This window comes from Bacillus sp. mrc49 (assembly GCF_002803435.1).
The window spans coordinates 1-57,671 of record NZ_PHNG01000689.1; the positions used below are offsets into that span (position 1 = coordinate 1).

Annotated in this window: 50 protein-coding genes and 2 riboswitches; of the genes, 6 read left to right on the forward strand and 44 right to left on the reverse strand. The window is 44.3% G+C overall.

The genetic code is table 11. From position 1 onward, the window contains the following. From CVN76_RS13020 to CVN76_RS13060, 9 genes are all read right to left on the reverse strand, one after another. Window positions 1-686 (reverse strand): GTP-binding protein (locus CVN76_RS13020; RefSeq protein WP_332850636.1); only part of this gene is annotated, 686 nt, incomplete at its 3' end. Next, entirely contained in the window at window positions 686-2,878 is a 2,193-nt protein-coding gene (gene scpA / locus CVN76_RS13025) for a methylmalonyl-CoA mutase (RefSeq protein WP_100531613.1), read from the reverse strand. The genes CVN76_RS13020 and scpA, both read right to left, overlap by 1 nt. 1 nt (window position 2,879) lies before the next feature. Beyond that, complete coding sequence (locus CVN76_RS13030; protein WP_157805658.1) at window positions 2,880-4,751, reverse strand: methylmalonyl-CoA mutase family protein; 1,872 nt, start codon at window positions 4,749-4,751, stop codon at window positions 2,880-2,882. Window positions 4,752-5,078: 327 nt separating this feature from the next. Then, on the reverse strand, window positions 5,079-6,374 hold the full coding sequence (locus CVN76_RS13035; RefSeq protein ID WP_100531615.1) for a dihydrolipoamide acetyltransferase family protein: 1,296 nt from the start codon (window positions 6,372-6,374) through the stop codon (window positions 5,079-5,081). Between the two features lie 26 nt (window positions 6,375-6,400). Then, on the reverse strand, window positions 6,401-7,384 hold the full coding sequence (locus tag CVN76_RS13040; RefSeq protein ID WP_061144390.1) for an alpha-ketoacid dehydrogenase subunit beta: 984 nt from the start codon (window positions 7,382-7,384) through the stop codon (window positions 6,401-6,403). Window positions 7,385-7,396: 12 nt separating this feature from the next. Next, window positions 7,397-8,392 carry a thiamine pyrophosphate-dependent dehydrogenase E1 component subunit alpha gene (locus CVN76_RS13045; RefSeq protein ID WP_100531616.1) on the reverse strand — a complete coding sequence of 332 codons (996 nt, stop codon included), beginning with the start codon at window positions 8,390-8,392 and terminating at the stop codon, window positions 7,397-7,399. 24 nt (window positions 8,393-8,416) lie between these two features. Continuing rightward, entirely contained in the window at window positions 8,417-9,838 is a 1,422-nt protein-coding gene (gene lpdA / locus CVN76_RS13050) for a dihydrolipoyl dehydrogenase (protein WP_100531617.1), read from the reverse strand. A gap of 129 nt (window positions 9,839-9,967) precedes the next feature. Beyond that, window positions 9,968-11,065, reverse strand: coding sequence for a branched-chain amino acid dehydrogenase (gene bcd, locus CVN76_RS13055; protein WP_061144393.1), 1,098 nt, complete (start codon window positions 11,063-11,065; stop codon window positions 9,968-9,970). A gap of 402 nt (window positions 11,066-11,467) precedes the next feature. Then, window positions 11,468-13,528, reverse strand: coding sequence for a sigma-54 interaction domain-containing protein (locus CVN76_RS13060; protein ID WP_100531618.1), 2,061 nt, complete (start codon window positions 13,526-13,528; stop codon window positions 11,468-11,470). Between the two features lie 210 nt (window positions 13,529-13,738). Here CVN76_RS13060 and CVN76_RS13065 point away from each other — a divergent pair, with 210 nt between their 5' ends. After that, window positions 13,739-13,975: a DUF2627 domain-containing protein gene (locus CVN76_RS13065; protein ID WP_061144395.1), complete on the forward strand. Its 237-nt coding sequence runs from the start codon at window positions 13,739-13,741 to the stop codon at window positions 13,973-13,975. Window positions 13,976-14,221: 246 nt separating this feature from the next. On the opposite strand, the gene CVN76_RS13070 is transcribed toward CVN76_RS13065, so the two are convergent. The 28 genes from CVN76_RS13070 to CVN76_RS13205 form a co-directional block, all read right to left on the reverse strand. After that, window positions 14,222-14,953 (reverse strand): glycerophosphodiester phosphodiesterase, encoded by a 732-nt coding sequence (locus tag CVN76_RS13070; protein WP_100531619.1) that lies wholly within the window; start codon window positions 14,951-14,953, stop codon window positions 14,222-14,224. 92 nt (window positions 14,954-15,045) lie between these two features. Then, a complete protein-coding gene (locus CVN76_RS13075) occupies window positions 15,046-16,623 on the reverse strand; it encodes a DUF342 domain-containing protein (RefSeq protein WP_100531620.1) in 1,578 nt (525 codons plus the stop codon). A gap of 341 nt (window positions 16,624-16,964) precedes the next feature. Continuing rightward, entirely contained in the window at window positions 16,965-17,756 is a 792-nt protein-coding gene (gene spo0A / locus CVN76_RS13080) for a sporulation transcription factor Spo0A (protein ID WP_061144398.1), read from the reverse strand. A 339-nt stretch (window positions 17,757-18,095) separates the two neighbouring features. After that, window positions 18,096-19,388 (reverse strand): SpoIVB peptidase, encoded by a 1,293-nt coding sequence (gene spoIVB, locus CVN76_RS13085; RefSeq protein ID WP_100531621.1) that lies wholly within the window; start codon window positions 19,386-19,388, stop codon window positions 18,096-18,098. Between the two features lie 170 nt (window positions 19,389-19,558). Continuing rightward, a complete protein-coding gene (recN, locus tag CVN76_RS13090; protein WP_100531622.1) occupies window positions 19,559-21,274 on the reverse strand; it encodes a DNA repair protein RecN in 1,716 nt (571 codons plus the stop codon). A gap of 21 nt (window positions 21,275-21,295) precedes the next feature. Continuing rightward, a complete protein-coding gene (ahrC, locus tag CVN76_RS13095; protein ID WP_061144401.1) occupies window positions 21,296-21,745 on the reverse strand; it encodes a transcriptional regulator AhrC/ArgR in 450 nt (149 codons plus the stop codon). A gap of 301 nt (window positions 21,746-22,046) precedes the next feature. Beyond that, on the reverse strand, window positions 22,047-22,874 hold the full coding sequence (locus CVN76_RS13100) for a TlyA family RNA methyltransferase (RefSeq protein ID WP_061144402.1): 828 nt from the start codon (window positions 22,872-22,874) through the stop codon (window positions 22,047-22,049). Window positions 22,875-22,878: 4 nt separating this feature from the next. Beyond that, a complete protein-coding gene (gene dxs / locus CVN76_RS13105; RefSeq protein ID WP_100531659.1) occupies window positions 22,879-24,771 on the reverse strand; it encodes a 1-deoxy-D-xylulose-5-phosphate synthase in 1,893 nt (630 codons plus the stop codon). A 247-nt stretch (window positions 24,772-25,018) separates the two neighbouring features. Continuing rightward, window positions 25,019-25,912 (reverse strand): polyprenyl synthetase family protein, encoded by an 894-nt coding sequence (locus CVN76_RS13110; protein WP_100531623.1) that lies wholly within the window; start codon window positions 25,910-25,912, stop codon window positions 25,019-25,021. Window position 25,913: 1 nt separating this feature from the next. Further along, window positions 25,914-26,147 (reverse strand): exodeoxyribonuclease VII small subunit, encoded by a 234-nt coding sequence (locus CVN76_RS13115; RefSeq protein WP_061144404.1) that lies wholly within the window; start codon window positions 26,145-26,147, stop codon window positions 25,914-25,916. Next, entirely contained in the window at window positions 26,144-27,496 is a 1,353-nt protein-coding gene (xseA, locus tag CVN76_RS13120; RefSeq protein ID WP_100531624.1) for an exodeoxyribonuclease VII large subunit, read from the reverse strand. Before xseA ends, CVN76_RS13115 begins: the two co-directional genes overlap by 4 nt. Window positions 27,497-27,646: 150 nt before the next feature. Further along, window positions 27,647-28,522: a bifunctional methylenetetrahydrofolate dehydrogenase/methenyltetrahydrofolate cyclohydrolase FolD gene (gene folD / locus CVN76_RS13125; RefSeq protein ID WP_100531625.1), complete on the reverse strand. Its 876-nt coding sequence runs from the start codon at window positions 28,520-28,522 to the stop codon at window positions 27,647-27,649. A gap of 69 nt (window positions 28,523-28,591) precedes the next feature. Continuing rightward, window positions 28,592-28,984, reverse strand: a complete 393-nt coding sequence (gene nusB, locus CVN76_RS13130) for a transcription antitermination factor NusB (protein WP_061144407.1) — start codon at window positions 28,982-28,984, stop codon at window positions 28,592-28,594. 452 nt (window positions 28,985-29,436) lie between these two features. Then, on the reverse strand, window positions 29,437-29,841 hold the full coding sequence (locus CVN76_RS13135; protein WP_397252445.1) for an Asp23/Gls24 family envelope stress response protein: 405 nt from the start codon (window positions 29,839-29,841) through the stop codon (window positions 29,437-29,439). A gap of 37 nt (window positions 29,842-29,878) precedes the next feature. Next, window positions 29,879-31,231: an acetyl-CoA carboxylase biotin carboxylase subunit gene (accC, locus tag CVN76_RS13140; RefSeq protein ID WP_100531626.1), complete on the reverse strand. Its 1,353-nt coding sequence runs from the start codon at window positions 31,229-31,231 to the stop codon at window positions 29,879-29,881. A gap of 14 nt (window positions 31,232-31,245) precedes the next feature. Further along, window positions 31,246-31,737, reverse strand: a complete 492-nt coding sequence (gene accB, locus CVN76_RS13145; RefSeq protein ID WP_100531627.1) for an acetyl-CoA carboxylase biotin carboxyl carrier protein — start codon at window positions 31,735-31,737, stop codon at window positions 31,246-31,248. A 596-nt stretch (window positions 31,738-32,333) separates the two neighbouring features. Continuing rightward, window positions 32,334-32,939, reverse strand: coding sequence for a SpoIIIAH-like family protein (locus CVN76_RS13150; protein WP_100531628.1), 606 nt, complete (start codon window positions 32,937-32,939; stop codon window positions 32,334-32,336). Window positions 32,940-32,953: 14 nt separating this feature from the next. After that, window positions 32,954-33,622 carry a stage III sporulation protein AG gene (gene spoIIIAG / locus CVN76_RS13155; RefSeq protein ID WP_061144412.1) on the reverse strand — a complete coding sequence of 223 codons (669 nt, stop codon included), beginning with the start codon at window positions 33,620-33,622 and terminating at the stop codon, window positions 32,954-32,956. An 8-nt stretch (window positions 33,623-33,630) separates the two neighbouring features. Next, window positions 33,631-34,239, reverse strand: coding sequence for a stage III sporulation protein AF (spoIIIAF, locus tag CVN76_RS13160; RefSeq protein WP_061144413.1), 609 nt, complete (start codon window positions 34,237-34,239; stop codon window positions 33,631-33,633). Window positions 34,240-34,254: 15 nt separating this feature from the next. Then, window positions 34,255-35,463 (reverse strand): stage III sporulation protein AE, encoded by a 1,209-nt coding sequence (spoIIIAE, locus tag CVN76_RS13165; protein ID WP_100531629.1) that lies wholly within the window; start codon window positions 35,461-35,463, stop codon window positions 34,255-34,257. Window positions 35,464-35,496: 33 nt separating this feature from the next. After that, window positions 35,497-35,892 (reverse strand): stage III sporulation protein AD, encoded by a 396-nt coding sequence (gene spoIIIAD, locus CVN76_RS13170; protein WP_100531630.1) that lies wholly within the window; start codon window positions 35,890-35,892, stop codon window positions 35,497-35,499. Window positions 35,893-35,899: 7 nt separating this feature from the next. Next, window positions 35,900-36,103, reverse strand: coding sequence for a stage III sporulation protein AC (spoIIIAC, locus tag CVN76_RS13175; protein ID WP_034308319.1), 204 nt, complete (start codon window positions 36,101-36,103; stop codon window positions 35,900-35,902). Between the two features lie 20 nt (window positions 36,104-36,123). After that, window positions 36,124-36,639: a stage III sporulation protein SpoIIIAB gene (gene spoIIIAB / locus CVN76_RS13180; RefSeq protein ID WP_061144415.1), complete on the reverse strand. Its 516-nt coding sequence runs from the start codon at window positions 36,637-36,639 to the stop codon at window positions 36,124-36,126. After that, window positions 36,632-37,564: a stage III sporulation protein AA gene (gene spoIIIAA, locus CVN76_RS13185; RefSeq protein ID WP_100531631.1), complete on the reverse strand. Its 933-nt coding sequence runs from the start codon at window positions 37,562-37,564 to the stop codon at window positions 36,632-36,634. Before spoIIIAA ends, spoIIIAB begins: the two co-directional genes overlap by 8 nt. Before the next feature lie 798 nt (window positions 37,565-38,362). Then, window positions 38,363-38,920, reverse strand: a complete 558-nt coding sequence (gene efp, locus CVN76_RS13190) for an elongation factor P (protein WP_034308328.1) — start codon at window positions 38,918-38,920, stop codon at window positions 38,363-38,365. Between the two features lie 26 nt (window positions 38,921-38,946). Beyond that, window positions 38,947-40,008, reverse strand: a complete 1,062-nt coding sequence (locus CVN76_RS13195; protein WP_100531632.1) for a M24 family metallopeptidase — start codon at window positions 40,006-40,008, stop codon at window positions 38,947-38,949. Further along, window positions 40,009-40,455 carry a type II 3-dehydroquinate dehydratase gene (aroQ, locus tag CVN76_RS13200; protein ID WP_061142017.1) on the reverse strand — a complete coding sequence of 149 codons (447 nt, stop codon included), beginning with the start codon at window positions 40,453-40,455 and terminating at the stop codon, window positions 40,009-40,011. It abuts the gene before it with no gap. A gap of 95 nt (window positions 40,456-40,550) precedes the next feature. Next, a complete protein-coding gene (locus tag CVN76_RS13205; protein ID WP_100531633.1) occupies window positions 40,551-41,063 on the reverse strand; it encodes a YqhR family membrane protein in 513 nt (170 codons plus the stop codon). A 328-nt stretch (window positions 41,064-41,391) separates the two neighbouring features. Between CVN76_RS13205 and CVN76_RS13210 the strand changes: the two genes are divergently transcribed. Together CVN76_RS13210 and CVN76_RS13215 are read left to right on the forward strand one after the other, a co-directional pair. Beyond that, a complete protein-coding gene (locus CVN76_RS13210; protein WP_100531634.1) occupies window positions 41,392-42,345 on the forward strand; it encodes a DUF1385 domain-containing protein in 954 nt (317 codons plus the stop codon). A 136-nt stretch (window positions 42,346-42,481) separates the two neighbouring features. Beyond that, entirely contained in the window at window positions 42,482-42,856 is a 375-nt protein-coding gene (locus CVN76_RS13215) for an SA1362 family protein (protein ID WP_100531635.1), read from the forward strand. Between the two features lie 333 nt (window positions 42,857-43,189). On the opposite strand, the gene CVN76_RS13225 is transcribed toward CVN76_RS13215, so the two are convergent. The 4 genes from CVN76_RS13225 to CVN76_RS13240 form a co-directional block, all read right to left on the reverse strand. Next, a complete protein-coding gene (locus tag CVN76_RS13225) occupies window positions 43,190-44,071 on the reverse strand; it encodes a patatin-like phospholipase family protein (RefSeq protein ID WP_100531637.1) in 882 nt (293 codons plus the stop codon). An 83-nt stretch (window positions 44,072-44,154) separates the two neighbouring features. After that, entirely contained in the window at window positions 44,155-45,180 is a 1,026-nt protein-coding gene (splB, locus tag CVN76_RS13230) for a spore photoproduct lyase (RefSeq protein WP_061142012.1), read from the reverse strand. A 325-nt stretch (window positions 45,181-45,505) separates the two neighbouring features. Further along, window positions 45,506-48,076 carry a vitamin B12-dependent ribonucleotide reductase gene (locus CVN76_RS13235; protein ID WP_100531638.1) on the reverse strand — a complete coding sequence of 857 codons (2,571 nt, stop codon included), beginning with the start codon at window positions 48,074-48,076 and terminating at the stop codon, window positions 45,506-45,508. Between the two features lie 388 nt (window positions 48,077-48,464). Beyond that, the gene (locus CVN76_RS13240; protein ID WP_100531639.1) at window positions 48,465-49,301 is read right to left on the reverse strand and encodes a lipoate--protein ligase family protein; all 837 of its coding nucleotides are present in this window, start codon (window positions 49,299-49,301) and stop codon (window positions 48,465-48,467) included. A 215-nt stretch (window positions 49,302-49,516) separates the two neighbouring features. Between CVN76_RS13240 and CVN76_RS13245 the strand changes: the two genes are divergently transcribed. Next, window positions 49,517-49,900: a rhodanese-like domain-containing protein gene (locus CVN76_RS13245; RefSeq protein ID WP_061142009.1), complete on the forward strand. Its 384-nt coding sequence runs from the start codon at window positions 49,517-49,519 to the stop codon at window positions 49,898-49,900. Between the two features lie 154 nt (window positions 49,901-50,054). Here the strand turns inward: CVN76_RS13245 and gcvPB are convergent, their stop codons facing one another. Genes gcvPB through gcvT form a run of 3 tightly spaced genes read right to left on the reverse strand, consistent with a single transcriptional unit; the run spans window position 50,055 to window position 53,975 of the window. Beyond that, a complete protein-coding gene (gene gcvPB, locus CVN76_RS13250; protein WP_100531640.1) occupies window positions 50,055-51,512 on the reverse strand; it encodes an aminomethyl-transferring glycine dehydrogenase subunit GcvPB in 1,458 nt (485 codons plus the stop codon). After that, the gene (gcvPA, locus tag CVN76_RS13255; RefSeq protein ID WP_100531641.1) at window positions 51,505-52,851 is read right to left on the reverse strand and encodes an aminomethyl-transferring glycine dehydrogenase subunit GcvPA; all 1,347 of its coding nucleotides are present in this window, start codon (window positions 52,849-52,851) and stop codon (window positions 51,505-51,507) included. Before gcvPA ends, gcvPB begins: the two co-directional genes overlap by 8 nt. Before the next feature lie 17 nt (window positions 52,852-52,868). Further along, window positions 52,869-53,975, reverse strand: coding sequence for a glycine cleavage system aminomethyltransferase GcvT (gene gcvT, locus CVN76_RS13260; protein ID WP_100531642.1), 1,107 nt, complete (start codon window positions 53,973-53,975; stop codon window positions 52,869-52,871). A 126-nt stretch (window positions 53,976-54,101) separates the two neighbouring features. Beyond that, a riboswitch (glycine riboswitch) is annotated at window positions 54,102-54,182 on the reverse strand. Between the two features lie 3 nt (window positions 54,183-54,185). Next, a riboswitch (glycine riboswitch) is annotated at window positions 54,186-54,273 on the reverse strand. Between the two features lie 332 nt (window positions 54,274-54,605). Between gcvT and CVN76_RS13265 the strand changes: the two genes are divergently transcribed. Together CVN76_RS13265 and CVN76_RS13270 are read left to right on the forward strand one after the other, a co-directional pair. Continuing rightward, window positions 54,606-56,294 (forward strand): DEAD/DEAH box helicase, encoded by a 1,689-nt coding sequence (locus CVN76_RS13265; protein WP_100531643.1) that lies wholly within the window; start codon window positions 54,606-54,608, stop codon window positions 56,292-56,294. Further along, the gene (locus CVN76_RS13270) at window positions 56,272-57,069 is read left to right on the forward strand and encodes a YqhG family protein (protein ID WP_100531644.1); all 798 of its coding nucleotides are present in this window, start codon (window positions 56,272-56,274) and stop codon (window positions 57,067-57,069) included. Before CVN76_RS13265 ends, CVN76_RS13270 begins: the two co-directional genes overlap by 23 nt. The last annotated feature ends 602 nt before the right edge of the window (window positions 57,070-57,671 follow it).

Genomic DNA, 57,671 nt, shown 5'->3' on the forward strand with positions numbered 1-57,671 from the left:
ATTCCCTGTAACTCATCGCCTGCGCCTGTCAGGACAAGGAGCATGAAGAAATCCACCATGCTTCGGACGATCGCTTCACTTTGACCGACACCGACCGTTTCAATAAGAATGACATCAAATCCTGCCGCTTCACAAAGCAGCATCGTTTCCCTTGTTTTGCGATGAACGCCGCCCAAAGTACCCTCTGAAGGCGAGGGCCTGATGAAGGCGCGGGGATTCCTTGCCAGCTCCTCCATCCTCGTCTTATCACCAAGGATACTCCCCCCGTTAATGGATGAGCTCGGATCGACCGCAAGGACCGCAACCTTATGGCCCCTGTCACATAAATAGCTTCCAAACGTTTCGATGAACGTGCTTTTCCCGGCACCTGGCACTCCTGAAATCCCGATTCTAATCGACCGGCCAGTATGGGGGAGGACGGAATGCAGCAATTCCTGTGCAAAATCAAAATGATGGGCAGCGTTGCTCTCAATCAATGTAATTCCTTTAGCTAGCCTTGCCCGGTCCCCTGATAAGATTCCCTTTTTCAGTTCTTGGACCGATACGGAGGCATCATGCTTTTTAACGAATTTGCTTGTTGATCCTTTGTTGCGGTCGGCGGCCAATTCAACACCTGGTTTTAATGATGAAGCAAAACCCTCCTGATTGTTAGGATCAAACCATTCCGGCTTCTTGTGATCACTCATTATTGGGCCACTTCTTCATATCCCAGGCGTCTGTATATTTCGAAAAGCACCTTTTTCGCTGCCTGGGGAATGACCGTTCCAGGTCCGAAAATGGCAGAAGCACCATTTTCCATTAAGTACTCATAATCCTGTGCAGGGATGACACCGCCAACGATCACGATGATGTCTTCACGTCCAAGCTTTTTCAGTTCAGCCATAAGCTGCGGCAACAGGGTCTTATGCCCGGCAGCCAGTGAGCTCATGCCTACTACGTGCACATCATTTTCAACGGCCTGCAGCGCCGTTTCTTCCGGTGTTTGGAATAATGGACCGATATCGACATCATAGCCCAAATCTGCAAACCCTGTTCCCACCACTTTTGCTCCGCGATCATGACCATCCTGGCCCATTTTCGCCATGAGCAAACGCGGTCTTCTTCCTTCATTTTCAAGGAATTCCTCCGTCATCCGGACAACTTCCTCAATCTCCGCTTCTCTGGAGTATGCAGCGCTATATACGCCGCTGATGGAACGGATCGTGGCCTTGTGGCGGCCGGCAACCTCTTCGATCGCATCCGAGATTTCACCTAACGAGGCCCTTACCCTAGCAGCCTGCACAGCCAATTCAAGCAGGTTCCCCACGCCGGTTCCGGCTGCCGCGGATAACGCCTGAAGGGCTTCATCCACCTTTGCTTGATCGCGTTTCCCCTTCAATTCACGTAAACGCTTAAGCTGGCTTTCGCGCACGGCGGTATTATCTATCTCCAGTATTTCAATGGCATCTTCTTTTTTCAAACGATATTTATTGACGCCCACGATCGTTTCATCTTGAGAATCGATTTTAGCCTGCCGTTTTGCCGCCGCCTCCTCGATTCTCATTTTTGGCAGTCCGGTTTCAATCGCCTTAGCCATTCCTCCAAGCTCTTCGATTTCTTCGATATGGGACCAGGCACGCTCGATCAGTTCTTCCGTAAGTGCTTCCACATAGTATGAACCTGCCCACGGATCGATGACCTTTGTAATTCCCGTCTCCTCCTGTAAATATAGTTGTGTGTTACGCGCAATCCGTGCCGAAAAATCGGTAGGCAGGGCAATGGCCTCATCCAAAGCATTCGTGTGCAGGGACTGTGTATGTCCAAGTGCAGCCGCATGAGCTTCGATCAACGTCCGCGCGACATTGTTAAACGGATCTTGCTCGGAGAGACTCCAGCCAGAGGTTTGGGAATGGGTTCTCAATGCCATTGCTTTTTTGTTTTTCGGTTCGAATTGTTTCATCAGTTTTGACCAGATGAAACGAGCGGCCCTCATTTTAGCCACTTCCATGAAGTAGTTCAGCCCTACAGCCCAGAAGAATGATAGCCGTGGAGCGAACTTATCGATTGCTATGCCCGCTTTCATGCCTGTACGCGCATACTCCAGGCCATCTGCCAGTGTATAGGCAAGCTCGATATCCGCCGGTGCGCCAGCCTCTTGCAGATGATAACCGGAGATGGAGATGGAATTGAATTTCGGCATATATTTGGACGTATACTCGAAAATGTCGGCGATGATTTTCATTGACATTTCGGGGGGGTAAATATACGTATTCCGAACCATATATTCCTTTAGTATGTCATTCTGGATCGTACCTGATAGTTTATCCTGTGTGACGCCTTGCTCCTCAGCTGTCACGATGTAAAAAGCCAGAATGGGTAAGACGGCACCGTTCATCGTCATTGAAACAGACATCTGATCGAGCGGAATCCCGTCGAAAAGGATTTTCATATCAAGAATGGAATCAATGGCAACACCCGCCTTCCCCACATCACCGACAACACGGGGATGATCGGAGTCATATCCACGGTGTGTGGCTAAATCAAAAGCAACGGATAGTCCCTTTTGCCCCATCGCCAAATTTCGCCTGTAAAACGCATTGGATTCCTCCGCAGTCGAAAAACCTGCATATTGGCGTACCGTCCAAGGACGGTTGACGTACATCGAAGGATAGGGTCCCCTTGTAAATGGAGCGATGCCAGGCATACTATCCATATGCTCCAAATCGTTATTATCCGCTTCTACATAAAGCGGTTTGACCTTTATTTGTTCATTCGTCTCAAACAATAGATCATCAATTTTCTCTCCAACGGCTTTTTCAGCTTCTTTTTTCCAAGTCTCAAGCGTCCCTTTTCTTTCAGTCCGGATTGGGTTTATCGTTGAAAAATTCGGTTTTTTCATTTCATTTCACCCCTAGCTCATGCAATAATTCCTCTAAAATGGTTATGGCATTCGTTTTTATATGGATAAAATCTTTGACACCAGCTTCGCTTAGTGCGTTTTCCGGTTCCTTTTGCTGCTTGCCGGCGCAATAAATCAGGATATGTGGGAATTGCTTTTTAATATCACTAATGACGGATGCCGCAAAATCGCTGCAGTCGGCATCGCTGGCACAAACACAATAGATGGCAAGATTGGTCGAAGTCACGTATTCGACTGCTTCCTCAATGGTTTGACATCCTTCACTTTCCAGCGTTTCAATGCCTCCTGCCGCAGCAAGCCCTTTTATGAAATCGGCACGCGGCTTATAGGATTTGATGTCTTTCAAGTTAATCAATCCGATTTTCGGTGAGGCACCGCCATTGGCCTTATGCCTTTCACTGCTCAGTCTGATCCGTTCGAACTGGACAGATAACCGCTCCAAGGTAATCGGCATAATATCCATCGGTTTCCCTACCTTCATATATGATTCACGGTCAGCATGTGCAGTTGCTTTAATCCTATCTGCTGGATTGGGATATACATTCGTCCCGATCATGCTTTCTTTTCTATAAGCTGCATTTTGGATTCTTTTTTGGAAGACATCCGTTAGTTCCTTCTGAAGGGTTCCTTGCTTGATTATCGCCAATATCCCGCCAGCTTCGTCGATTTCAAGAAATTTCCCCCAAGCTTTTTCAGCCAATTCATCCGTTAATTGCTCTACGTACCAAGAACCGCCTGCAGGATCGACGACGGTCGTTATATTCGTTTCTTCTTTCAAGATCAAGTGTGTGTTACGGGCGATCCTTTCCGAAAAATCATCTGTTCCGCCACTAGCATGATTGAATGGGTGGATTTGAAGATATTCAATGCCCCCAATGGCAGCCGCAAAGGCTTGGTTAGTCGTCCGAAGGATATTGACATGCTCATCATACAGCGTTTCCGTCAATTCGGACGTAACGGCATGTATCGCCATTTTAAAATGTTCCGGGGCTGTCTCGAAGGCTTCTGCAAGACAGGCCCAAAGGCGCCTCGCAGCCCTTAATTTAGCGATGGTCATGAAGTAATTGGAGTCCACCGCAAAAGAAAAGACGATTTTTTCGGCCAAGGAAGCGATAGGAAGCCCTTGCTTTTGCCCTTCCCATAAATATTGGACAGCAGCCGATAACCCGTACGCGATTTCTTGCAGGGCATTGGCTCCGCCGTTATGGTATAAGGCCGTATTGATCAGGACGGTTTTTAAATCTTGACCTATCTTTTGATACTCTTCAATCGTTTTCAGCCATTTTTCAAAGTAACCATCCGTATCTACCGGCATCTGGCCGCCTATGAGCCATTGGCCGATCGGGTCTTCAGCAAGCACGCCTGTCAATTGGGCCTTTTGGGATTCGGCCGCAGCTTTGAATTGTGGCAGGAATTCCTTTTGGCCCCCCTTTAAATCCATGAAAACCGGTATGTCCTTTAGCGGAATGTTCTTGGTCAAATTTACAAACCTTGCCCCCTCAGCAAGCATTCGAGCCGGGAATGCGACGGAATTTTGGCCGCGCTTGAATGCTGCCAGCATTTTTTCATTTGCCTCTTCCGCCGTGTTACCGCTTACAGGCTGGACGACTAGCCAAGGTTTTTCATGATAACCCATGGGTGATGTTCCGCGCGTGAAAGGAAAGAATCCCGGTAATTCCGGTTTTTTTGCTCTTGAATCCGCCGTATAGAGAGGATCAAGGGTGATGCCTTCATATGTATGCGTTTTTAATTGGTCAATCGTTTTTCCTTTTAAAGTGACTTCCACAGCTTCTTTCCATTCCGCAAAAGAAGGCTTCGGAAAGGTTATGTTTTTTACATCTTTAAGCTCCACTTGTAATCGCTTTCTTATCGTGAGTCAGCTCGAACGTCCTATCCTTTTTTTTGCGGAGAACGAACGCTCAGTCAGTTTAGATAAGAAAGCCACCCTCCCATCGATATGATCTGAATCATACTAACATTCTATCATAATTTTCTTGCAATTTAAGGTAATGGAACTTTTTTACCTACGAAAGGTGAAGTACAGTATCTAATACCTGTATTAGAACAGCTCTATAATCAAATAATAGCAAAATTAAAATTTTTGTCGATGTTTTTCTAAGGAAAACGGCGGACAAAAAAAGGAAGGACCTATTTAAACCGGCCTTCCTTTTTCTTTCTTTTAGTATATCGAAGTGTTATCTTTGGAAATATTTTCGATGATTTCTTTGACCCTGGCAAGGAACCGGCCGCATACAAGACCGTCCAACACACGGTGGTCAAGAGACAGGCAGAGATTCACCATATCCCGTACCGCAATCATGTCATTGATCACAACTGGACGTTTTACGATCGTTTCGACTTGTAGGATGGCAGCCTGTGGATAATTAATGATTCCCATGGACTGCACGGAACCGAATGACCCCGTGTTATTCACCGTGAACGTGCCGCCCTGCATATCCTCTGCTTTTAACTTTCCGGCCTTCACTTTTGAGGCAAGCTCTTGAATTTCCCTTGCAATTCCTTTAATTGATTTTTCATCTGCATTTTTGATGACAGGCACAAATAAGGCATCCTCCGTCGCAACGGCAATCGATATATTGATATCTTTCTTTTGGATGATTTTATCTCCTGCCCACATTGAATTAAGCTCAGGAAATTCCGTTAATGCTTGAGCGACCGCTTTTACGAAAAAGGCAAAGTACGTCAAATTATATCCTTCTTTTTGTTTAAAGCCGGATTTAAGATTATCACGCAGTTTTACCATATTGGTTGCGTCCACTTCCACCATCGTCCAAGCATGCGGTATTTCGTGCTTGCTTTTTAACATATTGGAGGCGATTGCTTTACGCACGCCGGTAACGGCGATTTCCTTATCGCCAGCAGCAGTCGGAACCTGTGGCACGGTACCTTCTGTTGCTGGGCGCCGAATCATTGCAGGGGCTTCTTCCACCGGAACAGAATCTGTTGATTGGGATGGTTCATCAGCGCCAGGAATGGTCCCGGACTCTACAAGCTTAAGTAAATCCTTGCGGGTGATTCGCCCTTCACTCCCCGTACCCTTCACTTTGGAAAGATCGATTCCATGCTCCTGGGAAAGCTTCAATACTGCAGGTGAATACCGAGCCTTCCTTGATTGGTCGGCTGTTTGCTGTACCTCTCCTGTAACGGGCGCTCCAGCTTTTTCTTCCGTTTGAGTAGCTGCTTGCCCTTGATTTTCGTTATCCGTGTTTGCCGATTCAACTTCAATCGAGCAAATGACTTCCCCGACGGCCAACGTTTGGTTCTCATCCGCCTTCAATTCCTTGATGATGCCGGTAAAGGAAGAAGGAACCTCAGCATTTACTTTATCCGTCATCACTTCAGCCAACGGGTCGTATTTCGTGACATGATCGCCAGGCTTAACAAGCCATTTACTGATGGTTCCTTCTGTGACGCTTTCTCCTAGTTGAGGCATCTTCATTAATTCCATAGCCATAAATCGTTCCTCCTTCTTAACAGTCATTAATACTCTGCCAATTCCCTCATCGCTTTTTCCACTTTATCGGGATTGACCATGAAATGTTTTTCCATCGTAGGGGCATAAGGCATGGCAGGTACATCAGGTCCAGCCAATCTCCTAACCGGAGCATCCAAGTCGAACAGGCAATTTTCGGCGATGATGGCTGCCACCTCACTCATGATGCTCCCTTCCTTATTATCCTCGGTAACCAGAAGCACTTTCCCCGTTTTTGAGGCTGCTTCGATGATGGCTTCCTTGTCTAAAGGATAGACCGTCCGCAGATCCAGAACGTGTGCGGAAATCCCATCTGCTGCCAATTTTTCTGCAGCTTGGAGGGCAAAATGCACGCATAGTCCATAGGAAATGACCGTAATGTCTTCTCCTTCCCTTTTCACATCCGCCTTACCGATGGGCAGTACATAATCTTCGGTTGGAACCTCTCCCTTGATTAAGCGGTAGGCGCGTTTATGTTCAAAGAATAGCACGGGATCTTCATCGCGAATGGCTGCTTTGAGAAGGCCCTTGACATCATATGGCGTGGATGGCATCACAATTTTCAATCCCGGCTGATTGGCAAAGATGGCTTCCACCGATTGGGAGTGATACAGGGCTCCATGAATTCCTCCGCCATATGGAGCACGAATTACCATGGGGCAACTCCAGTCATTATTGGAACGATATCTAATTTTCGCTGCCTCCGAAACAATTTGGTTAATAGCAGGCATGATGAAATCGGCAAATTGCATTTCCGCAATTGGCCGTAGCCCATACATGGCCGCCCCAATTCCCACCCCTGCAATGGCAGATTCGGCCAGCGGGGTATCAATGACCCTGTCTTCACCGAATTGCTCGTATAAACCATTGGTGGCTTTGAAGACGCCGCCTTTTTTACCAACATCTTCCCCTAATACGAATACACGGGAATCCCTTTCCATCTCTTCCCTCATTGCCATCGTTACGGCATCTATATAAGAAATCACTGGCATTCTATTACCCCCTTACTTTTGTGCATACACATGGTTCATCGCACTTTCAGCCTTCGGATATGGAGCATTTTCAGCATAATCAGTCGCTTCATTGACTATCTTCATGACTTCATCATTCATTTGTTTTTCAGACTCATCGTCCAAGATGCCCACTTCCTTCAAATAGGCTCCGAACGTTTTGATGGAATCCTTTGTTTTTGCTTCGGCCACTTCGTCGGCAGTCCGGTAGCTCCGGTCATCATCATCACTGGAATGTGGGGTTAGCCGATAGGAAACGGTTTCTACCAGGGTAGGTCCCTCTCCCCTTCGCGCACGGTCTGCCGCTTCTTTCACTGCCGCATATACCTCCAATGGATCATTTCCATCCACTGTTATGCCGGGCATGCCATAGCCTATTGCCCTATCGGAAACATTTTCACACGAAAGCTGTTTCGAAATAGGGACCGATATCGCATACTTATTATTTTCACACATGAAGATCACCGGTAGCTTATGTACACCTGCGAAGTTTGCACCTTCATGAAAATCACCCTGATTTGATGAGCCTTCCCCGAACGTTACGAAGGTTACCAAATCCTGCCCTTCCATCTTCCCTGCAAGGGCAATCCCGACTGCATGCGGGACCTGTGTCGTAACAGGTGATGAACCAGTGACGATCCTATTTTTCTTTTGACCAAAATGGCCAGGCATTTGACGGCCGCCGGAATTGGGATCTTCCTCTTTCGCGAAGCCTGATAGCATCAAGTCTTTTGCAGTCATACCGAAGGTCAGCACTACACCTACATCCCGATAATATGGCAATACATAATCCTTTTGCCGATCAAGCGCAAACGCTGCCCCAACCTGTGCAGCTTCTTGCCCCTGACAGGAAATCACGAAGGGGATTTTCCCGGATCGGTTCAACAGCCACATCCGCTCATCTATCCTCCGGGATAATAGCATGGTCCGGTACATATCCAGAACCGTTTCTTCATTTAAGCCTAATTGTTCATGACGTTTTTCTGACATCATAAAACCTCCTGACCTTATTCTTTATGAATGAATGGCAAGTCCATCGACAGCAAGCGCAGCCTCGCCGATTGCTTCGGAAAGACTTGGGTGCGGATGAATGGTCTTTGCTATCTCCCAAGGCGTCGCATCAAGCACACTGGCAAGACCAGCTTCGGAAATCATATCCGTGACATGCGGTCCTATCATATGAACCCCCAGGATATCATCCGTTTTCTTGTCTGCAATGATTTTGACGAAGCCATCCGCTTCCCCGAAAACAAGTGCCTTACCAACGGCCCGGAATGGGAATTTACCAATTTTAAGCTCGTACCCTTCCTTTTTCGCCTGCTCTTCTGTCAAGCCGACGCTGGCCGCTTCAGGACTTGAATATACACATTTAGAAATAAGTGAATAATCCAATCGTTCCGGTTTTTGACCAGCCATATGTTCAACGGCTGTAATCCCTTCATGTGAAGCGACGTGAGCCAATTGCAAACCGCCGATACAGTCCCCGATCGCGTAGATATGCGTTTCCTTCGTTTGGAAGAACTCATTGGTTTCAATGAAGCCCTTTTCTTTCACGATTTCAGTATTTTCAAGGCCGATTCCTTCAACATTTGCTGATCTGCCTACGGAAACGAGCATTTTTTCAGCCGTGAATTCCTGTGTCGCTCCATTTACTTCTGCAGAAATGGCTACTGAACCATCCTTTTTCAGGGTTTCCGGCAGCACCTTTGCTCCCGTGACGATTTTGACGCCTTTCTTGCTGAGGAGACGCTTCATTTCACTTGAAATATCATGATCCTCGGTCGGGATGATTCTATCCGCATATTCCAGTACCGTTACGTCCACACCAAAATCATTCAGCATCGATGCCCATTCAATTCCGATGACTCCGCCGCCTACAATTATGATCGAACCTGGCAGGCTCTCAAGCTTAAGAGCTTCATCCGAAGTAAGCACCAACTCGCCATCGATTTGCAAACCTGGAAGTGTCCTTGGACGTGAACCGGTAGCGATGATGATATTCTGGGGAATCAGCATTTCATTTTCAGTGCCATTGTTCATTTCCACGGAAATCGTTCCTGGCATCGGCGAAAAGATTGATGGGCCAAGGATACGCCCCAACCCTTCATACACCGTTATCTTCCCTTGTTTCATCAAGTGCTGTACACCCTTATAAAGTTGTTCGACGACTTTATTTTTCCTGTCCTGCACCTTTGAGAAATCCACCTGGACATCTCCGGTAACAATACCGAATTCCTCACTTTTCACGGCAGTCTGATAAACCTCCGCACTTCTTAAAAGTGCTTTTGAAGGGATACATCCATTATGTAGACACGTACCGCCGAGTTTTCCTTTCTCCACGACAGCCGTTTTCAAACCTAATTGAGCAGCCCTTATTGCAGCCACATACCCGCCAGTTCCTCCTCCGAGGATAACGAGGTCAAATTCTTCAGCCAAAATGACTCCTCCTCACTATTAAACAATGGGTCCTGATTACCTTGTCCCTATTTATTACGTTATCCATGTTAAAGATTCCTGTGTTCACTTGAAAATAATCACAGGAATCTTGATGATGTACCATTTAAATCATTTACGTCCATTCAAGATATGCTTTTCATTTTGCAGGAATTGGCTTCTTGAATTCCTCATTCGTGCAATTCGTTCCTCTGCCATCCGGTCCGCCGCTTTATAAGTTGGAATTTGATCACGTTTTGCAATCTCGATCACTCGTTCAATGGTGTCATAAACCATTTCCACCTTCTTAAGGGCTCTTTCCCGATTATACCCTAAAAGCTCATCGGCGACATTTATGACTCCGCCTGCATTAATGACATAATCAGGAGCATAGATAATGCCCTTCTCATGGATTTGGTCACCATGAACAGCTTCCTTCAATTGATTATTGGCTGCTCCTGCAATGACCTTCGCCTTGATTTGGTTGATGGTTTGATCATTGATGACGGCACCCAATGCACAAGGTGCATAGATATCGCATTCGACTCCATAAATCTCATCAGTATTCACTGCAGTTGCGCCAAACGCTTCAACCGCACGGGCCACGCTATCTTTATTGATATCCGTAACGATGAGCTTAGCTCCCTCCTCATGAAGGTGACGGCATAAGTTATAGGCTACATTCCCTACGCCTTGAACGGCAACGACCTTCCCTTCCAATGAATCCGTGCCGAAAGCTTCTTTTGCCGCGGCCTTCATTCCGCGATAAACGCCATAAGCCGTTACGGGGGAAGGGTTGCCTGAAGAACCGAACGCAGGGGAAATCCCGGTTACAAAATCCGTTTCTTCATGTATGAGATCCATATCCTCCACCGTTGTCCCTACATCTTCAGCTGTTATATAACGTCCGTTCAACCCTTGGATATACCTTCCGAAGGCACGGAACATTTCTTCATTTTTATCTTTACGCGGATCGCCGATGATGACGGTTTTCCCTCCGCCTAAATTCAACCCGGCAGCCGCGTTTTTATAAGTCATTCCTTTTGAGAGCCTCAAGGCATCTTCGATTGCATCCTCCTCGGAAGCATACGTCCACATCCTCGTACCGCCAAGCGCTGGTCCCAACGTCGTATCATGAATGGCTATGATCGCTTTCAAACCTGATTGTTTATCCTGACAGAATAGCAGTTGTTCGTAATCATACTTCTCAAGATATTTAAAAATTTCCATAAAGAAATCCTCCCTAGGTGTTTTAATGCGTGACAGTTTATGCAAGGATGAAAAGGTTCAGCCTTACCGTTTACTACGTTCATTTGAATTTAAATTTGCTGCTTACATGATATTTTCCCCACTGGAAAAAGTGCGCTCGAAACATGAAACTTAGCCACCTATCGTACGCCTTAACTCATTGCGTACGCTTCAATAAATATGCAAATAACATGCCAATAAAAGGGTGCCAAAAGCCCCGTTCAGAACAGAATGTGGATGCCTGTTGAAAAGTTTACCCATTATAGCCTATACCAAAATTAAAAAAATTTCATGCCGGAAGTGAATTCTCACCTAAATTAAAATAAATCAGAAAATTCCATGCAATATCTTGCACACCACGCAATGTTTTGCGCGCAATAATTTTCATAGTTCTAATTTTTCCATTTTATAATATAGATTTCTGACTGAAATTCCCAACGATTTTGCCGTAAGCGTTTTATTTCCATTAAAGGTATGTACCGCCTGCTCGATGATTTCGGCTTCATACTGGTCTATTATCTCCGATAGCTTTTTACCTGATACGTATGAAGGCGGCTTCGTCGTCGCTTCTTTATCATGTTTTAATGATATGGTTTCAATAAAATCGGGAATATGCTGGATATCAATGGTTGTCTCATTCAATTTCATGAAAATGATCGCCCGTCCTAAAATGTTCTCCAGTTCCCTGACATTCCCCGGCCAGTCATAATTTTGCATCTTCTCTATGGCAGCATCGGTGATTCCCTCTATGCTCCTGCCATACTCCTGATTGATTTTATGAATTAAATGTTCCGCCAGTTCCCTCAAATCTTCCTTTCGCTTTCGAAGGGGAGCGATGAAAATGGGCATGCGGTTCAGCCTGAAATATAAGTCTTCCCTGAAAGTTCCGTTTCTTATCGCTTTTTCAAGATTGATATTCGTGGCGGCTATGACCCTGACATTGATGGCAATTGGCTTTGTTCCGCCTACTCTGATGATTTCCCGCTCTTGTAAAACCCGAAGTAATTTAGCTTGAATATTGGCTGGCAATTCGCCAATTTCGTCCAAAAAGATACTCCCTTGATTGGCCTCTTCAAAAAAACCGACCTTTCCGCCCCTGATTGCCCCTGTAAAGGCTCCCTCTTCATATCCGAACAGTTCACTTTCAAGTAATGATTCAGAGATGGCTGCACAGTTGACTCGAACGAATTTATTGAATTTCCTATCGCTAGCATTATGGATGGCATGGGCAAAAAGCTCCTTGCCTGTCCCTGATTCGCCCCTCAATAAGACAGTCGCCGGTGTCCTTGCCGATAATTTCGCCTGTTCAACGGGAAGCTTCATCTCTTCGGAAGCCCCTATTATATCATCAAAGGAATATTTGGCCTGTAGCGTCCTGATGATCTGTCGTGCCCGGTTCAATTCATGCGTCAGGTTTTGAATTTCCGAAACATCATGAATGACGCCCACACTTCCTTTCAGGTGTCCATCGACAATGATCGGAGCAACATTCACAATGACTTCCTTATGCTTCGGGCCGACACGCATATTGACACCCCTTACAGGCTTTTTTGTCTGGAGCACTTTCATATGCATGCTCTCGCCCTCGTAAATGTCAATGGATGCCGGCTTCCCAATCACTTGGGTCTTTGTCAAGCCAGTGATTCGTGTATACGCAGGATTGATCAAAAGTCCCCTGCCCTTCTCATCAACGACTGAAATGGCTTCATCACTGGATTGAATGATTGCTTGCAGCATCGTCTGAATTTCTTTCAAATCCGTGATTTGCTCCGCCAATTGTACCGCTTCCGTCTTGTTCCTGAACATGGAAAACGCACCGATTACTTGCTTTTCGGCATTTACGAGAGGAATTCTTGTCGCAATGAGCTCCAATCCATCATCAAGGATGATTCGTTGATTTACTTCTTTCCGGTTCGTTTCCATGACACGCAATAACCCCGTTGAAGGGACGAGATCTTTAATGTGCCTGCCAATCACATCCTTACGCTTTGCATTCGCTGCTCGTTCGGCACTATCATTGAACATGACGACCAATCCGTCATGGTCGATCACGACCATTCCTTCACTGGTCGTATTAAGGATCAAGTCCATTTTTGCCGAAGCGTTCTCCAATTTATTGATCAACCGATTTTTTTCTTCAAATAGCTTGGACATGATGTGGGCGACGCTGCCAGGAATGAGGATCGTTTTTTCGCCCATCTCCCTTTTGATCTCTTTATAGACTGATGGATCTCCCGTGGTATCGACGATGATGTCCAGATCCTCGTTCATCCCCTCGCTCCAGCTAGTCACTGTAGGAATCCTTCGTTCTTTTGCAACCAGCATCCCTTCTGCTGATCCATTCGTATCGGCCATACAAACAATCGAGAATACTTCACTTTCCGAAAGGAGTTTCAACACGGTTGTGCCCCCGACGCCCCCTCCTACTATCATGACCTTTTGCATGAGCCATCTCCCTTCCAACTAATCCCCAATGAGAAAATATCCCTACAATCCTTTTCGTGCTCTCCCCTCATTTTACCATATTGAAATCCCTTGAAAAACAGTCATTCAACGTGCAGCTTCCAGTCCTTTTCTGCATTCCCGAAACTTGACAAATTTTTTATATCCTTTATCATTTTTTTAAGACGGAATTATCGGAAGGGATTTGACCGCATGAAACGCTTACTCGCTTTTATGATTCTTTTTATACCCGGAGCCTTTGCCGCCTATGGCATAAAAATAATGAGGGACATGGTGTTCGGTATTTTACAGCCTCCTTATCCCCTCCTTTGGATGCAATTCTTGATCGGTCTGATCATTACGATTGGCGGGATTGCCTTTATTGCAGGGTTCATCCTTCATCGGGATCGAAAACAAAACAAAGTCCAAAGCAGGTTCAATAAGTTTTGATTCTTAAAAAGAAGGTGCCACTCAAAATATGGGCACCTTCTTTTTCTTGGCCATTTTCATACTTTATTGCTATTCGCCAAGTCATGCAGTGTGGTTGGTTTCAGCATGACAGAGTGCATGCCGTGAACCTCCCCGGCTTGAACGCCCGTTTTGGCCTTCCCTGTCCCGCTGCACCTGCAGGAATCTGCTCCTATCGCCCCAAAAATAAAAAAAACAACAATCTTTAAGAAAAGAGCCTTTTCTTTACTACCTATGAAGTCCTTCCCTGACCCGAACCGCTTCTTCCGGAAAATCGGTGATGATGGCGCTGCATCCCAAGTCGAATAGTCGCCTCATTTCGGCTGCTTTATTAATAGTATAGAGCCGTATAGGCATACCCATGCTCAAACAAGCTTGAATGATGACATCGGGGGCAGCACGAATATTCGGGTGGATGGCGCTTCCGCCAATTGCCTTTGCATAAACCCACGGCATGTATAGACCATCCCGATAAAGCGGTGCGGTTTCCAGTTCAGGCGCCAATTGGTGACAAGTCACCAAACTATAATGATTGAAGGAAGAAAGAATGATCCTATCCTCCATATTGTAGGCACGGACGAGTTGTATGACCTTGGCTTCCAAGCCTGGATACAGAAAAAGCGTGTTTTTCAATTCAATATTGCACAACAACTGATTATGGCTTAGCCAGATCAATAATTCCTCGAGCGTCGGTATTTTTTCTCTTCCCCATTTCCCCTTTGAACCGAAGGATGCATTGAGTGTTTTCAACTCCCGCAGTGTCCGATCCTTCACATATCCCGATGCATTTGTCGTTCGGTCGAGCTTCTCATCATGGATGATGATCACTTCCCCATCTTTCGAGAGCTGGACATCCGTTTCGATTCCATCCGCTCCGACGCGTGCCGCTTCATTGAACGCGGACATCGTATTTTCCGGATGTGTGCCTGCCGAGCCTCGATGAGCAAAGATTAAGGTCATGTTAACGTCCCCACCTCTCATAAACCGTCATATCCCACTTTATGAAAAGCAAAGCAAAAATATTTACATCAATATCAAGCCTTCAGCGGAATTCACTCAAGATGAAGGTGATTATTTTCGGCATAAAATGTTCCTTTCGTCATAACATTCAATTTCCTTTCCAGACTTTTGATTTGCAACCGTGTATCGGGAAACGCCATTTGTCCAATCATGATTTCCCCTTCCCCTTTAGATTCAAGCATATCCATGATCGATTTCCGTTTCCCATCAATTTGAAAAATTTGGGCGATCATACTTTCCAACCGCTTTCTGGTTTGTTCATATTGGAAATGCTGCACTTCAGTCCATTCACCAAGAAACATCTCATACACTTCAAGCTTTTCCTTGATCAATTCCAATTGTTCAATCTTTGATTTATATAAAAGCAAGGTCTGGTTCAATTCATCCTTGATAAGATTACGGTTAAACCCCTTAACATTAATGACCGTTTTCCGTTGCATACGGTTACCGATGATTGCCGCCCTCACCTTTGCTTGAGCTTCGATAACGCCGCCAATCAATTTCCCCTTTTTTTCATCAGTGAAAATATTCTTTGCTTTAAGGAAGCTGCCTAGTGAATATGATCCGATATGTATATTTTCCCCTGCTGTCAGGTGGCATTCATTGGCATGCTTCACAAAAATGTTCCTTTCTGCAGAAACCTTTGATAGGCCTTTACCGAATATGCCGCCTTTAATGAAAACGTCTCCCTCTTTTGATTTGATTTCTTTCACATTGCTTATACCGAGCTCACTTAGTATGGAAATATCCTTTGTAGCCGTCACGGAAAAATGGTCCACGACCGTCCCTTTAACCGTAACGCTTCCATCAAATTCGATATTCCCGGTTTCAATCCCTACATCTCCATCAATCGATAAGTGGGCGCCTACCGTGATCTTCCCATCCCTGAACTCCACTACCCCGTCAATCAACGCCCTGAGTACGATCTTACCGTCTTCCTCATATGGCGAAATCGTTTTTTTGTCATAAAGAAGATGTTTGTCTTTTCCTTTTCTAGGCAACGCAAGCCCTCCTGTAATCAACTGCCCCATTTCTCCTGAGGAAGGCGGTATCCTTTCACCGAGCCAATCGCCCTTCTTCACCTCATCAAGAAAACTCATATCATAATAATCAGCTTTACCATCTTCCCTGACCGCCGGTTTTCGCTCCGATCGTTTAAAATAGGTAATGATGGCATCCTTGCCATGGACTGGTTCTTTTCCAATCGCAATGACCTTACGATCGTTGATGGTCAGTTCGTTTTGCAAAACATTCATCAATATACCGTCTGTAATATGTTCCTTTTGAAGGCTCTCGAGAATATTTCCCACGATGGCTGAATGACTTTCTTTAAGGTGAGTTTCTGAACAATTGAGTTTTACACGTGCAGACATTTTATCCTCAGCCATGTCCAACTCGATCATGGGTTTCAGCCGTCCCACCGGAATTCTTTCCCCGGTAGCCTCCGTCAGGGCTTGTTTTAAGTCTTTTACATGCTCCAGCATGATTTGTGGGAACTTGAGCAAGACTGGGTTAAAATCCAGAATTGAAAAGCCGTTCAGAAAAACGGTTATATATACCAATCCAGACGCCGCTTCTAATACAAAATGCTCATTTTCTTCAAAGATCATGTATATGCCCCCTCATCGTACGATTATATATACCTATGATTATAATCTAAATATTAAGATAAAAGCCACAAAGGGTATCCCTTCACAAAAAGACTGAATATTACGATAATTAAACGAACAAAAACGCCTTTTATTTATTGGATTCTTCCTGCAAAATCCAATAAATAAAAGGCGTTTAATTTTTAGCCGGCATGTAAAAAGTTGAAGTTGCAAAACCACAAGCATCTTCTTCCTGTCTAGTGCCACCAGCAAGGGGATTCTTATTTATCTTTAGCGGCTCTAGCCTTTATCTGAACAATGGATTGATTACGGATCTTATCAACAGGTTCCCCGTATCCCTGTCAAGAAGCTTTATGTTCAAGACGGAGCTTGTCGGCGACCATCGCTATGAATTCGGAATTCGTAGGCTTTGCCTTAGTCATGCTGACGGTATAACCGAATAGGGATGAAATGGATTCGATGTTGCCGCGGCTCCAGGCCACTTCAATCGCATGGCGGATGGCACGCTCAACACGGCTGGCGGTTGTATTGTATTTTTTGGCAATATCCGGATACAACACTTTGGTGATCGACCCCAACAGCTCAATATCGTTGTACACCATGGATATGGCTTCCCTTAAATACAAATAACCCTTAATATGTGCAGGCACACCAATCTCATGGATAATGCTTGTAATGCTGGCATCCAGGTTCTTGGGCTTGGATTCATTTTGGGGGCGATAACTGAATTGGCTATGATTTTTCAAAACCGCCTGCCCTTTATTGCTCACCTGACGAATATGATTGGCCAAATTCTCCATATCAAAAGGCTTCAGGATGAAGTAGGACGCGCCCAAATCAACTGCTTTTTTCGTGACATCTTCTTGACCAAAGGCAGTAAGCATAATTACGTTAGGCATGGCACCCCGTTTTACTTCACGAAGCTTCTCCAATACACCTAACCCATCTAAATGAGGCATGATGATATCGAGGATCAATATATCGGGATCAACGTTTTCCAGCATCCCCAGGCAATCTTGACCGTTATGGGCTACCCCGATTACCTCCATATCTTCCTGTGCAGAAATGTATTCTTCCAGAAGGCCAACAAGTTCTCTATTATCATCTACAACGCACACCTTAATTTTTTTCACGCTTGATTTCCTCCTCAACTACAATTGGTCTTTTTTTCTATATGACTAAATTCTATTGTAATTGAACTTTTCGACAATGGAAACTAAATTCCTTTTATTTTTGAAAAAATATAAGGAATTCAATATTATTCTCCGGATATCTCTTGTTTTCGACTTCGTTTGCTATTCGAATAAATCGATTGTCGAAAAATCTTCACATCGTTATCATTTTATCACATCGTTTCAAAAAAACCTCCTACTTTTTAAATAAAACAGCTGTAAATCCTTCGCTTCTCCCCATTTGCCGATATTCTCTCCTTGGCTCAATCAAAAAAGGGCATCCTAAAGGATACCCGGTCTTCAACTTGCCTTTTCATAATTATCTTTGTCGTATATATTGATACCGGCTTCGTTTAACATCCATTCAATATGGACTCCATACCCACTTGTAGGATCATTGACAAATACATGGGTGACTGCACCGATTAATTTCCCATTTTGTATGATAGGACTGCCGCTCATACCTTGAACGATCCCGCCCGTTTTTTGAAGCAATTCTTTATCCGTCACTTTCAAGACCATTCCTTTGATGGCAGGAAATTTTTGAGGGATGGAACTGACGATTTCCACATCGAATTCTTCTACTTTGGAGCCATCCACCACAGTCAGGATTTTTGCTGGTCCTTCCTTTACCTCATGGGAAAGGGTGATGGGAAGTGCTTTGTCACTGATCCCATTTTCGAAATCCTGGTTTAATTTTCCAAAGATTCCAAAGGGACTATTTCGATTGATATTGCCTATTTTTTCTTTATTGGATGAAAAGCGTGCCAATTTTTCTCCCGGATCACCATTACTTCCCTTTTCAATGGAAGTGACCGTCGATTGAACAATTTGTCCATCCTTTACAACAATTGGTTTTTTCGTGTCCATATCAGAAATAACATGCCCCAATGCCCCATATTTTTTCGAATCCGGGTGATAAAAGGTCATCGTTCCTATGCCAGCTGCTGAATCACGGATATATAAACCCAATTTGTATGTTCCTTCATTCTTATCTTTCAAAGGTAAAAGGGTACTATGAAGCACTTCGTTATCACGATTGATGACAAGTTTCAACGCTTCCCCCTTCTCACCTGCCTGCTGAACAAAAGGGGTTACATCCCCCATCTTCTTTATCGTCTGACCATTGATTTCTGTAATAATATCGCCGATTTCAATCTTCGCTTTTTCTCCTGGTGATTTTTTCCCCTGCGCAGTATCAATGAGATGATGACCTACAACGAGCACCCCAAGAGTATTAAGTTTCACCCCGATGGATTGGCCCCCGGGCATGACTTTAAAGTCCTTCAACACCCGAATGTCGACCTTTTTGGCAGGCAATCCCGCCACATCAAGTAACACTTCATTCGTTCCTGGTTTCTCGGCACCAAGTGTAATTGAAGCTTGCTCATCATGAAGCGAAATCCCGTCACTGGATCCCGAAACTTTTGCAGAAACAGGCAATGATTTGGAAATACTATATTGACTTCCTTCAAATAGTACAAGATGATTTGGAATTAAAAAATATTCACGAGATGGCTGGTATAACCCTAATGTTAATAGCGAAACAAGGAGAATTCCACCGATGATCCTGTTTATCCATATAAATTTCAATCCATTCACTCTCCTCGCTCTCTGAAACTTTATGGCTACACCTTTAATTTAGCCCTCATGACAATCATTTATAACAGGAGCAAAAAATAAAAGCTATCCGTTTTTGGATAGCTTTACAATGAATGCTTATAAGGAAGTTAAAAAATGTTCATAATCTTCTTACGCGCCAATCAAGAAGTGATCTTCAGCCTTTTCGCCAGCTGTATTAACTCATTGGCATGCTGCTTCGTCAAGTCGGTAATCTCGACCCCTGAAATCATCCTGCCGATTTCTTTTATTTTTTCCGTTTCAATCAAAGGCTTCACGGAGGTATTCGTCCGTCCTGCCCTGACATTTTTCGCAATGAATAAATGGGTATCCGCCATGGCTGCGACCTGTGGCAAATGAGATATGCACAAGACCTGAGACCCCGTTGCCACTTTATAAATCTTCTCGGCAATGGATTGTGCAACCCGCCCGCTGACACCGGTGTCCACTTCATCGAATATAATCGAGGTAATGCCTTGATGCTTGGAAAAAATGCTTTTCAGCGCGAGCATGATACGCGACAGCTCTCCCCCCGAGGCAATTTTGGAAAGTGGTTTTAATGGTTCGCCGGGATTCGTGGAAATATAAAATTCCATGGAGTCCAGCCCGGACTGATTGATCCCCTTATCTGACAACTCATCGAACGTATAAGCCGTTTGATGGAAATGAGGTTCGAAAATTGTTTTTTCCATGTATAAATCTTTTAATTCCTGATGGATCTTTTTTGTAAGCTGTTGAGCGAACCCCTGGCGTAATTCAGACAGGTTCTTTGCTTCAACAATTAAATCGGCCTTAATCGATTTCATTTCCTTTTCAAGCTTAGCTATATGCGTTTCCCTATTAAGCAGCTTTTCGACTTCCTCTTCAATGCCTGCGCCATATTCGAGGATTTCTTCGATCGACCGTCCGTACTTCCTTTTCAATTGATTTATTTCATTTAGGCGTCCCTCAATGAATTCAACACGTTCCGTATCATAATCCAAAGAATCCAATTGATCTCGGATGTTCGATACGGCTTCCTCAAGCAGGAAGTAACTATTGGAGACGATCTCTGAGCTGGCTTTTAGCCCCTCATCCAGCCCTGCCGCCTCTTCCATGTTATTCATGGCTACCGACAGCCAATCAATTGCATGCTGCTCACCGTTTAATGCATTATAGCTCGTTTGCAGCGCTTCATGGATTTTCTCGAAATTATTAATTTTTTTCCGCTCTTCCATCAATTCTTCATCTTCCTGAAGTTTCAAGTCGGCTTTTTGGATTTCATCGAATTGAAATTGGATCAAGTCAAGACGGTGAACCATTTGCTGCTCATTTTGACTTAAATCATTCAATTGCTTCGAAGCGGATTCATATTGTTTATATAGCTTTTGGTATTCTGTAAGTGCAGACGAGATTTTTTCACCGCCAAATTGATCCAGCAACGGCAGATGGAGTCGTTCATCCATTAATTCCTGATGTTCATGCTGGCCATGGATATCAATCAGTGTCCGCCCTATCTCACGTAAAATGGCAATCGTCACCAGTTTTCCATTTACCCGGCATACGCTTTTTCCACTAAGCGAGATGTCTCTTCGAAGAATGGCCATCCCATCATTCATGTCCAAGCCGAATTCTTCCGCCTTGGCAAAGACCGGATGTTTTTCATCCTCTATTTGAAACAGCCCTTCTATTTCTGCTTTTGACTCTCCATGACGAATAAACTCGGAGGAACCACGCCCCCCAACCAAAAGATGGACGGCATCTATAATAATTGATTTACCTGCCCCTGTTTCACCGGTCAAGACAGTCAAGCCTTTCTCGAACGAAACGGACAGGCTGTCTATGATCGCAAAATTCCTAATCGATAGTTCTGTTAACAAACGGGTCACCTCACAAAATTATTAGAGCATGTCCAAGAATTTGCCGGAAATGATCTTTGCATCTTCCTCAGAGCGGCAAATGATCAAGCACGTATCATCGCCGCCAATCGTTCCGAGTATTTCTTGCCAATTCAAATTATCAATCAATGCACAGATTGCCTGGGCATTACCCGGAAGCATTTTCATGACGAGTAAATTGTTCGCTGCATCGATGCGTACGAAAGCATCTACGAGGATTCTCTTTAATTTTTGAAGCGGGTTGAAGCGTTGATCGGCAGGCAGGCTGTATTTATACCTTCCATCCGTTAACGGGACCTTTACAAGGTGGAGCTCTTTGATATCCCGCGATACCGTGGCCTGAGTCACGTTGTATCCAGCCAATTTCAGTTCTTCAACCAACTCATCTTGCGTCTCGATATCGTTATTGGTGATAATGTCCCTAATTTTTATATGTCGTTGTCCTTTATTCATAAGCAGAAGCACCTCTTCTCAACTGTTGTTCATGTATTGGTTATGCGCATCACTTTCATAGATAAAGCTGCCGGTTTAGTAAGGCTTCGCAATCTTCACTGCGTGCAAATAGCCGCCCCTACGGTGGTTAATATTAATGGTAGCGGATTTTTATGCAATTGTACAATTTTTTCTCTAAATGGCATGCGTTGCGCTTTCATTATTTGTTTCTATACTGCCAAGGCTCCTTCCAATGATTCCCTAGAAGGTAAAAAGCTCCTTTTAGCCAACCATTCAGCCAAAGGAGCCCTTAAAGTTCAAGCTATTCTTTTTTAAACTGGGCATGTGCTTCCGAAACGATCTCATCAACCGTTTTGGATAGCTTGAATTCTCCATCTTCTTTGGATCCTTGCCAATGTAAATGAAGCAGGAATTCAATATTTCCATCGCCCCCTGTAATCGGCGAGAAGGAGGCATCCAAAATATCGTAGCCTTCTTTTTTTGCAAAAGAAATGATTTTATCCAGCACCAGCTTGTGAATTTTAGGATCACGAACGATTCCCTTTTTTCCCACTTGATCCTTTCCAGCTTCGAATTGCGGTTTCACTAAGGCAACGACGTCACTGTTAGGAACCAGCAGGGTCTTTAACACAGGTAAAATTAAGGTGAGCGAGATGAAAGAAACATCGATGCTTGCAAAGTTCGGCATCTCCCCATCCAGATCTGCCGGTGTAACATAGCGGAAGTTGGTCCGTTCCATCACTTTTACCCGTTCATCCTGCCTAAGCTTCCAAGCAAGTTGATTATAGCCGACATCCAGTGCATAAGACATCGTCGCACCGTTTTGCAAAGCGCAATCGGTGAACCCGCCAGTTGATGATCCGATATCCAGGAGGATTTTCCCGTCCATTTGCAAGTCGAATTCATTTAAGGCTTTCTCCAGTTTCAGACCGCCTCTTGACACATAAGGCATGACTTTACCTTTGATCGTAAATTCGAGATCGACTGGCACCTTTTCCCCCGGCTTTTCGTACCTCTCTTCATTTGCGTAGACAAGACCGGCCATAACCATCCGCTTAGCTTTTTCACGTGTATCGGCCAAGCCCTGTTCTACAAGCAATACATCTACTCTTTCTTTCATTACTTTCATATTGTCAGGCCCTTTTTTCTTTTTTGGGTGTTATCATTTTTATCTTTTTAATGGCAGTTTCGGTCGTTAAGCCAATTTCTTCAAGCAATTCATCGACACTTCCATGTTCAATGAAATAATCCGGAATGCCCATTCGATCGATGATGGCTCCATAAAAGCCCTGATCATGTGCATATTCCAGTACAGAACTTCCAAAACCGCCCTGCAGCACAGCTTCTTCTATCGTCAGGATCGGCATTTTTTCACCGAGGAGACTGCTTAGCATCTTCTCATCCAAAGGCTTAATGAACCTGGCATTGATCACCTTAACGGAATAATCCTCTTTCTCCAGCCGTTCTGCAGCCTCAAGGGCCATCGGAATCGTTGTGCCGAACGTTAAGATGGCAGCATCCGTTCCTTCTTTCAGAACTTCCCATGATCCGATTGGTATCTGCTTTAATTCGGTATCCATCGCAACGCCCCAGCCATTTCCGCGCGGGAAACGCATAGCGATCGGGCCATCATTATAGCTTATGGCCGTATTGACCATATGCTGACCTTCGTTTTCGTCCTTAGGCATCATCAATACCATATTCGGAACATGCCGTAAGAAAGCAATATCGAAAACGCCTTGGTGCGTTTCCCCATCGGAGCCAACCAACCCGGCACGATCAATGCCAATGAATACGTTCAAATTCTGGCGGCAGATATCATGGACCACTTGGTCATAGGCCCTTTGGAGAAAGGTCGAATAAATGGCCAGGAATGGTTTCATTTTTTGCGTAGCCAAACCAGCTGCAAAAGTGGCAGCATGCTGCTCGGCAATCCCTACATCATAGAAACGCTCAGGGAATTCTTGAGCAAACCCCACCAATTTCGAACCGACCGGCATTGCAGGTGTTATGGCGACTATCCGTTCGTCTTCACGGGCAAGCCTGCTGACGGTATCGCTCACAAGCGCACTCCAAGCAGGCCCTTTAGTAGGGGATTTGACGAAATCGCCTGTTTCGATCTTGTATGGGCCTGTCCCATGCCAATTTCCTGTAGTGTCCAACTCGGCTGGGGAATAGCCCTTGCCTTTTTTCGTGATGACATGCAGCAGGACCGGTCCCTTCGTTTTCTTGGCATATCTTAAATTCTCCAGCAGTTCTTCATAATTATGGCCATCGACAGGGCCAAGGTATGTGAAACCGAGTTCTTCGAAGAAAATTCCTGAAACCAATAAATACTTCATGCTATCTTTCAAGCGTTCGGCGGTAGCTGCAAGCTTTCCTCCGACGGCAGGAATTTTTTTCAATAGCAGCTCCAATTCATCTTTTGCCCAGTTATATTTACCTGCCGTACGCAATCTTCCCAATATGGTGTGCAATGCTCCAACGTTAGGGGCAATCGACATTTCATTATCATTAAGAATGACGATCATGTCCTTTTTTTCGTCCCCGATATGATTCAAAGCTTCAAGTGCCATGCCGCCTGTAAGGGCTCCATCACCGATTACAGGTAAAATGATACTTTTTTCACCTTTGATATCACGGGCAGCAGCCATTCCCATGGCAGCCGAAAGGGAGGTTGAACTGTGGCCGGTTTCCCATACATCATGGGGGCTTTCAATCATTTTCGGAAAGCCGCACAGCCCTTTGTATTTCTTTAAGGAATCGAACTCCCCAGCCCTGCCTGTCAGGATTTTGTGGACATATGATTGATGTCCGACATCCCAAAGGATTTTATCATTGGGACTGTCAAACTCTTTATGCAACGCAATGGTCAATTCCACGACTCCTAAATTGGGGCCGATGTGCCCGCCGGTGACCGATAGTTTTTCTACAAGGAATTTACGAATATCCACACTTAACTCGACTAGTTCTTCATTATTCATCTTCTTCAAAAAAGAAGGGTCTTTTATAGATAGAAGATCCAAATAGGACCACTCACTTTCTGTCATTTTCGGTTGGAAGTAAAACAAATCCTCATCAAGAGGGATATATTGAAGACTTGACCGAAAAATTGGTTTTAAGTTAAAAATAGCCGCCAACACCCAGGTGATTTCGGCGGCTTCATTACCTATTTAATCACGTAACTCCATTAAAAAAGCGATCTTGTTTTTCACATATTTTTGCACAATGAGTATACCATAAAACCTTAATTGATAACAAATTTAGCCACAATCAATGATTTCGGGTGGCTATTAAATCCGTCAGCTCATTCAGCAAATCTGTTTCCAGGGCCGTTTTTGCTAAAGAGGCATGGGCAAGGCCAATATGCTGTTCAAGCTTCTCCTTCGCCCCTTGGAGCGAAAGCAGTGAAGGATATGTGCTTTTATGGTTTCCTTCATCACTGCCAACCGGCTTGCCAATCAACTCAACAGATCCTTCAATATCCAGAATATCATCCCGTATCTGAAAAGCAAGCCCTAGGTGGTAGCCAAAGTCCCGCAAATGCTGAAGCTGCTCTTCATTCGCTCCTGATAATATGGCTCCGGAGAGAACACTTGCCGTCAGCAGCTTGCCCGTTTTATGTTCATGGATATACTCCAATTCCCTGAGGGTCAACTGCTTATCTTCACCTTCCATATCGGCGACTTGACCGCCAACCATCCCCTCTGCTCCGGCAGACTTGGCAATTTCGCTTACAAGGTCCAGTTTCATTTGGGCCGTCACCTCGGGATCGTTCATACCCGAGATCAATTGGAAGCTATATGTAAGTAAGGCATCACCGGCAAGAACGGCTACGGCCTCACCGAATACCTTATGGTTCGTCGGTTTTCCGCGGCGGAGATCATCATCATCCATCGCGGGAAGGTCATCATGAATCAAAGAATAGGTATGGATCATTTCAATCGCTGCCGCTGCCGGAATTCCCATTCTCAAGTTTTTCCCGAATGCCTCCAACACCGCAAAAACCAATAAAGGGCGTATTCTTTTTCCGCCGGCTTCGAGTGAATAGGTCATCGCCTCTTTCACCACAGCCGGAGCGTCAAGCTTCTTGATGTATTCAATGATTTCCGTTTCGATTATTGCTTTGTATTCTTTAGAAAAAAGATCGAAGGATGTTGGACTCATGTTATTCTTCCTCCTGGACAACGAAGTTTTCAAGTTCGCCGTCTTCCCGTAAAATTTGGGTCAGCTGATCTTCAACCGCCTTAAGCTTCGTATGACAAAGCCTGGATAAGTCCATACCTTGTTTATATATGGAAATGGCTTCTTCAAGGGGCACATCGCCCTCTTCAAGCTGTTCCACAATTTTCTCGAGATTCTCCATCGCTTCTTCGAATGTAGCTTCCTGTTTTTTTGTCATGGTTCAATTCGCTCCTTAATATCTTTAATTTCACACTCAAGAGTGCCATCCTTTATGGAAACGGCTATCTTTTCCCCAATGGATACCTGCTGCGTGCTTTTCACGAGCGTCTCATCTCCAGTAAAAACCAACCCATAGCCCCGTTCCATGATTTTCAACGGGCTGAGGGCAGATAATGTGGCCGTCATATGGACGAACTGCTGCGATTTATGCCGATAGATTGCTTCCATCGCCCGCCGCAATTTTTTTTCATGCTGCTGCAATTCTTCCTGAGCATTTTTGACCGCTTGTTCAGGATGCTGCTTCTTAAGAATATCGTTCAATTGGTTTAGCCCATCCTTCTTTTTCAAGAAGTACCGGGTACTTGTCTTCAAAAGCCTGTCCTTCGTCCTGTCAAGCTGTTCAAGCTTTTGTTCATACATTTTATGAGGATAACGGAAAGCATAGGATCTCTCCATCCTCGTCAATTTGGTGCGTTCAAAATTCACCGCCTCACGAATCGAACGGGTCAAGCGATTCTTTCGGTTCATCAGGCGTTCCAGTATTTCATTCAGATGCGGGACCGCTAGCTCTGCTGCCCCTGTCGGTGTCGGCGCACGCATATCAGCGACAAAGTCTGCAATCGTAAAATCAGTTTCGTGTCCGACAGCAGAAATGATCGGAATATCGGAATCATAGATCGATTCAGCCACGATTTCTTCATTGAAAGCCCATAGCTCCTCGATCGACCCGCCGCCCCTTCCAACTATGAGCACATCGCTCTCCGCCCTTGCATTAGCCATCGTGATCGCTTTTGCAATCGATTTAGCGGCATTATTCCCTTGGACAAGCGCAGGGTATACGATGACCTTCGCAATAGGGTACCTCCGCTTGATGGTAGTCAGGATATCCCGCAATGCAGCACCGGTCGGAGAGGTAATGACCCCTACCGATTTTGGGTACTGCGGAATCGTTTTCTTATGTTCGGCCAAAAACAACCCTGCCGCTTCCAGCTTTTTCTTCAGCTGCTCATAAGCCAGATACAAATCGCCCACTCCGTCCGGGGCCATGCTTTTCACATAAAGCTGATACTGTCCGCTCGCTTCATATAATGAAATATCACCCTTTACAAGTACCTTCATTCCATTTTCGGGCAGAAATTTCATCCCCTTGGAATTAGCGGCAAACATAACGGAGAGGAGGCGGGCCTTTTCATCCTTGAGCGTAAAATACATATGACCGCTCGTATGTTGTTTAAAATTCGAAATTTCACCTTTTATGTACACATTTTGTAAATGGGGGTCGGCGTCAAACTTCCTTTTAATGTACTTCGTTAATGCCGACACGCTCAAATATTGCTGGTTACTCATATCATGTCTCCTTCCGACGGGAATCGGATATAAAGAAAGCTCACCTATAGGTTACACGTAATACGTCATTAAAATTTATGAATGGAAAAAAGCGGTCTCCCGTTATTATAAAACAAGAGGTCCGCTTCTTTAAATGTTTTAACGCTTTTTTCAGCTTTTTAATGCTGATTTTCTCTGTTCAAATGTTTTTTGAGCAGATTTGACCGTATTCTTCATAAGCATGGTAATCGTCATGGGACCGACGCCTTTAGGAACAGGGGTAATGTATGAAGCCTTGTTTTTCACTTCTTCAAACGCCACATCACCGCAAAGCTTTCCTTCATCATTCCTGTTCATCCCGACATCAATGACGACCGCACCTTCCTTAATATGATCACTTGTGATCGTATCCCTCTTACCGACGGCTGCCACGACCACATCAGCTTGCTTGGTGAAATACGCAAGATCCTTTGTCTTTGAATGACAGTATGTAACGGTTGCGTTCGCATTTAAAAACAATTGTCCGGCTGGTTTCCCGACGATATTGCTTCTTCCGACAATGACCACATGCTTTCCTTCAAGCTCATAGCCAATATGCTCAAGCATCACCATAATCCCGTATGGCGTACAAGGTAAGAAAGCATCCTGACCGGTCATCATCCGCCCAATGTTAATCGGATGGAACCCATCCACATCCTTTTCCGGGGAAATCGCTTCAATGATCGCCTTTTCAGAAATATGCCCTGGCAATGGCAGCTGCACCAATATGCCATGAATGCTTTCATCCTGGTTCAGTTCATCGATGCTCTGCATTAATTCATCCTGAGATAGATTTGCAGGCTTTTTGATCAAAACGGAATGCATCCCCACGTCTTCACAGGCTTTTTGCTTATTGCGTACATAAGTCTGTGAGGCTTGGTTATCACCGACGAGGATGACAGCCAAACCCGGGACCATATCTTTTTCACGTAAATGTTGAACTTCCTTGCTGATTTCCTGCCTAACTGCCTCTGCAATTTCTTTACCATTAATGATTTGAGCTGACATGTGTATATTCCTCCCAAGTTAATTTTGCTAAAGAAATTGCCGGGAGATTCATGGCTCTAGACTGCAGCCTTAGCTGTCGCTTTTCACCTTCACTTTGGATAAAACGGCATTCACAAAGCTGCTTGATTGATCATCACCGAATTTCTTAGCAATTTCAATAGCTTCATTCATTGCGACACTTACAGGAACATCTTCACTGTGAACCATTTCATAAATCGCGATTCTCAGTAAATTCCGATCAATGTTCGCTAATCTTTCCAGCGTCCAGTTCTCTAAATTGTCCCTGATCATTCCATCAAGCTGTTCTCGATTTTCCGTAATCCCCATGACTAATTTCTTGAAATATTCATCAGTAGGAGCGCCATCCAATACGCTTTCCATTGCTTCTTCGGCACCCGACTTGGCAATATCAATCTGATATAGTGCTTGAAGGGATTTTTCACGGGCTACTCTTCTTTTCATAATCTTACTCCTTTAACATCTACTATTATATATGAAAACGCCAGAACAAACGAACATTAAATAACTTTTTTTCAAAAACATTAAGATTTACAGCGTATTCTTCCGTATTTCAGCTGTTTTTCACAAAATCAAAGGAGAAAAAGGCATACTCACCTTGATCAACCTATCATCCCACGATCTTTTCCAGCAAGAAAACACGATTCAATCCCTTTGAATGTGTCAAAAAAAAGTGCTTGCCTGGCTTTCATGCTCATATTTCACCTTTTACACAATAACAGAAATCACCCTTGAATTAAAGGGAAACTTCCAGGCACCGCCTTATTATGTTCATTTACCGTAATATTATCAGTCCAGCCCGGATGAATAGCGATGCAATCATTGAGCCGGCATCCAAACAAACAAAAACCCGGCTTTTTGCCGGGTTTCTGCAGGTGTGGATCGAATGGTGCCACTTACACTTCTTGTTCGTAATCCGCTTCTTGTTTCGCGTTTTCAAATGCTATGCCAACAACATGGATGTTCACTTCACCAGCATCGATGGCCGTCATGTTCAACAAGGCTTCACGAATGTTGTCTTGCACTTCTTGGGCAACTTTCGGAATTGAAACACCAAATTTCATGACGCAATATAGTTCGACTTTGATCGATTCTCCCGTCAAGTCCACTTTAACACCCTTACCGTGGTTCTTTTTACCAAGCTTTTCAACTACACCAGTAGCGAAATTACCGCGCATATGTGCAACACCTTCAACTTCCGATGCAGCAATGCCCGCAATTACCTCTATCACCTCAGGTGCAATCTCCACTTTGCCCAGTCCACTATTAAAATCATTCATTTCGAGTAATTGGCCTTCCATTTCACTCATTCAAAAGCACCTCCTGTCTTCCTTTACATTATGAGTTCATTACATCATATATTTCAAGGAATTTGGTATTAAATTCTCCCGATACGAATTGTTCATGCTGAAGCAACTTAATATGGAACGGAATGGTTGTGCTGATTCCTTCAATGACAAACTCACCTAAAGCGCGCTTCATTTTCTCGATCGCTTCTTCTCTTGTCGGTGCATGGACAATCAATTTAGCAATCATGGAATCATAATATGGCGGTATCGAGTACCCTGGGTATGCTGCGGAGTCCACCCTTACTCCATACCCTCCTGGAGGTAAATACATGTGTATTTTTCCAGCTGAAGGCATAAAATTCTTTTCTGGGTTTTCCGCATTGATCCGGCATTCGATGGACCAGCCGTCAAACGTTACATCCTCTTGTGAAAGGGATAGTTTATCACCTGAAGCGACCTTGATCTGTTCTTTGATCAAATCCACTCCTGTCACCATTTCCGTGACTGGGTGTTCAACCTGGATACGTGTATTCATTTCCATAAAGTAGTATTTTCTATTCACATAGTCATAAATAAATTCGACGGTTCCGGCTCCTGAATAATTAACCGCAAGAGCCGCCGTAACTGCAGCCTGCCCCATTTCAGCACGTGTTTCACCATCCAGTGCCGGAGATGGAGTTTCTTCAACCAGCTTTTGCAAGCGTCGTTGAATGGAACAGTCACGCTCACCTAAATGGATGGCATTGCCATGGTTATCGGCCATGACTTGAATTTCAACATGACGGAAGTCTTCAATGTATTTCTCAATATAAACACCCGGATTGCCGAAAGCCGTCGCCGCTTCTTGTTGCGTGATGTTAATGCCCTTGATGAGATCTTCTTCGGTCCTTGCGACCCGGATCCCTTTACCGCCGCCGCCGGCAGTGGCTTTGATGATGACTGGGTAGCCCATTTCATTGGCAAGGGCCACTCCCTCGTCCGTATCTTTGATGATGCCTTTGGAACCGGGAACGATCGGAACCCCAGCTTTTCGCATCGTTTCCCTTGCCACGTCTTTTGTTCCCATTTTATTGATCGCTTCAGGGCTAGGACCGATGAATATGATATTGCATTCACGGCAAAGCTCCGCAAAATTCGCATTCTCAGCAAGGAAACCATATCCAGGGTGAATCGCATCCGATCCTGTTTTCTTGGCAGTACTGATGATGTTCGTTGTATTTAAATAACTGTCTTTGGATAGTTTGGGACCGATGCAATAGGCTTCATCGGCAATTTGGACATGTAGTGCTTCTTTGTCAGCTTCCGAATAAACCGCTACAGTCTCAATCCCCAGCTCCTTGCATGCCCGGATGATTCGGACAGCAATCTCGCCTCGATTGGCAATTAATACCTTTTTAATCATTTAGAAACAGCTCCTCATTCCGGCTTTACTAAAAATAATGGTTGACCATATTCTACAAGTTGCCCTTCTTTTACAAGGACTTCAATGATTTCACCGCTAACTTCGGCTTCGATTTCATTGAAGAGTTTCATCGCCTCGACGATGCAGACAATCGAATCCGTAGTCACTTTAGCGCCCGCTTTTACGTATGCCGGAGAATCCGGTGCAGGTGATTGGTAAAATGTCCCTACCATAGGAGATGTGATCTTATGTAAATTTTCCCGTTCAGAGACAGCAGGAGCCGGTGCTGCCGGTTCAACAGCTTTTACCGTCTCAGGAGCAGCGGCAGGCTTAACCTCGACAGCTGCATTGGCTTGAACGGCATCCAGAGAAATTGCCGGCTGGATGGCTGTAACCGTTTCAGTTTTCTTTAATTTAATTTTCGTTCCTTCATTTTCATAAACGAATTCACTTATATTGGATTGATCGACTAGCTTGATGATTTCACGAATTTCTTGCACTTTCATTTTGTGCACCCCTTGTCTAATTTAATATGAGTTTGTGAGGCAATAATATTTTATGTAACATCTTATACCCTCTTATCCTCAGCTTATCTCTATCTTGTCCAATTCTGCAAGATGAAGCCGGTCCTCCATCCGAAAGCGAATTCACTCTACCTGTTTTATAACAGGAATTTCACTTTCCCAAAATATTGTTTCCTGTAGAGAATTGAAAAATTTATGACCAGCTTCTAACATCATACAATATTAGCTTATACAAATTCAATGATAGATTAGTTGCAAGTTGATATCCATACTTCCATTCTACACCCTTATTATAATATTGTGAATTCTTAACCCTTCATTTCCTTGGCATATCCCCGGATATTTCAGCGATTATCCTTCTGGAGTAAAAGTAACACCACTTTAAATTACTATTTTAGAAAAGTATATTCTTTATACCTGGTTGATTTCCCACTATCAAATGGCAAAAAAAAGCTTTTCCTCTAAAATTTACTCCTGATACACTAACGAAAAAAAAGACAAAAAAAAATCCCTTTTTTTATAAAGGGAGACCTTCAAACTAGAGCTGTTGTGTATCAGAGTTTCCTTCTGACTTGAGATTATTTTTCAGGTTGGAAATCGACCACTACATTTTGTGCATCGCTCACTTCTTTGCGGACCAGGCGGATAATGTTGTTGGCTTCTGTTTTAGTTTGTTTATCAGCCTTGACACTCACCTTAACATCCGTACCATCGACGCGAACCAATGCAGCATTATAATCCATGGCCACAATTAAGTTTTCAATGATATTTTCTTTAACCTTCGTTTCACTCAATTGTTCGATTTTAGCATACGCTTCGTCTCTTTCTTCAGCCGAAAGGTCTGTATTGCCCATCTTTTCTGTCAATTCTTCATTCAGCTTTGCGCGTTCATCCTCAATCTGCATCCTTAATGATTCGAATTCATCACCTGATGCTATCGTTACAGATGAACCTTCTGCATTTTTGGACGATTCTTTATTTCCTTTGCTTTCACCTTTTGTCTCAGCTTTGTTGTCTGTTTTCATTTCCGTTTTGTTTTCTGCCTTATTTTCCGCCTTTTCCGCTTGCTCCGTTGCCGTCATATCGGCAGCATTTTCTTCAGGAGCGGTTAAGTAATAGACTGAAAGGACAACGACCAGACTTAGCATAGTCAATAACCAAACCGTTTGCTTTTTTAATAACATGATAATTTTCCCCCTTATTTTTTAGGCATGACAGAAACCCTATGACTCGGTACATCAAGTGATCGTGTGACAGCTTCGACGATCCACTTTTTGATTTGAATGTTTTCGGCTCCTTTAGCGACTACAAGGACTCCCCTTACAATAGGTTTCTTTGTTTCGGAAATGATCGGCCCTTCTTTTTCGCCGCTTTTGACCAAAACTAGTTGTTCATCCACCGATGTATCCTCGACCGTCCTTTTGCCGCCTTCCTGATCGGTTTCTTGCGTGACCTGCTTTTGGGTGACTTTATTTCTTTCATATACTTTTTTCTCGGATGCATCCACGTAGATCACGACTTTTACATCCTTGACTCCCGTTATTGATTCCAACGCTTCCTTCATTTCATTTTGAAGGTATATTTCATAATCCTTCGTGTTCTTGAATTCGGATTGATTTTTCTGACCGAATGTTTCGACATCATCCTTTTCTTCTTGCTTGTTATTGAATACCGTCTTCACGTCGGATGTTTGTCCCGTCTGGTTGGTGGTTAACAGATTACCTGCCATCATGATTCCCGCTCCCAAAAGGACAACGATTAAAGCATAGACATACAGGGAAGGTTTTTTTTCCTTCGGCTCTTTTTGGTCAGGATCCTTATTCAATAGTTTTTGCAGCCAGGATAATGGACCTTTGTCTTTGTTCAATACTTAAGTCACTTCCTTTCCCCGGCGATTTCAATGATCTCTTTATCGACAGACCAACTTGTTGCCAGAAAACTTTTGACCGCATCCAGATTGGCATCGTTCGAAGGTGATGGCCTCTCTGCGTTAATATCGATTTTTGCAACAGCCTCTATCGAAGTGTCTTCTTTCCCTTCTGCCTTTTCCAAAGATATGTTGATATTTTGCAAATCTTCCACGCTTGGTTTTTCCTCATTCTTGACGGCAACATCAATCGCACTGATCTTCATGTTATAATCCTTCATCAGCTCCTCTTCCACATCTGCCTTTAAGTCAACAGCCATTTGTTTTAAAATATATGCACCCTGGGTAGCTTGTATTTCTTTTTTCTTCATTTCTGTCAAATTTCCCAAATCTTTTTTTTTCTGATTTTCGAATTCGCTCGTCGCGGCAGATAATATTTCATCGAAATCCTTATTGAATAACCCCAATATAGGAGTGATGATGATCGCAATCAATAATAGTCCGATGACCATTTTGGCATATTTCTGCAATGCTGAATTGGGAAGAAGCATATCGATTACTGTGGCAAGCAGAACGAACACGATGATATTGGATACCCAGCCAGCTAAAAAACTCACCAAGCCCCCTCCTTTCTAACGAACCATCAGGGTAATGTTTCCAGAGGCGATGATTACCGTGATACTTAAAAAGAACATGAGTGATACGATCGCCAATGCAGCAAAAATATAAATCATGCTTTTACTGATGATGTCGAGGCATTTTATTACCGGGCCGCCGCCAAGCGGCTGCAAAAGACTGGCTGCCAGTTTATAGACAAATGAAATCATCAGGATCTTTATCGCTGGAAAGGTCGTAATGAGCAGCAATATGATGACGCCCGATAAGCCCACCGTATTTTTCAGAAGGACGGAGGCACTGATGACCGTATCCGTTGCATCAGTGAACATGCGCCCGATTACTGGTATGAAGTTACCTGTCACGAATTTGGCCGTTCTGATCGTAACCCCGTCCGCTACAGCGGAGGATGCCCCTTGAACGGAAATGACGCCAAGGAATATGGTCATGAACGCTCCAAGGATGCCGATGGCAAAGTTACGGAGAAGCTGGGCGAGCTGAGTTACTTTGTAATGTTCGGTCAGCGTGCTGACGATGCTCAAAATCGCTGCAAAGAATAATAAGGGGAGGACGATGAATTGCACCAGGATGCCGCTCGTGTTCATTAAAAACATTAAGACCGGATGGAAGAAGGCAGCTGACACAAGCCCGCCCGACGCAGCTATCAAAGCCAAAAGAAGCGGGATGAGCGCCATCAAAAAGGAAATCATCAAATCTATCGTGTCTTTTGTATATTCGATCGCCACATGAAAACTGTTGAGCGCCAGAATGATAAGCACCATATAAACGATTGCATAAGCGACCTTACTCACAGAACTTTGCTCAAACGCATTCTGCAAATTCTGCAAAAACATGCTGAAAACGGTTAACAGGATAAGTGACCCCAGCAGCTTGCCGTTGACGAGCAGCTCATGAAAAACGAACTTTGTGATGCCCTTTAGCCACTGGTCAAAGGAGAATTTCTTATCCCCGCTTACAAAATCCATGAAACTCCCTTTCTGGCTTTCCGGTAAGAATCCACCATATTCCGTGACAATGTCATCCCAATATTGTTTAAGCTCATCGACCCCCAGTCTTTCTATTTGGGCTTGTACCAGTTCGGACTGCATGATCGGCTCTTGAACGCTTTCTGCATTTTCAGGATTTTCGGCAGCTTGTCCAATAGATGTATGCAAAAAAAAGAGTAAAATGAATAGGATCGATAAGTAAGGCATCCGCTGCTTCATACATTCACCTCATTGACTAGTAGGAATAATCCATTAACTCGGGAGCATCTGAATGATCGTTTCGATAATGACCGTCAATATTGGAATTGCCATCGCCAGGATCAGGATTTTTCCGCTCAATTCTATTTTTGAAGCGAGCGAGCCCTGCCCGGCATCTTTCGTAATTTGCGATGCGAACTCGGCAATATAGGCAATTCCGATTATTTTTAAGATGGTCTCCAGATAGACCGTATTTACATTGGCATTAACTGCGATTTTCTCTAACATTAAAATGATCTCGTATATTTTATCTGCCAGAAAAAGAAAAATGGAGCACCCTACAAAAACGATAAGCAGGAATGCCAAATTTGGTTTTTGCTCCTTGACGATCAAGGCCAGAAAGGTGGCAACCAGGGCAATGGCTACGATTTTTATGATTTCAATCGCCAATCCCCCCTTACTGAAATAGGAATACAGATTTAATTTTTTGGAATAAGTCCTCCACTACAGATGCGACCATGAATAAAATATAGATGAATCCGAAAAGTGTCACCCACTGGGCATACTCCTTCTTCCCAACCTGGTCGAGTATCGTATGAAGAAATGCTACAACAAGCCCCACACCCGCTATTTTAAATATGATGTCCACATCAATGCCCATTTTCATTCCCCCCACATAAACTACATCAGCAAAATGATCAATAACAATCCGGTTAGAAAACCAAGACTTTTCATCATTTTTTCATATTTCCCCTGTCGTTCGAGCGCATCGCTCTCTTCCCGTTCCAAATGTGCCATCGTCAGCATGATCTGTTTTTGTTGATGATGCCTATCGCTTTTCCCAAGCGTCTCCCCGAACTGTGAAAGGATTTCGAACTCCCCCTGCTTCAAGGCCAGGGATTTCCATATTTTCTTCAAGCTCTCATCCCATGCTTCCTTGACGGTGGTCTCACCTGACTTGAGCCGATTGGCGAATGTTTCGAAAAAGTTGGATAATGGATTTGTCAGCTGCTTGGAAAGCTTCCTTGCCGCTTCTTGCAAAGGTGTATGTCCATACATGATTTCCGCTTCAAGCGATTGCATCGCGACTTTAAGTTGTCTCAGCTGCCGCGGCCTCAAACTCAATTTTTTGGCAGCCTCGAAACCTGCCCATGTGGTGGCTATGATGATGATCGCTGCACCAACCAACTTAAACATGTGGTTTCACACTTTCACCAGAGAAAATAGGGACCCCAGCTGCATCGAGGATTTTGTAGCTTCGCGTCCCGGCTTTCGTTCTTCGTAATTCGATAAAACGTTCAAAGATGTTTTGTTTTAATATCTCTGCGATGAAGGGCCGCTTCTTCATTTCTTCCAATGTATGTCCATGTGTTGTTATCATGAGTTTAATGCCCGCATTCACCGCTTCGAGAACTGCCTGGGTATCTTCTGCTCGCCCTATTTCATCCACGACCAATACATCCGGTGACATCGAACGGATCATCATCATCATTCCTTCCGCTTTGGGACATCCATCGAGGACATCCAGCCTTGTTCCAAATTCAAGCTGCGGCACCCCATGAACGCATCCTGCTATTTCCGAGCGCTCGTCCACAATACCCACCTTTTGCGGCGCTATGCCCCTCTTTTCATTTCCACTGGATATCATTCTTGCAATATCCCGCAACACCGTCGTTTTTCCTGTTTGCGGAGCACCGATCAATAATGTATGCTGCCATTCCCCATTATATAAATATGGAGTAAGCGGCTCAGCCACACCGACTTTCTCACGGGCAATCCGGATATTGAATGAGGAAATATCCCTTATTGCCTTGACCGCTCCATTCTCCAGAATGACCTTTCCGGCAAGGCCGACTCGATGGCCTCCAGCGATGGTTATATAGCCTCGCTTCAATTCTTCCTCAAGCGTATACAACGAAAATTGACCTATTTGGTTCAATAATTGATCTGCATCCGTTTTGGAAACGGCATACGAAAAGAAGAAAGGTTCACCACCAATAATGACCTCAAGCGGTCTTCCGATCCGTATTCGCAGCTCTTCCATTTTTTCTATCATCATCGGTGTCATACCCTGGAGCTGCTCGTATAGGGTTTTCGGTAAAAAAGAAAGAATCGTTTCCATTTTGACAATCCTCCTGTATACACCACTTTCAATAAAATATATGCCGGTCGGTCGTTATTGATGCCAAGCTATTAAAGAAACTGGCCATTTATCGAAGGTTTATGGACCTTGCTAAAAAAGCAACAAAAGGCCGAGACATCTATCTCTGCCATCGCCATCGTCAAATGCGATAATAATTGAGCTTTTTTGTACTTTACGTAAAAACAAAAATTACATCCTGCTGCACGCCAGTTTTGGTAAATCTGTATTTAGACCGTTTCATTGCACTGCGGGCGATCCGTGAGCACCCGCAGGCTTTGCTCCTACAGAGTTTCACGAAGACAGGCATTCACCGCGGGAGTGTCGCACGCACACCCGCTTTCCTCCACTTTGCGTGAAAACGAGGATGTCATCCCGACAGTCCACATGTAGCTAGCGGGAAAAGGTACAAAAAGCAGGGCAAACGCAGTATTTTTATGAGAAATCGTCTCGAATTCGATGCAAAGCCCAAAACTGGAGAGTACAGTGGTTAAACTCGCGAGGAACTGTAGATTAGATCGTTGCCTTCCCTCAGGACTCTCGCTTCCCGCTCGATTCAACTTGGTTTTAACAACTTTTCTCCCTGAATTTTTTATTCATTAAGAGAAGAGTAAAAGAAGAGTGCAAAAGAAAAGCATACCTGAGTCGGGTTGCTATAAGGGGATCAAAAAGGTAAGCGAAGGTTCAAAGGGGAATATTAAAAGGGGTTCGGAAATTTAATTCCGAACCCCTTTTCTCTATAAATGAAAGACCGAGATAGGAATCTCGGCCTTCTAGCCATTATGCGCGTGATACGTATGAACCTTCGTTCGTATTGATCAATAATTTGTCACCTTGGTTGATGAAGAATGGTACTTGAACGGATAGGCCTGTCTCAAGCACAGCTGATTTCGTTCCGCCTGAAGATGTATCGCCTTTAATTCCAGGCTCAGTTTCCGCAACTTCAAGTTCCACTGTATTCGGAAGCTCAACTCCAAGCGTTTCGGCTTGGAAGGTCATGATATGCACTTCCATATTTTCTTTAAGGAATTTCAATTCGCGCTCGATGCTCGAAGCAGGCAGCTCGATTTGGTCATATGTTTCGTTATCCATGAATACATGGCTATCGCCGCTTGCATAAAGGTACTGCATTTTGCGGTTTTCGATATGTGCCTTTGCAACTTTCTCACCGGCACGGAATGTTTTCTCTTGGATGGAACCTGTACGGAGATTGCGAAGCTTAGAACGTACAAAGGCTGCACCTTTTCCAGGTTTAACATGTTGGAACTCGATAACCTGCCAAATTCCGTTATCTACCTCAATCGTAACACCCGTGCGAAAATCGTTTACAGAAATCATAAATTTGTCCTCCTACATGTACATGTTTACAGAATGATTAACTCTTTCGTTGAATGAGTAAGTGCTTCGTTACCGTCAATTGTAACGATTGTATCATCTTCAATCCGTACCCCGCCAACGCCCGGCAAGTAAATGCCCGGTTCAACGGTTACGGCCATACCTGGTTCCAAAATGATATCAGACCTTAAGGATAATGCTGGGCCTTCATGAACTTCAAGACCGATTCCATGTCCGGTCGAATGTCCAAAATACTGCCCGAATCCCTTTTCTTCAATTAAGTTACGAGTTAGTGCATCCGCTTCCCTGCCCGTCATGCCAGGTTTGATCCCAGCCATTCCGCGCAGCTGCGCTTCTAAAACAATGTCATAAATGTTAATAAGTTCTTCACTCGGCTTGCCAACTGCTAATGTCCGAGTTATATCAGACACATACCCGTGATAGTATGCTCCGTAATCCAATGTGACAAAATCGCCTTTTTCAATGATTTTATCCGTAGCCACTCCATGGGGAAGTGCCGACCTCTTGCCGGATGCCACAATTATATCAAAGGAAGAAGAAGTTGCCCCCTGTTTCCTCATGAAGAATTCAAGTTCATTGGATACATCCAATTCCGAAATTCCTGGACGGATGAAATCGAGGATATGTGTATAGGCAGCATCGGCAATAGCAGCCGCTTCCTTTAATATCTTAATCTCTGATGAAGTCTTTATCAAGCGTAAATTCTCAATAACTCCAGACACAGGCGTAAGTTTGGCTTCAACAGCTGCTTCGTATGTCTTGTAAGTTGCAAAAGAGAGATGCTCCTGTTCGAAACCGAGCGTGCCGATATTCATTTCTTTAGCCTGCTTACCGACTTCTTCGATTATGGTCCCTTTGTGCTGAACGATTTCATAATCCGTTGCCTGCTTGCCCGCTTGCTCCACGTAGCGGAAATCAGTGATGAATTTAGCTTCTTTCTGGGAAATCAGTACGACACCTGCGCTCCCCGTAAAATTAGTCATATATCGGCGGTTATATGTACTGGTGATCAAAAAGCCATCAATGCCCGCCTTTTCCATTGAAGCTCTTAAGCTAATAAGTTTATTCATTCAATTTCTCCCCTTTGCAATCTTTGTGATCGCCTGCAATGCCAATTCATATCCGTGTATCCCCAAGCCGACAATCTGTCCCGCCGTAACGGGTGCGGTCACCGATTCATGCCGAAAGCTTTCACGGGCATGGATGTTCGAAATATGCACTTCCACAACCGGAACATCAATTCCGGCAATTGCATCACGAATCGCATAGCTATAATGAGTAAAAGCACCAGGATTAATGATAATCCCGTCGATTCCATGATCCTCTGACCAATGGAGCTTATCGATGATAGCTCCTTCATGGTTTGATTGAAAAGAAGACAATTCCACATGCATCCCTTCAGCTTGCAGTTGTAAAATGGCTTCCACATCCGCAAGCGTAGAGGATCCATAATGCGCCGGCTCCCGCTTCCCTAACCGATTTAAATTCGGACCATTGATTAATAAGATTTTTGTCATCATCCAACACCTGCTCATACATAAAAGAATGCTTACCATCAACATTCTACCATAATTGCAAATTGTCTTACTACTTTTTTACAACTAAGTTGCCTTCAGCTTTCCTGCTGCTTCTGGGCGGTGTTTTTATCGCGTATATATTCCTGATGATCGTATGATATAGAATATCCTACAAAAAGTCCGTATAAAATAAAAATGCAGGCACTTGTTATGATCGTATTCGTCGACATTTTCGAAAAGGATGGCAGGTCGGAGAACATCGGCTTTAAAACGAAGACCAACAAAGCCCAGCAAACCCCTCCAAAAATAATCCCTGTAAAAAAGCTCTTCATCCTTTTAAAAAAGCCATAGTATATCAATGCAATCACCACGGATAGGATTCCAAAAATGATGATGGTCATGACTGCACCTAACCAGTGATCGATCCAGCTCATATTCGACCAAGAAGTAAGAATGAATCTCGGACTGAAATCCATGAAATTGACATAGTGCGCAATCATGCCGGCAAGACTGGCTGCCGCACCGCCAACAAAACCGATGATTAATGCGTTATATAGTAGCATACTTTGATTTTCCTGTTGTTTTTGTCCATGTTCATTAGTAGACATACCAACACCTCCGCTTGTAGTATGCCCTTTGTTATATAGAACTATTTTTTTTTATTGTTAAGGAGGAGAATCACTAGAGGTTTTTCGATTTATTCTGTATGATTAAATCATAAATAATGGACATTCAACAAAGGAATATATGTACCCTCTGTTGAAGTTTATATTGTACACAGGATGCTTCTTCCCGTGATTCAACATTCATAAAGCGTTGCAGGGATTAAAAGCGCAATTCCCCTCAGGAATTCGCCTCAACCCTTGTAATGCTTGATAATAAACATGTTAGCACCCATGAGAGAGCTACGTGAATAACTATTAGGTTGGTGTAGAAATGTCTGAGATCCAAAAACCCGTTTATGGAGGGCAGGCTGTTGTGGAAGGCGTCATGTTCGGCGGCAAACATCACACAGTCACTGCGGTCCGCCGCAAGGATTCAACGATCGCTTATTATCATTTACCGCGTGAATCGAAGCCTGCTGTAAAGCTTATGAAAAAAATACCGTTTCTGCGGGGGATCGTATCATTGATCCAATCCAGTGCTACCGGCTCGAAACATCTGAACTTTTCCACAGAACAGTATGAAGAAGAAGACGGGGAAAAACAGGTCGAAACGAAAAAAGAAACGAAAGAACCTTCTAAATTAAGTCTTTGGCTAGGTGTTGCCGTGATCGGTGTCATCTCCTTCCTATTCGGGAAATTGCTTTTCACTTTGATTCCTGTCTTCCTCGCAAAATTGACAGAACCCATTTTCAGTGGCCAGACGGCTCAGGTGTTAGTGGAAAGCTTGTTCAAGCTGATCTTATTGCTCGTATATATTTATGTAGTCTCCTTGACGCCCTTGATCAAGCGAGTCTTTCAATATCACGGAGCTGAGCATAAGGTGATCAATTGCTTCGAAAGCGGAAAAGAATTGACTGTGGCAAATGTGCAGGCAAGTTCCCGCCTTCATTATCGCTGTGGCAGCAGTTTCATTTTATTTACTGTCATTGTAGGAATGTTTGTCTATTTTTTCGTACCAATCGATCCGTTATGGGTTCGTGTCGTGAATCGCATTTTGCTTATCCCCGTCGTGCTAGGCATTGCCTTCGAGGTATTGCAGGCAACGAACAAATTAAAGGATATTCCTATTCTGCGCTACCTTGGTTACCCTGGACTTTGGCTTCAGTTATTAACGACCAAGGCTCCTACCGATGATCAAGTGGAAGTCGCATTGGCATCCTTCCACGAATTGTTAAGAATGGAAAAAGAAACTGAAAAAGGTTTAGATTCGGATGTTATTGTGTAAAAAACTATACACAATTAAATCATGAAATAACATATACTACCTAAGGGAATGATCTTCATTTTTTTGAAATATTTTATATGAAGAATGTTTAAAATAAGCCAAAAATGCTTATGATGCTCTTAAGGAGGTGTCTTTGTTGAAACGTTTCATATCTTTCATGATATACGGAATCATCGCCCTCGGAGTCCTCGGATTATTGAGCCGACTATTTAATGACCCGATTGGCTTTTTCAGGAACATTCTCATAATAGCCATTGTCGTAGGGATTATTTATATGATCTATACCGGATTAACAAAGGGTAAACCAGTGAAAAAAGAGCAGCAGGCATTCCGGAAGGCTGCCCGCCAATCGAAAAAGAGGCTGAAAAGCCGAACGTCGAAAAAAGATAATGTGGCTAGCTTTTCTGCAGCAAAATCTTCAAAGAAAATAAAAGTGAGAAAGAAAACGGATAGCCATCTTACCGTCATCGAAGGAAAAAAGAACAAAAAGAAAAACCGGGCTTCTTTTTAAGAGCCAGGTTGAGTTTGTAGACAAAGGGGTTCGGAATTATTCCGAACCCCTTTTGAATTCCCCTCCTGAAAACAAGAAATCCACATTGCATCTGCGACAGTGATTTGCCTGTCATAGTCATTTCTTACAATTCCCAATCCAAAACCGTTGCGGTCTGCGGCCGCGTGAAATGAATGGGCATGCATCTTTCCCACACCCTTCAGAATCTGCTGTACTTCTTTCATTCTGGAACGGCCCTACAGTACGAAACATAAAAAAAACTGCAGACGAAACTCCATTATCAGCGAGTTTGACTGCAGTACCCGGCTTCTTTTTAAAGAACCGGATTTTTCATTAATAGGACCAGTGCTTTAGGAATTCTTTCGTACGCTCTCGGCCCCGATTGATCAATTCAACCTTCTTTTCATCATTCAGATTGAAATCCATGGCGGAAATCCCCTTCATGGGGATAAAAACAATATTCTGGACATGCTTTTTGGAAATGTAACGAGCATCATGGGCATCTTTCATCGTCTTGAACAGGGCGGAAAACAATTCAACCGCATTGTCCACCTCATGCGGTTTCCATATCTCATCGACACTTAGGCGCAAGCCTATGACCGGCCTTTCCTTCCTAACCTGATCAGAATTGAATAACCACATGGGAAAATTACTCAACACACCTCCATCAACAAATAGGAAAGTGCTCTTCCCTGCGTCAAGCTTGACGGGCTCAAAGAAATAAGGAATGCTGCAGCTCATCCTTACTGCCTTGGCCACCGGAAATGTAAATGGATCGAATCCATAGTTCGGCAAATCATCAGGCAATACAACCAATTTTCCATGCGTGATATCAGATGTAATGATACGGAGGGAATTCGGCCGAACATCCTTAAAGGTGACCACCCCCCTTTCGGAAAGCTTTCCTGCAATCCATGCCTCCATCGCATCACCTTTATAGAGCCCCAGTTTCCAATATACCAGGAGCCATTTGGCGAGCGGAATGGGCAAAAGTCCCCGCCTTTTATCCAGGAGACTGCTTAAATCTATATCAAAAAAAAGCTTTTCCATTTCTTTTCCGGTATATCCAGCAGCCACGAAAGCAGCTATTATCGAACCTGCACTTGTACCGGCTGTCCTATGAAAAACAAATCCCCGATCCTCCAATTCCTGCAGGGCCCCCACTAAACCATAGCCTTTAATCCCGCCTCCGGAAAAAACGCCGTCAATAATCATAGCTGCCCTCCCCTAATCCGGTCTTTACATTTTTAAGCGGGGTTAGGGCGAATTATGACAATTTTATCTGGAAAATTCCTTCATCACGTAAAATACTGAATTTCCGCTTTAGGGAAAAATTCAGCTATATACCCGCGGATGGTCGTCTCCAGTTCGGCGGCTTCTTCGTTTTGATAAACATATTTCCCGATCCCATATCGCCCCCATTTATACTTGCGCTTTGATTCATCCAGTTCCAATTTCGTTTTTGGGTAGTTTTTTTGGATAACTTTTTTAGCCGGGCCTGTAAACCGATGCTGGATCAGTTCAAACGTCAAGTCAGGGATATCCACGCCTTCCAACGCCACACTTAATCGTTCGAATAATTCATGATAGCCTTCCTTCCACCCTTCATGACGATAAATCGGGGCAACGATGAACCCGAGCGGATATCCCGCGCCTGCCACTTTGCGAGCTGCCTCCATTCTTTCCTCGAAGGTGGAGGTTCCGGGTTCAAAATTTTTAATCACATAACGGGAATTGATGCTGAACCGAAATCTTGTTTTTCCGTTATGCTCTGCATCCAAAAGGTGATCGACGTGATGGAATTTGGTTACGAATCTGAGAACCCCATATTCACTCTTTCCAAAATATTCGATGGCCCGTTTTAATGAATGCGTCAAATGATCGATGCCGACGATATCGGATGTACAAGCAGCCTCAAACCGGGTGATTTCAGGCTTTCTCTCTTCGATATACTTTTCTGCTGCCTCGAAGATTTCATCAAGATTCACATAAGTCCTAATATAAGGTTTTGATCCAAGTGTTGTCTGCAAATAACAATAATGGCAATGTCCCATACATCCAGTGGCAAGCGGGATCGCATATTCAGCAGAGGGCTTGGAGGTATCGAATTTCAATGTTTTTCTGATCCCTACCACGAGCGTCGATTTGGCTACACGATATTTCTGCAAATCATTTTCTCCTGGAAGGTCCCTGATTTGGTTGTGTGAGGTTGTCTCACGGATTTCAACATTCATATCCTCGAATTTCTTTTTCAATTCCCTGCCCAGCGGATATTCCAAAGCCTTAGGTTCGATGTAAACTAACTGTGGGATAAATGGTTTCATATCGTTCTCCATTCTTTTAGTCCTGTTCAGTCCTTACCTTGAACAAAACAATTTAATTGATACAGATAGCTTTTCTTTATTCTGTTATCCTCATGATTGTTTTTAGTTGGAAATTAAAATGAAGGTGGCCTAGGGAAAGGAAAATGACCATCTATATCCCTTCAGGGGCTGAGGCAATGTTCATGGAATGCAAAAAGAAGACCAAATCACATACTTCGGTCTTCTTCTTCATATTAGAAAAATAAAAATTGAACACATGATAGGTTACATGCTGAGAAAAAAAGCCGTTAAGGTTGAAGAGCACCTTAACGGCTTATCAGCTAGCTTAGAGTCCGCATTTCAATTGTGCGCCGCAATTGGTGCAAGTGTTACAGCCGCCCATTTCCTGAACTTCGCCTTTACGGCAAACAGGACAGGTGTTGCCAACTTCCGATCCAATCGTAACATTCGTCGAACGCAGTTCATTTATCGTATCGACCAATACGACTTTTTTCTTTACTTCCACATCTGTCAATTCGTCCATTTCAAGCTGCTCGTCCATTTGGTTTTCTTCCGCTTTTAGCGTAAGGACCTGACTGTCACGGCTGCCATCTACATACACGGTACCGCCCTTTGCTCCGCCTTTGTATAGACGTTCATATACTTTTTCGACTTGCTCGACCGTATATCCCTTTGGTGCATTGACCGTTTTACTGATTGAGCTGTCAATCCAGCGTTGAATGATGCATTGAACATCAGCATGAGCTTCAGGTGCTAATTCCATCGCGGAAATGAACCATTTTGGAAGCTCTTCCGTGGCAGCTTCCGGATGGCGATCCAGGTATTCCTGGACGATATCGGCCTTCACTTCAATGAATTTACCGAGACGCCCGCTGCGGAAATAAGTGAAGGAGAAATACGGTTCTAACCCCGTTGATACTCCGACCATCGTTCCTGTGCTTCCTGTAGGCGCCACTGTCAATAAATGAGAGTTCCGGATACCATGCGCAGCAACACTTTCCCTGATATCTGCCGGCATCTTTTCCATGAATCCGGTTTGAGTGAAACGTGCTCTAAGCTCATCTGTTTCTTCATCGGTAGTACCAATCAGGAACGGGAAGCTACCTTTTTCTTTCGCTAGTTCCACGGAAGCCCTGTAAGCTGTAGTCGCAATCGTTTCAAATACCTTGTCGACGAGGAGATTTCCTTCCTCCGAGCCGTATTCCGTTTCACAGTAAATTAACAGATCATGCAGACCCATGACACCAAGGCCTACCCGTCTCTCGCCAAGGGCTTGTTTTTTGTTTTCATCCAAGAAATAAGGAGTGGCGTCAATGACATTGTCCTGCATGCGCACACCGACTTCCACCGTTACTTTAAGCTTCTCGAAATCGACGGTTTTATTGTCTTTATCAGCCATTTCAGCCAGATTGACAGCCGCAAGGTTACATACTGAATATGGGGCCAATGGCTGTTCTCCACATGGATTCGTGGCAACGACCTGTTGACCATAAGCCTTCGCATTTGTCATTTCATTGGCATTATCGATGAAGAAAATGCCGGGTTCAGCAGAATATGTCGCACAAATGTTAATCAAGTTCCAAAGTTCTTTAGCGCGGATTTTACGGTAGACCCGGACTTTATGACCCATTTTCTCCCATTCACGAACATCGCCGACTTTATGCCATTCTTCATTATATACTGCCATTTCTTCGGAATTATAGCTTTCCACGTCAGGGAAGCGTAATTCATACTCTTCGTCTCGTTCTGCCGCTTCCATGAATTCCTTCGTCAAACAGATCGAAATGTTGGCGCCCGTAAGAAAATCAGGATTATGAACGCTGTAGGTTCCGCCCGTACGGAGTTTGTCCTCTGCATCTTTAATCATTTTCTCGTTAAACCCGCCTAGGCCAGGAATCTCTTTATAATTGATGATACCTTGATACATGGCCATTTCCTGTTCGGTATGCGCAGTGAACTTCAGCTTATCGGTCGCATATTTCTTGATGGCTTCATCTTTCGTGTTTTCCACCAGGTAACGAAGGATCCGTGGATTTTGCATTTTAGAAATGATGAATTCCGCAATATCGGGGTGCCAATCAGCAAGCATGATCATTTGTGCACCGCGTCTGCTGCCGCCCTGCTCAACAAGATGTGTCAATTTCGCAATATCATCAAGCCATGAAACCGAACCAGAGGATTTTCCATTGACCCCTTTTGCCAGTGTGTTTCTTGGACGAAGTGTCGAACCGTTCGTTCCTACTCCGCCTCCGCGGCTCATGATCTCCATCACCTGTTTCCGATGCTCGGAAATGCCTTCACGCGAATCCGGTACGAAAGGCATTACGTAGCAGTTGAAATACGTAACGTCCGTATTGGAACCTGCACCATATAATACGCGTCCTGCTGGTACGAAATTAAGGTTTTTCAATTCTTGATAGAATTTATTGAACCATTCCGTCCTTTTTTCTTCCGTTGTTTCAACTGAAGCCAGTCCCGTTGCATTACGTTTCGCGATTTGCTCATAAAATATTTCTAACGGCTTTTCAATGATATCCAGCGGGCGGTTTACGATCCCCGTCTCCACTTCTTCCGGATTATCCAATACGCCGCGGAATTCATCGTCCACCAATACCTTGGCTTTTTTCGTTTCCCAATCTATTTCAACGATGTAGCCGAGACCCCTTGCCGGGAATTTCGGATCTTCCTTAATTGTCAGCACCACAAAATCGCCTGCCGAGAGCGTGATTTTTTCAGTATCCTTAAAAGAATAGCGGTCAAGCATGACTAGACGGGATACACCCTTATGCGTCATTTTCATATCAGCGGTTACGGGGTGAACCTGGGGAAATAAAGAAATATCCTTATTCAACCTTTCTAGATCAACCTTTAGAGCATCTTTTATTACAACCGACATAATTCCCTCTCCTTTATCTGTTTCAAAATCCGTCCTTGCTGACGCAAAAATCTATATGTAGCCTTACATGTCCGTTTCGCTTAAACAAGTACTATAAATTTATCATAGCGAAACTCAAATATCAACATATAGTGTACCATTAAATATTCCAACCACTATATATTGTGTTTTTTTAGTTAACTTTTTATTTTGTCAAACGATGAATCAATTAATATAGTTAGCAAAAGGGAGGAAAATGTCGATTTACAATAATTTTTCATCAGATTTCAATTAATTTGAGCCTTGCTTTTTTTCCATTCCTTTAAGGTCTTATCCCATCAAGGAAAAGCCTATTTGGTCAAACAAATCTGAAAAAACTTTTTTATTATCCAAGCCCATCATACCTTTTTCATCTCATGAAATTCCATTCATCGCTTTCATATTTACTTTCTGCGATGGCCTTCACTTCCAGCATTTGCTTTTCAGAGAGCGTGTATGGCTCTAAATCAATGGACAATCCTTCTGCAAACCCTTTTTCGAAAGCAACTTTCGCTTCCGGTATGCCGATTTTCCTACCAGCAATGTCATTTATCGCCACTGCTTTATTTTTCAGGTTTTTTTGCATTCTTTCTTTAACCCTGTCATTGGAAAATTTAAATACACTAAACAGTTTTTCATCATCAAGTTCAAGTAATATTGCACCGTGCTGAAGGATGACTCCCTTTTGCCTCGTTTGTGCGCTGCCGGCAACCTTCCTGCCCTCCACGACAAGTTCATACCAGCTTGGGGCATCGAAGCAGACGGAGGACTTCGGCGCCTTTAATGCCGCTTTCTCCAGATCGGTTCGAGGCACTGCAAAGTAAGCATCCAAGCCCAGGTTCCTAAACCCCATTAATATGCCTTCTGAAATAACCCGATATGCTTCGGTGACAGTGCTCGGCATGCCTGGATAGGATTCCGGCACGATTACGCTATATGTCAATTCATGTTCATGCAGGACCGCCCGTCCCCCGGTTGGTCTGCGCACAAATCCAAGACCTTGCCGTTTGACTTCCTCAATATCGATTTCCGCTTTTGCCTTCTGGAAATAACCAATCGACAATGTCGCCGGATCCCATCCGTAAAAGCGTATGATGGGAGGAATCTCCCCCTTGCTTTGCCAGTTCAACAGTGCTTCGTCCAACGCCATATTAAAGGCTGGTGAACAATATCCTGAATCTATAAATCCCCATTTTTCTTTCATCATCCTTACCCCTCATTTCAAATAGACTTTATCTCGGTAAGTCCGTCATCCCCATAAAAAACTCACATGTAGTAGTTTAACAGACTTTATCCCTCTAAAAAAGGAAGTGCCATTGAGATTGATGCCGAAATTGCTGAAAATTCTTTTTGATTATTGGGTAAAGCAATTATATAATAAGGATTGTCTGTAATCGTTAAGGTAGAAGGGAGTTTTTATGCTTGGAAATATTATATACACTGCTCATCATCTTAGGAGCGGTTATTGTGTATTCACTTTTTAATTGGTACCGCCAGCGTAAAATCGTTAAAACATTGACACAAGACGAATTTATCGCCAACTACAGAAAAGTGCAGCTAATCGACGTGCGGGAACCGAATGAATTTGATAATGGTCATATCTTAGGAGCACGGAACATCCCAATGACGCAAATGAAAACCCGATTGGTGGAGATTAGGCAGGACAAGCCCGTATACTTGTATGCCCAAAGCGAAATCATCAGCGGAAGAGCTGCGGCCATGCTATACAAAAAAGGGTACAGGGAACTTTATCACCTAAAAGGCGGTTTCAAAATGTGGACCGGGAAAATCAAAGCAAAAAAATAGGCCCCGAGTTTTTGCGTGGGTCAGCCTCGCTTTGCGGTTCACTCGAATGAACATGCACGCATGGACAGGATGAATGCTTCGCAAGATACATAAACAAGAAAAAATCCCCGCCATGCTGGCTGGGATTTCTTCTTGTGCTTACAGGCCTTAAAGGCTACGCTTGGTGGCGCAAAACTGGCTTTCTCGCAGCTAGTGTTTCATCAAGCCGCTTTATGACGGTAGTGTGCGGAGCTTCCTGAACGACTTCCGGAGTTTCTTCCGCTTCCTTGGCAATCTGGATCATTGCATCAATGAAAGCATCGAGGGTTTCCTTCGACTCCGTTTCAGTCGGTTCGATCATCATTCCTTCCTCCACATTCAACGGGAAGTATATGGTTGGGGGATGGTAACCGAAGTCCAACAGCCTTTTCGCTATGTCGAGCGTCCTTACTCCCAATTGCTTTTGCCGGCGACCGCTCAATACGAATTCATGCTTGCAATGGCGATTATATGGCAAATCGAAATATGGTTCCAGCCTTCGCATCATATAATTTGCATTGATGACAGCATTTTCGGTGACGGCTTTCAGACCATCGGGACCCATGGAGCGAATGTACGTATATGCCCTCACGTTTATTCCGAAATTCCCGTAATATGGCTTCACCCTTCCAATCGATTGCGGGCGATCATAATCCAAGGTGAACCGCTCATCCTTTTTGACCACAAGCGGCTTCGGCAAGAAGGGAATCAAATCCGCTTTCACCCCGACAGGGCCAGAACCAGGGCCTCCGCCCCCATGTGGGCCCGTGAAGGTTTTATGAAGATTCAAGTGGACCACATCAAAGCCCATGTCACCAGGGCGAGCCTTGGATAGCACAGCATTCAGATTGGCGCCATCGTAGTAGAGCTTCCCGCCGGCATCATGAACAAGCTGTGCCATTTCCAAAATGTTCTCCTCGAATAATCCAAGCGTATTGGGATTCGTCAGCATCAAAGCTGCCGTATCCGCTCCTACCACTCTCTTTAGATCTTCAAGGTCAACTAGCCCATTTTCATCCGATTTCACCGTAATCGTCTCAAGACCTGCAACCGTGGCAGATGCCGGATTCGTACCATGTGCCGAATCCGGGACGATTACCTTCGTCCGTGCTGTATCGCCATTGGCCTCGTGGAAGGCCCGGATCATCATCAACCCGGTCCATTCACCGTGGGCACCTGCGGCAGGCTGCAAAGTCACTTGATCCATCCCTGTGATTTCCGTTAAATGCTCCTGCAAATCAAATAACAGCTCCAGGGCTCCCTGGACGGTAGACGGATCTTGATATGGATGGATGTGGGCAAACCCGTTATAACGCGCCACATTTTCATTGATTTTCGGATTATATTTCATCGTGCATGATCCTAGCGGGTAAAACCCTGAATCCACGCCATGATTACGCTTGGAGAGGGCTGTATAGTGACGCATGATATCCAGCTCCGACACTTCGGGAAGCGCCGCTTCTTCTGTACGGATATACCCGTTTGGAAGAATTTCTTCAAGAGGAATAGCTTCCACATCCATTTCCGGCAGGCTGTATCCGATGCGTCCGGGTGTACTGATTTCAAAAATGAGTGATTGATCTTGGTTATTCATGTTGATCCCCCAATTCCTGCGCAAATGCATCGATTTCTTCTTTCGTTCTAAGTTCAGTTACGGCGACAAGCATATGACCATTCAGTTCAGGATAAACGGAGCCTAAATCGAAGCCGCCGATCATTCCTTTTTCGAATAGGTTCTTATTGACTTCCGAGAATGGAGCAGGAAGTTTGATCACGAATTCATTGAATGATGGACCATCGAACACAATCTCTATTCCTTTTTGCATGAATGCTTTTTTCGCATAATGCGCCTTTTGAATATTTTGCACAGCCATTTCCTTGACACCCTTTTTTCCAAGGGCGGTCATCGCAACGGAAGCCGCTAGTGCATTCAACGCTTGGTTGGAGCATATGTTGGAGGTTGCCTTATCACGGCGTATATGCTGCTCGCGAGCTTGCAGCGTCAGCACGAAGCCTCTTTTGCCATCTTCGTCAACCGTTTGACCGACGAGCCGGCCAGGCACTTTTCGCACCAGTTTATTCGTGACGGCAAAATAGCCACAATGAGGTCCGCCAAATGCTGCTGGGATTCCGAAGGGCTGTGCATCTCCGGTTACGATATCGGCACCAAGCGAGCCTGGCGATGCCAAAGCTCCCAATGCAAGAGGATTACTGGACACGATAAACATGGACTTGGCATTATGAATGATTTCTTCCATTTCTTTCAAAGGCTCGATGCGGCCAAAAAAGTTTGGATATTGGATGATCACACCAGCGATGTCCTCTGTGACCATTTCCTTTAAAGCGGCCACATCGGTCACGCCGTCTTTATAAGGTATTTCGATCACTTCCACGCGTTGTCCCTTCGCATATGTCTTGACCACTTCTCTTGATTCAGGATGTACCGCTCCTGAAATGAGAATTTTCTTCCGGCGTGTCTGACCAGAAGCAAGCATGGCAGCTTCAGCCAGTGCCGTCCCCCCGTCATACATCGAGGAGTTAGCCACATCCATACCCGTCAACTCACAAACCATGGTTTGATACTCAAAGATGGCTTGAAGCTCTCCTTGTGAAATTTCTGGCTGGTAAGGTGTGTACGCGGTATAAAATTCCGAACGGGAAAGAACATGATCGACGATGACCGGTGCATAATGGTCATATACACCCGCTCCTAGGAAAGAAGCATAGTTTTTAAGATCCGCGTTCCTGGAAGCAAGCCTCGCTAATTCCTTCATTAAGGCCGGTTCCGATTTAGCTGGTTTGATATCATATTCTCCTTGAAAGCGAACACTTTCAGGGATATCTTTGAAAAGTTCTTCAACCGTGGGTACCCCTATCACTTGCAGCATGTCCTGTTGATCTTGTTCTGTCATGGGTAAATAACGATGTTTCATCTAATGACCATTCCCCTCTATTTACGTGGTTTTTTATAAAAAGGTGTTTGTATGATAGTGGCTTTCAAACGTTTGGAGCGAATCTCCACTTCGACAGTTGCATCCAGCGCCGAAAATTCCTTGTCGATAAGCACCAATCCAACATTTTTCTTCAATGTAGGGGATTGGGTGCCTGTCGTGACCTCGCCAATGATTTGGTCCCCGCTGTATACCTTATAACCATGACGTGGAATGCCACGGTCAATCATTTCAATTCCAACAAGCTTGCGAGGAGCCCCTTTTTCCTTTTGTTCAGCAAGAACGGCTTTCCCGAAAAAATCAGTTTCCTTATCCACTTTTACCGCAAAACCGATCCCAGCCTCTATCGGGGTGATGTCCGCTGATAGCTCCTGTCCATATAACGGCAGTTTCGCTTCAAATCTCAGGGTATCACGGGCACCCAAACCAATCGGCTGAATTCCTTCTTCCTTCCCAGCTTCCAAAATCGCCTTCCAAAGGGAAGGACCATTTTCACTGCGGCTATATATCTCAAATCCATCTTCGCCTGTATATCCGGTACGGGAAACGATCGTAGCGATCCCATTTATCATGACGTTTTCCTTGAACTTGAAAAAGCCAATTTCACTAAGATCCGTGACACCTGACAGTTTTTGCAATATCTTCTCTGCAGCCGGTCCTTGAAGGGCTAGCTGTGTATAGTCACTTGATACATTCGTAAGTTGGACATCTTCCGGACAATTTGCTTGCAGCCAGTTAAAATCTTTTTCCGTATTAGCTGCATTGACCACAAGCAAATAGTCATCCTCCGCCATTTTATAAACGATGAGGTCATCAACCGTCCCCCCGTTTTCATAACACATTGCCGTATATAGCGCACCGCCCTGCTGCAGCTTCGATACATCGTTGGTCAGCATCTTCTGTAAAAAAGGAAGGCTTCCAGGACCCTTTACATCAACCTCTCCCATATGCGAAACATCGAATAAACCCGCCTTTGCACGAACGGCTTCATGCTCATCCTTGATGCCCGAAAATTGGACGGGCAGTTCCCAGCCGCCAAAATCAATCGTTTTGCCTCCGCTTTCCTGATAAACCTCGAATAGTGGTGTTCTTTTTAAATTGGTCAAAAAATGACCCCCCTTAGGTATTTTTGGATTAAATAGGCTTCAATGATCGAATAGCTTCAAAATCATTCGTGATTCCTGATATGAAAAAGCACAAAAAAGGACAGAGAAAGCCCGTTTGAGCTTTTTCTCTGTCCTGAAACCTGAAAGTTTACCTATATGATAGGTTTTCCCCTTTGGTGGCCGTCCAATCGGCGGCGCTCTCCAGAGTTGCGTCCAATAAGAGTTCTTTTGCCTGAGAGATTCACTGCTAAGTTTGCTCCTTCGGCGCTACATCCGTAGTCTCTCCCCTTATCTTCAACCGCATATAAATGGTTTACCAATGAAAGGGATCACTCCCTGGCATTCGTAATCCCTGGGCATTCATGGAATAACTTCACTGCCACCTCTTTTATCTTCAGTTAACTTGGATAAAGTGGGAGCCTATGGCCCATACTAATGAAACGTGAACCACAAAATCAAAGTTCTTCAAACGTGGAAAATTGGAATTTTCTAAATATACTTATATCCTACCCTAAGAAACTTATCTCTGCAATATCTTTTGAAGATAAATATTTTTCTTATTTCACATATGAAACGTTCGGATTTTGACCTTATATTAAGGAAATTATGATGTAAGAGGGAGTTTTTTCTATGAAAATAAATATATCCTCCAATTTAGAATGGAATGACGAGTTTCTGCAAAAAATTGAAAATGACGGACCATGGGGAAATTGGGAGCTTTATAAGCTAGCTGTTCAAATGGAAGAAAACCTCATCATCCCTGACTTTGAAGGATTACAGGCACCCAAGCACCTGCCTCAGCTAACCCCGCTTCCCCACCAATTGGAGGCAGCAAAACAAGTCGTGGAAAAGATGAATGGGAAGGCCATATTAGCTGATGAGGTAGGGCTCGGGAAAACGATCGAAGCCGGGCTGATCTTAAAGGAATATATGATAAGAGGCCTTGTCAAAAAAGTATTGATCCTTGTACCCGCTTCCCTCGTGTCGCAATGGGCATTTGAATTGAATACGAAGTTTCATATCCCGGCAGTCGCCCAAAGGAAAAGCTACGTTTGGGAATCTTGCGATGTCGTCATATCTTCCATTGATACGGCGAAACGCGCTCCCCATCGTGATATCATCTTCAATCAGGAATATGACTTCATCATCATTGACGAAGCCCATAAACTAAAAAACAACAAAACGAAGAACTACGAGTTCGTCCAAAACCTGAAAAAGAAATTTTGCCTGCTCCTGACGGCAACTCCCATCCAAAATAAAGTCGAGGAAATCTTTCACCTTGTTTCCTTATTGAAGCCAGGGCATTTGGGGAATGCTTCGCTCTTTTCAGAAAAATATAAAGGAAAAGGCAGAGGCATTATCGAGGATGAACATCTTAAGGAACTCGTAAACACGGTCATGATTCGCAATCGGAGGGCCGATACCGGGATCGAATGGACAAAAAGGCATGTGGAAACCATCACCATCGAGTTTTCTCCCACCGAACAAGCCTTATATGATGCTGTTTCACAATTCAAGCCTATTACAGAAGGAACAAAGGGAAGCACCTTTTCCGCCCTCACCCTCCAAAGGGAAGCTTGTTCAAGCAGGGAGGCAGTCTATTACACTTTAAAAAATATGAAAGCTAAATATGACGAGCCTTCGCCCGACTATACGGCAAAGCTTGATGAACTATTTACAAAGGTGAATGAAACGGTTCAAAACTCTAAAGCCGAAAAGGCTCTGGAACTGATCAAGAAAATCGATGATAAAGTGATCATCTTCACCGAATACCGCGCCACCCAGCTCTATTTACAATGGTATTTACAGCAAAACGGAATCTCTTCCGTTCCATTTCGCGGCGGCTTCAAACGAGGAAAGAAAGACTGGATGCGGGAATTGTTCCAAAAGAACATACAGGTGTTAATAGCTACGGAAGCTGGAGGGGAAGGAATAAACCTGCAGTTTTGCCATCACTTGATTAATTTCGACCTGCCCTGGAACCCGATGAGACTTGAGCAAAGAATCGGGAGAATACATCGGCTTGGTCAGGAAGAAGATGTCATGATTTATAACTTTGCGACGAAAAACACGGTCGAAGAGCATATCCTCAAATTACTCTACGAAAAAATCAATTTGTTTGAAAAGGTGATTGGGGAATTGGATGATATCCTAACGAAGTTGGACATCAATAATATTGAGGAATATTTAATAGATGTAGTCGGCGAGTCGAAAACCGAGGGAGAAATGAAAATCAAGATGGATAATTTCTCGTCGTTGATTCAATTCGCACAAGCCATGAAGGAAGGTGAGGTTCATGCAGCAACAGGAAATTCATGATTTTTTACACACTTACTTTAAAGCCAATGATTGCGAAATTTTGGCCGATGGAGGCTCCCACCTAACCGTTCAACTGACAATTGACATGGATAAGGAATTAATGAACCGCCCTTTCTATTGGCACTATCTTGAAAAAACAGGCGGGATCCCGAACCCGGCAGTAATCACCTTCATAACCGACCCAGCTCTGGCCCCGGCGGATTTGAAGGGTGAAATGATTCATTTCGGTTCACCCCGCCTACATCAGATTATCCAATCGACGAAGAAACTGGCAGGATATACGAGACTCTTTGAGGATACCCCTCCGGTTCAAGGCGGAAATCATCCGTTATTTCCTTGGCTGACACTCAATGTGAAAATATCTTATCAATGCGATCGTAAAAAAGATACCTTTATGTCCATCGGCCTGAATCTCATTTCAGGAGAAATCATGGAAGGTTTTCACAATCGGCTCATGCCAGTCAAAGTCACCCCGAAGATCCCGGATTACTCCTTTACCCTTTCACCGCTCATCATGCCTAAAAGTGGATTGGCAAGACTCGATACTTACATCAGGACCAGTTTCGAGGGTGATGACCATTCATGGGCGGAAGAAGCCATGAGACGCTGGCAGGATGACTTGAATCTGTTGGAGCATTTTTACAAGGACATGGACGAAAAAAGTGATAGTTATTTTACCGAAAAAGAGGCACTCAAGGCCCAATATGAACCCAACATACGAATATCGATCATTAACGGGGGATTATTTTACCTTTCAGACCGCGCATTGGGATAGACCTCCGGCGACTCTGGAAACCGACTGCCCATGAACATTTCCTACAACAATTAGGATTACCACTTCATTTTCACGCTAAGATGGAATGAATCGTAAGGCGCGGCACCCCTGGAGAAATGCGGCCCGCGGAAAGCGAGCTCCCACAGTGAAACGAAATGGTCATTGGACAAATCTCTACCTGTGGGCAATTGAAATTCCATCTTATTTTGCACACAAATTGGAGTGGAACGGAGGGTGCGAGACTCCTGCGGGAAATGCGCGTCACGTGAGATACCGCAGGCTGAAAGCCGAGGAGGCTCACGGACCGCCCGGGGAAACGAGCTCCCACAGTGAAACGAAATGGTCATTGGACAAATCTCTACCTGTGCGCAATCGCAATTCCATCTTATTTTGCACACAAATTGGAGTGGAACGGAGGGTGCGAGACTCCTGCGGGAAATGCGCGTCACGTGAGACACCGCAGGCTGAAAGCCAAGGAGGCTCATGGACCGCCCGCGGAAAGCGAGCTCCCACAGTGAAACGAAATGGTCATTGGACAAATCATCAAAACTGTGGGCAATCGTAATTCCATCTTATTTTGCACACAAATTGGAGTGGAACGG

What these genes read in the sequence shown, in the direction of transcription:
- CVN76_RS13195 (WP_100531632.1), bottom strand. Translation starts at nt 40,008, where the DNA reads ATGAATAAACTTATTAGCTTAAGAGCTTCAATGGAAAAGGCGGGCATT.
- aroQ (WP_061142017.1), bottom strand. Translation starts at nt 40,455, where the DNA reads ATGACAAAAATCTTATTAATCAATGGTCCGAATTTAAATCGGTTAGGG.
- ahrC (WP_061144401.1), bottom strand. Translation starts at nt 21,745, where the DNA reads ATGAATAAAGGACAACGACATATAAAAATTAGGGACATTATCACCAAT.
- spoIIIAB (WP_061144415.1), bottom strand. Translation starts at nt 36,639, where the DNA reads ATGTTTAAGTTGGTTGGTGCAGCGATCATCATCATAGCCACCACATGG.
- CVN76_RS13270 (WP_100531644.1), top strand. Translation starts at nt 56,272, where the DNA reads ATGCAGCAACAGGAAATTCATGATTTTTTACACACTTACTTTAAAGCC.
- CVN76_RS13110 (WP_100531623.1), bottom strand. Translation starts at nt 25,912, where the DNA reads ATGAGTCCAACATCCTTCGATCTTTTTTCTAAAGAATACAAAGCAATA.
- spoIIIAA (WP_100531631.1), bottom strand. Translation starts at nt 37,564, where the DNA reads ATGGAAACGATTCTTTCTTTTTTACCGAAAACCCTATACGAGCAGCTC.
- CVN76_RS13060 (WP_100531618.1), bottom strand. Translation starts at nt 13,528, where the DNA reads ATGCAAAAGGTCATGATAGTAGGAGGGGGCGTCGGGGGCACAACCGTG.
- CVN76_RS13075 (WP_100531620.1), bottom strand. Translation starts at nt 16,623, where the DNA reads ATGATCTTTGAAGAAAATGAGCATTTTGTATTAGAAGCGGCGTCTGGA.
- CVN76_RS13150 (WP_100531628.1), bottom strand. Translation starts at nt 32,939, where the DNA reads ATGTTATTAAAAAAGCAAACGGTTTGGTTATTGACTATGCTAAGTCTG.
- CVN76_RS13115 (WP_061144404.1), bottom strand. Translation starts at nt 26,147, where the DNA reads ATGACAAAAAAACAGGAAGCTACATTCGAAGAAGCGATGGAGAATCTC.
- CVN76_RS13265 (WP_100531643.1), top strand. Translation starts at nt 54,606, where the DNA reads ATGAAAATAAATATATCCTCCAATTTAGAATGGAATGACGAGTTTCTG.
- accB (WP_100531627.1), bottom strand. Translation starts at nt 31,737, where the DNA reads ATGAAAGTGCAAGAAATTCGTGAAATCATCAAGCTAGTCGATCAATCC.
- folD (WP_100531625.1), bottom strand. Translation starts at nt 28,522, where the DNA reads ATGTCAGCTCAAATCATTAATGGTAAAGAAATTGCAGAGGCAGTTAGG.
- CVN76_RS13070 (WP_100531619.1), bottom strand. Translation starts at nt 14,953, where the DNA reads ATGACCTTAATCTTTGCTCATCGAGGCTCGGCAGGCACACATCCGGAA.
- CVN76_RS13235 (WP_100531638.1), bottom strand. Translation starts at nt 48,076, where the DNA reads ATGTCGGTTGTAATAAAAGATGCTCTAAAGGTTGATCTAGAAAGGTTG.
- splB (WP_061142012.1), bottom strand. Translation starts at nt 45,180, where the DNA reads ATGAAACCATTTATCCCACAGTTAGTTTACATCGAACCTAAGGCTTTG.
- CVN76_RS13100 (WP_061144402.1), bottom strand. Translation starts at nt 22,874, where the DNA reads ATGAAAGTAATGAAAGAAAGAGTAGATGTATTGCTTGTAGAACAGGGC.
- spoIIIAE (WP_100531629.1), bottom strand. Translation starts at nt 35,463, where the DNA reads ATGAAGCAGCGGATGCCTTACTTATCGATCCTATTCATTTTACTCTTT.
- CVN76_RS13135 (WP_397252445.1), bottom strand. Translation starts at nt 29,841, where the DNA reads ATGGAAGGCCAATTACTCGAAATGAATGATTTTAATAGTGGACTGGGC.
- nusB (WP_061144407.1), bottom strand. Translation starts at nt 28,984, where the DNA reads ATGAAAAGAAGAGTAGCCCGTGAAAAATCCCTTCAAGCACTATATCAG.
- CVN76_RS13210 (WP_100531634.1), top strand. Translation starts at nt 41,392, where the DNA reads ATGTCTGAGATCCAAAAACCCGTTTATGGAGGGCAGGCTGTTGTGGAA.
- bcd (WP_061144393.1), bottom strand. Translation starts at nt 11,065, where the DNA reads ATGGAAATTTTTAAATATCTTGAGAAGTATGATTACGAACAACTGCTA.
- CVN76_RS13035 (WP_100531615.1), bottom strand. Translation starts at nt 6,374, where the DNA reads ATGGCTATGGAATTAATGAAGATGCCTCAACTAGGAGAAAGCGTCACA.
- CVN76_RS13240 (WP_100531639.1), bottom strand. Translation starts at nt 49,301, where the DNA reads ATGATGAAAGAAAAATGGGGATTTATAGATTCAGGATATTGTTCACCA.
- CVN76_RS13205 (WP_100531633.1), bottom strand. Translation starts at nt 41,063, where the DNA reads ATGTCTACTAATGAACATGGACAAAAACAACAGGAAAATCAAAGTATG.
- gcvPB (WP_100531640.1), bottom strand. Translation starts at nt 51,512, where the DNA reads ATGAATAACCAAGATCAATCACTCATTTTTGAAATCAGTACACCCGGA.
- CVN76_RS13040 (WP_061144390.1), bottom strand. Translation starts at nt 7,384, where the DNA reads ATGCCAGTGATTTCTTATATAGATGCCGTAACGATGGCAATGAGGGAA.
- xseA (WP_100531624.1), bottom strand. Translation starts at nt 27,496, where the DNA reads ATGAGTAACCAGCAATATTTGAGCGTGTCGGCATTAACGAAGTACATT.
- spoIIIAC (WP_034308319.1), bottom strand. Translation starts at nt 36,103, where the DNA reads ATGGGCATTGATGTGGACATCATATTTAAAATAGCGGGTGTGGGGCTT.
- CVN76_RS13065 (WP_061144395.1), top strand. Translation starts at nt 13,739, where the DNA reads ATGAAACGCTTACTCGCTTTTATGATTCTTTTTATACCCGGAGCCTTT.
- CVN76_RS13045 (WP_100531616.1), bottom strand. Translation starts at nt 8,392, where the DNA reads ATGTCAGAAAAACGTCATGAACAATTAGGCTTAAATGAAGAAACGGTT.
- gcvPA (WP_100531641.1), bottom strand. Translation starts at nt 52,851, where the DNA reads ATGAAACATCGTTATTTACCCATGACAGAACAAGATCAACAGGACATG.
- efp (WP_034308328.1), bottom strand. Translation starts at nt 38,920, where the DNA reads ATGATTTCTGTAAACGATTTTCGCACGGGTGTTACGATTGAGGTAGAT.
- CVN76_RS13225 (WP_100531637.1), bottom strand. Translation starts at nt 44,071, where the DNA reads ATGATTATTGACGGCGTTTTTTCCGGAGGCGGGATTAAAGGCTATGGT.
- accC (WP_100531626.1), bottom strand. Translation starts at nt 31,231, where the DNA reads ATGATTAAAAAGGTATTAATTGCCAATCGAGGCGAGATTGCTGTCCGA.
- scpA (WP_100531613.1), bottom strand. Translation starts at nt 2,878, where the DNA reads ATGAAAAAACCGAATTTTTCAACGATAAACCCAATCCGGACTGAAAGA.